We start from the raw sequence: 55,045 nt of genomic DNA, 5'->3' as shown, positions 1-55,045 counted from the left end.
TGCTGCGACAACGTCCCGCACAACGGCCGCGTCACGCGCGACGCCGTGGTGGGCTTGTGCCAGCTGTTCGACGCAGATCTGGCCCAGTGGATCAAGGCCAACGTCGCCTTCCCGAACTCCATGGTTGACCGCATCACCCCCGCCACCGGCCCGCGCGAGTTGAAGATGGTCCGCGATCTGGGGATCGAGGATGCGGCCCCCGTCACCTGCGAGCCGTTCCGCCAGTGGGTGGTGGAGGACAACTTCCCCGCCGGCCGTCCGCAGCTGGAAAAGGTGGGCGTGACCTTCACCGACGCGGTCGACGCGTATGAAACGATGAAGATCCGCATCCTGAACGGCGGCCACGCGATCATCGCCTATCCCGGCGGGCTGAAGGACATCCACTTCGTGCACGAGGCGATGGAGGACGACCAGATCCGCGCCTTCCTCGACAAGGTCGAAACGACGGAGATCCTGCCGATCGTGCCGCCGGTGCCGGACACGGATCTGAACGCCTACAAGCAGCTGATCCTCGACCGCTGCTCCAACCCCTCGGTGGCGGACACGGTGCGCCGGCTGTGCCTGGACGGGTCGAACCGTCAGCCGAAGTTCATCGTGCCGTCGATCCGCGATGTGGTGGCCAAGGGCAACGACGCGACCGGCCTGATCCTGCTGTCGGCGCTGTGGTGCCGCTATTGCTTCGGCACCAGCGAGAACGGGACCGAGATCGCGCCGAACGACCCGAATTGGGAAAAGCTGACGCTGGTCGCGGCCGAGGCGAAGACCAATCCGGCCGCCTGGCTTGCGATGCGCGAAGTCTATGGCGATCTGGGCGAGAATGCCGCCGTGGCCGCCCGTTTCGACGAACTGCTGCGCGCGGTCTGGGCCGAAGGCAGCGTCGCCGTAATCCGTCGCTATCTGGACGGCACGCTTTGAATCAAGGCGGGAAGGCTGGCGATCAGCCTTCCCCATCCGCCCGGCGCCCAACCAAGCGCCCGTATTCTTTCGCAATCCATCACGTTGACGGCATGGCGATCCGCCCGCTCCGGCAACGGGTGAACGCAGCCCGTTTGGATCGCGACCTCGGCCAGCAGGTCCCGCCGGTCCAGCAGCAGATCCGACACGTTGAACGCACCCTGCCCCCGCAGAAGCACGGCCATGACCGCCGACGCCAGATCCGCGCCATGCACCTCGGTCGCGACGCGGGGCGCGACGGGTCGGCCGGCCAGGAAATCCGAAAACATCCCCTGCCACTTGTGGTCCGGCCCCGGGCCGTAGACGCCCGTGGCGCGCAGGCTGACCGTGGCCTCCGCCTCGGCCGCGGCCTTCACCTCGCCGTAGAGGGTGTCGGGGCGCAGCTCCAGATCCTCGGTCAGCCGGGTGCCGGGGGGATGGTCGCCATAGACGGCGCGGGTGGACAGAAAGATCGTCCGCCCCGGAAACCCCCGCAGCAGCCGGACGGAGCCGTCGAGGTTCGCCCGCCGGAACCCGTCCGGATCATCCCCCTCGCCACCCCGGTAGCGGCCGGGCACATGGGCGAAGGCGCAATGGACCAGCACGTCGGCCTCTACCTCGGCCGCCTCTCCCAACCGCCAGGGCACGCCGCCGGTGCCAAGGATGATGACATGCTGCCCCGCCGCACGCAGCCCCTGCACCACGAACCGTCCGACCAGACCGGACGCGCCGGTGACGGCCACCCTCATGGTGCGGGCATCGTGGACAGGTCCGGCACCTCACCCCGCGCATGGGCCTTCCACAGATCGATCAGCGGGCGCAGCTTGTCGGCCTTGTCATGGTCCTGCCACGGCTTTTCATACTGGAAGTGCAGGATGCGGATGTCGTCCCAGCTCCACAACTCCGGCATGGCGAACCAGACGTATTGCAGCATGTTGCAGAAGACCGGAAGCCCGTGCCAGTCGGGGAAATACGCTTCCAAGAACGTCTGGTCCGTTCGCCGCCAGAAGGCGCCCGGCACGTCCAGCCGGGCCAGCATGTCGGCAAAGGTCGCGGCCGACGGGCGGGCCGTGAACACGCCGGAATTCATGCGGTGGAAGTCGGCCACGCTTTCATAGACGTTGGGCGCGGCGCAGAACTCGGGATAGTCGAACAGCTTGTCCACGTTGCGCAGCACCAGCGTGTCGGCGTCCAGAAACACCACCCGTTCATAATCCAGCTGCCACAGCCGCAGCTTGGCGAAGTTGTCCAGAGGCGTGTGGAACGGCGGCTTGCCGCCCTTGGTGAAGGCGGCGCGCGCGTGCAGCGCGTCGCGCGCATGGGCCATGTTGAACGCGTCGGACGTGGGCAGCAGGTCGCAGCGCACCTGCCTTGCGTCCAGACCCGCCACCTCGGCCACGTCGGTGTGCAGCACCACCACGTCCGCCGTCGTTCCCGTCGCACGAAGCGAATGGATCAGCGCCTTCGCCCCCAGCGCGTAATCCGCGTTGGTGACGAGCGTGACAAAGGCCCGCGTCGAGGACGCGGGCCGGTCGGGATGAAGCCCGTCCATTCAGGAAACGGAGCGGAGGCGCTTGCCCTCGGGGTCATGCTCCACCACGCGGGCGATGTCCTTGGTCCAGGCGGACACAGCGGGCACCCGGCTGCGGTCGATGCGGTGGGCGTACTTCTTCGCCACGTCCACCACCTCGGCCAGAAGGCCCTCGGCCAGCGTGATCGGCTTCAGGCCCAGCGACAGGAACTGTTCGTTGTTCACGATCAGGTCGTTCTCCGGCGCCTCTTTCCGCGGGTTGGGCAGGTTCGCGACCTTGGCACCGGTCAGTTTCGCCACGAGTTCGGCCAGATCGCGGACACGGTGCGTTTCAGTCATCTGGTTGAAGATCTTCACCCGCTCGCCGGCCTTCGGGGCATCGCCCAGCGCCAGTTCCACGCAACGGACCGAGTCTTGAACGTGGATGAAGGCGCGCGTCTGCCCGCCCGTGCCGTGCACCGTCAGCGGATAGCCGATGGCGGCCTGGATCAGGAAACGGTTCAGCACCGTGCCGTAATCGCCGTCATAGTCGAAGCGGTTGATCAGCTGTTCGTGGCGGCGCGTCTGGTCGGTGTGGGTGCCCCAGACGATGCCCTGATGCAGGTCGGTGATCCGCAGCCCGTCGTTCTGGGCGTAGAACTGGAACAGGATCTGATCCAAGGATTTGGTCATGTGATAGACCGAACCGGGCTTCGTGGGATACAGGATCTGCTGACCCTTCTTGCCCGTCGGCGTGTCGATCTCCACGTCCAGATAACCTTCGGGGATCGGCGCCCCGACCGAGGAGTAGCCGTAGACGCCCATGGTCCCGAGGTGGATCAGGTGTGCGTCGATCCCCGTTTCTACCAGCGCAGCCAGAAGGTTGTGCGTGGCGTTGACGTTGTTGTTGACGGTGTAGACCTTGTGGCGGTCCGTCTTCATCGAATAGGGCGCGGCCCGCTGTTCGGCGAAGTGGATCACGGCGTCGGGCTTCACGTCCAGCAGCCAGCCCTTCAGCCGGTCGTATTCGGTGGCAAGGTTCAGCAGGTGGAACTGGATGCGGTTGCCCGTTTCCTGATGCCAGATGCGGCAGCGTTCCTGGATCGAATCCATCGGTGTCAGCGACTGGACGCCCAGCTCGGTGTCGATCCAGCGGCGGGACAGGTTGTCCACGATGTGAACCTCGTGGCCAAGGTTCGACAGGTGCAGCGAGGTGGGCCAGCCCACGAAACCGTCACCACCAAGAACAGCAATACGCAAGACAGATCCCTCCCAGGTAGCGGCCACCGGCCGCGGTGACGCAAATTATGACAGCGCCGTTTCAAAGTCGAATGAAGAAATCACGACGTTGTCATATTCAGCGGCTGGGCCATTTCCACGGCCCGCACGAAGAACGCGGCCCCCACGGGCGCGATGTCGTCGTTGAAATCATAGCCGGCGTTGTGCAGGCCCGCCCCCGGCCCCGCGCCCAGGAACAGGTAGGCGCCCGGCCGGGCGTTCAGCATGTAGGCGAAATCCTCCGCCCCCATCTCGCTTGTGGTGTCGGCGTCCACGGGCGCGATCTCGGCCGCGACGCGGGCGGCGAAGGCCGCCTCGGCGGCGTCGTTGATCGTGGGCGGATAGCCGAGGTCGTAGTCCAGCACCGCCTCGACCCCGAAGCTGGCGGCCTGACCGGCGACGATGGCGCGGATGCGCTCCTCGGCCAGCTTGCGCATTTCGGGCGTGAAGGCGCGGATCGTCGCGGTCATCCACGCCTCAGACGGGATGATGTTGGACGCGCTGCCCGTGTGGATCTGGGTGACGGACACCACCACCTGTTCCAGCGCCGGCACGTTGCGGGCCACCACCGTCTGCAACGCCTGCACCAGCGATGCCATGGCGATCACCGGGTCCACCGTGGTGTGCGGCATCGCCCCGTGCCCGCCGACCCCCCGCAACATCACCGTCGCCGTGTCGACCGAGGCCATGATCGGTCCGGGACGCACGAAGAACTTGCCCTGTTCGCGGTTGGGCCAGTTGTGCATGGCAAAGACCTTCTCGATCCCGAAGCGCTGCATCAGCCCTTCCTCGACCATCATGCGGGCGCCGCCGACGCCTTCCTCCCCCGGCTGGAAGATCAGGGCGACGCGGCCGGCAAAGTTGCGGGTTTCGGCCAGATGCCGGGCCGCGCCCAGCAGCATCGCTACATGCCCGTCATGCCCGCAGGCGTGCATCTTGCCCTCCACGACCGAGGCGTGGTCCACGCCCGTCGCCTCCTCGATCGGCAGGGCGTCCATGTCGGCGCGCAGGCCGATGGTGGGGCCTGGCGCGCCGCCGCGGATGATCGCGACGATCCCGGTGCGGGCGAACCCTTCATGCACCTCGTCCACGCCGAAGGCGGCCAGACGGTCGGCGATGAAGGCCGCGGTGCCGAAGCATTCCAGATCCAGTTCGGGATTCGCGTGAAGATAGCGGCGCCAGGCCTTCATATCCTCGGCCAGCGCCTGGATGCTGTTGGGGACGGGCATGGTGGACTCCTTCAAGGGGGCGGCGTAGCCAGACTTGAAGCGGAAAATCACGGAGTGTGCAATGCATGCCGAAAGCGAACTGCGTCGCCTGCTGGATGTCATGGCGGCCCTTCGCCATCCCGAAACCGGATGCCCCTGGGATCTGGAGCAGACCTTCGCCACGATCGCCCCCTACACGATCGAGGAAGCCTATGAGGTGGCCGACGCCATCGGGCGTGAGGCGTGGGACGAACTGCCGGGCGAGTTGGGCGACCTGCTGTTGCAGACCGTCTTCCACGCCCGCATGGCCGAAGAGGCGGGACGCTTCGATTTCGCCGATGTCGCCCGGTCCATCGCCGACAAGATGATCGCCCGCCACCCCCACGTCTTCGGCGGCGACACGCCGCGAAGCACCGGGGACCAGAACCGCGCGTGGGAGGCGCAGAAGGCGCAGGAGCGGGCGCAGCGGGCGGAAACGCGGGTGCTGGACGGGGTGGCCCTTGGCCTTCCGGCCCTGACGCGGGCGGTGAAGCTTCAGGGCCGCGCCGCGCGGGTGGGCTTCGACTGGCCGTCGACAGACCAGGTGCTGGACAAGATGGCCGAGGAGATGGCCGAACTGGTCGAGGCGCGGAATCAGCTGGGCCCCGAGGAGGTCGCGGCCGAGTTCGGGGACCTGTTGTTCGTGATGGCGAACCTCGCCCGGCACCTGAACGTGGACCCCGAGGCCGCCCTGCGCGCCACCAACGACAAATTCACCCGCCGCTTCCGCCACATCGAGGACCGGCTGGCCGAACAGGGAAAAACCCCGGCGGCAAGCACACTTGAGGAGATGGACGCCCTGTGGACCGAGGCCAAGCGGGTGGAACGTGTAAGCAAACCCTGGCCTACCGTCTAAATTGAGAACGATATTAACATAGACTTAAGGATTTCTTTTGCCTTTGATGATGCTCAGGTCCTGGACATTTGCTCATGACACCACGCAAGATCATCATCGACACGGCACCCGGGCAGGACGATGCGATCGGGCTGCTGACGGCCCTTGCCAGCCCGACGGAGCTTGAGGTTCTGGGCATCACGCTGGTTGCGTCCCGCGTGCCCATGGACGCCGTGATCCACAACGCCCAGCGCATTTGCGACATCGCCAAGCGCCCGGATGTGGGGATGCATGTCGGCTGCGACCGGCCGATGCGGCGCCCGGTCACGGGCCTTCAGCGCCCCGACGTCGATGTGGGGCTGGACGGCTATGACGCCCATGCGCCCCTGACCAACCTGCGGGACGAACCGGCCGTCGACTTCCTGCTGCGCACGCTGCGCGAGGCGCCGGACCGAAGCGTGACCCTGTGCTGCTTTGCGCCCTTGACCAACATCGCGACGCTTCTGGAACGCGCGCCCGACGTGGCCCCCCGCATCCAGGAGATCGTGATCATGGGCGGCAGTCATTACGAACTGGGCGACATCACCCCCGTGGCCGAGGCGAACATCTGGCTGGACCCGGAGGCCGCGCGGATTGTCCTTCAGGCGGGCATCACCTGCACGCTGGTCCCGCTGGACGTGGCCCATAAGGTCATCGCGGGGCCCGAGCGTCTGGCCGAACTGCGCGAGATCGGGACCGAGCCCGCCCGCGCCGTCGCGGCCTGGGCAGACGTGCTTGTCCGCATCTACGCCGACACCTTCGGCGCGCCGGGGATGCCGCTGCATGCGCCCTGCGGCATCGCCTTCCTGCTGCGCCCATTCCTGTTCACCGGCCGCCATGTGAACGTGGAGGTCGAAACCGACAGCGACCTGACCCGCGGCACCAGCGTGGTGGACTGGTGGGGCATGACGATGCGCCCCCCGAACGCCCTGTTCCTGACCGAGGTGGACGCAAACGGCGTCTTTTCCGTCCTGACGGAACGGATCGCCCGCCTTTAAGCCACCGGCAGGAAGACCGAGAAGGTGCTGCCCTGCCCCTTCGCGCTTTCGATGCGGAAGCGGCCGCGATGGCGATTGATGATGTGCTTCACGATGGCCAGCCCCAGCCCCGTCCCCCCCATCTCGCGCGAGCGGTGGTCGTCGACGCGGTAGAAGCGTTCGGTCAGGCGCGGGATGTGGATGGGGTCGATCCCGTCGCCCTTGTCGGTCACGCGGATCACCACGGCCGGCCCAAGGCGCAGCGCGTCGCTGTCATCCCGCTCCACCGTGATGTGCACCACGCCGCCCGAGGCGCCGTATTTCACCGCATTTTCGATCAGGTTCTGGAAGACCTGCGTCATCTGGTCGGCATCGGCGGGCACCGGCAGCGGGCCGGCCTGCCCGCCCTGTTCCAGCCGCACCCCCTTGGCCGCCGCCACGGGGCGCAGCGCCGCCATGGCCACCGCCACCAGCGCCACCATGTCGACGGGGGTCGTGGGGCGCATCCGCTCTTCGCTTTCCACCCGGCTCAGCGACAAAAGGTCGCGGACCAGCCGATTCATCCGCTCCGCCTCGCGCGACATGATGCCAAGGAAGCGGTCGCGCGCGGCCGCGTCGTCCTTGGCCGCGCCCTGCAACGTTTCGATGAACCCCAGAAGCGAGGTGAGGGGCGTGCGAAGTTCGTGGCTGACATTGGCCACGAAATCGCGGCGCATGGCGCTGACCTGCTCCTGCTCGCTCACATCCTCGAACACGCACAGGGCGCGGTTGCCTTCCACCGGGGACACCGTGACCTGAAAGGCGATTTCGCGCGAGGGACCTGCCACGATGTAACGGGTGCACGCCTTCTGCTTGTGGCGCAGCGTGCCTTCGATGGCGTCCAGAAGGCCCGGTTGCCGCATCGCGATGATGTAGTGCCGTCCCACGATTCCCCCGCCGAACAGGGCCAGCGCGGCCGCATTGGCAAACGAAATCCGTTCATCCTGCGCGATGACCAGCGCCGGGGCCGGGATGCCGTCCACCAGGCTTCCCAGAAGACGCCCCTCGGCGGACACGAGAATATCCATTTTTTCCCCACCCTTATGGAAAGTGCGCAACCGTACCAAATCGAAAAGACCGGTTGCGTCCCAATAATTTTTGCCACGTACTCTGGCCAGATACAGCCTTTGCCTTACGATCGGTAAAGGGATTGTGACAAATCGATGAGCGCAACTTGGAGGTGTCGACGGTTGCCGGGTCTGTTTCGCCAGCTTGCAACCTGAAACTGAAGGCGACGCAACGGAGGAGAACATGCGTTCGCTCGTCCCGGGGACCAGGCCGCCCTTTGCCGGCACGCAGGAAACCTGCCTGATCATCGAGACGCCCGAGGCGTTTCGGTATCTGGACCGGTTCCCGGCGCGCCCTTCGATCGTGATGGCGCGGTTCCGCGACATCGGGACACCGCTGATCGAACGGGTGCAGCCGGACTGGGTGATCTGCCCGCTGGTGGCGACGGGCTTCGATGCGCTGGACGTTTTGTCCCGGCTGGGCGATACCGGACGCACCTTGCGCGTGGGCGTGCTGAGCCAGGCGCTGCCGAACCGCCGGATGGTGGAACGCGAACTTCAGTCCCATGCGGGCGGGCTAGAGGTGTCGCTCCTGACGCTCTAGGTCGCGATCAGGCCCGCGCGGAACCGGCGCATGTTGGCCACATAGTTGCGCGCCGACACCCGCAGCCTCTCCACCTCCTCGGTTGCCAAGGGCCGCACGACGCGGGCGGGGGCGCCCATGACGAGCGAGCCGTCCGGGATCTCTTTTCCTTCCGTCACGAGGGCGTTTGCGCCGATCAGGCAGCCCGACCCGATGCGGGCGCCGTTCATCACCGTAGCCCCCATGCCGATCAGTGTGCCGTCGCCGATGGTGCAGCCGTGCAGGATGGCGCGGTGGCCGATGGTGCAGTTCGCCCCCACCGTCAGGGGAAAGCCCCAGTCGGTGTGCAGCACGGCGTTTTCCTGCACGTTGGATCCGGCCCCGATGCGGATGCCTTCGTTGTCGCCGCGCAGCACGGCGCCGAACCAGATGCCCACGCCTTCCCCGATCGACACCTTGCCGATCACATGCGCGCCCGGCGCGATCCACAGGTCGCCCGAGGCCGGCAGGCTGGGGGCCATGTCGTCCAGTGCATAGATCATCGGTTCTCGAACTCCCCGTTCATGTCGCGCACAAGGCCGGTCAGGGCCGGCTGGCGGTCACGGCGCAACCGCTCCGCCATGACGATAGTGCGCAATTCCGCCTCGGCTCGGTCCAGATCGTGATTGATCAGGACATAGTCGTATTCGGCCCAGTGGCTGATCTCGTCCCGCGACTTGGCCATGCGGTGGTCGATCACCTCGTCGCTGTCCTGCCCGCGCCCGCGCAGGCGCCGTTCCAGTTCCGCGATCGACGGCGGCAGGATGAAAACCGACACCACGTCGCGCCCGAGGGCGGAGTTGCGGATCTGCTGGCCGCCTTGCCAGTCCACGTCGAAAAGGGTGTCGCGCCCTTCGGACATCGCCTGTTCCACCGGGCCGCGCGGACTGCCGTAGAAGTTGCCGAACACCTCGGCATGTTCCAGCATCTGGCCGTCGGCCACCATGGTCCGAAACTCGTCCCGCGTGCGGAAGAAATAGTCGCGGCCATGCACCTCCCCCTCGCGCGGGGCGCGGGTGGTGGCCGAGACGGAGAAGCGGATCGTCGGGTCCCACGCCATCAGGCGCTTGGACAGCGTGGATTTCCCGGCCCCCGAGGGGGAGGAAAGGATCAAAAGAAGTCCGCGCCGCATCGTGATGTCCCTTCTGGTGCCGTCAGCGGCATCTGGCCCCATGTGGCGCGAAGGTCAAGCGCGGGACTTTTTAACCATTTGTTCACCTTTTCCGGCACTCCGCGAGGAATGGTGCTAATTACGGCCGTGTAAAAGTATATGTGCGGGCGTGTTCTGCCCGTGCGACCGGTTGAGGGTTGCAGGTTGATGGTTGATTTCTTGTTAAGGATGGTGCCGAAAGGTCGGATGACAGTGCGGCCGAAACACATCACGCGCGTGCGCGCCTATTGGGAGGGTCTTCGCAAGAACGGCGCCCTGCCCCAGCGCGCGGACGTGGACCCGCGCGCCCTGCCCGACCTGCTGCCCAACGTCTTCCTGCTGGAGCATGTGGCCCCGTCGGTCGTGCGCTTTCGCCACACCGGCGCCCTTCTGCCCGAGATCATGGGCATGGACGTGCGCGGCATGCCCTTTCTGTCCCTGATCGACCCGGGAGAGCGTGAGGCGCTGGTGTCGCAGGTGGACCGCGTCTTCCACGATCCCGCCATTCTGGACATGGAACTGGCCAGCGCCGTGCCGGGCCCCGCGCGCCTTGGCGCCCGGATCGTGCTCTTGCCCCTGCAGACCTTCCGCGGCGTGGACATGGCCCTGGGCTGCATCGAGACGGAGGGCCTGATCGGCCGCCCGCCCCGCCGCTTCCGCCCACTCCGGGTGCTGTCCGAACGCGTAGGGGTGCTGGAACCGGGGGCGGGCTTCGCCGAACCGGCGGCGCCCTTCGCGCCCGGCCGTCCGGCTCTGCGGCTGGTCCACTCTTCGGATCATAAAATATCGCGGGATGACGACCCTCGGGAATAAAGATGCGGAAATTACCCGTTCCGCACAATTAACGCATTGACGCCACCGGTCACGGCTTATATCCCACCTTCACGACGAAGGAGGGGGTGCGGTGACATCCATCGTGCTTATCTTTGAAATGACGCGCATGGGCCAGTGACGGCGACCCGGACCGATTCCCATGCGCCCCTGACCTTTCGGGGGCTTTTCTATGGCCGACGATGATACGGAGTTTCCGATGACACGGATGAGCGGTGCGAAAATGGTGGTGCAGGCCCTGAAGGATCAGGGCGTGGAGGTCGTCTTCGGCTATCCCGGCGGCGCCGTGCTGCCGATCTATGACGAGATCTTCCAGCAGAACGACATCCGCCACATCCTCGTCCGTCACGAACAGGGCGCCGTCCACATGGCCGAAGGCTATGCCCGGTCCACGGGCAAGCCGGGGGTCGTGCTCGTCACCTCCGGCCCCGGTGCGACCAACGCCGTGACGGGCCTGACCGACGCGCTGCTGGATTCAATCCCGCTGGTGGTGCTGTCGGGCCAGGTGCCCACCTTCCTGATCGGCACCGACGGCTTCCAGGAGGCCGACACCGTGGGCATCACGCGCCCCTGCACCAAGCACAACTGGCTGGTAAAGGACACGGAAAAGCTGGCCGCCACCATCCACGAAGGCTTCCACGTCGCGACGAAGGGCCGCCCCGGCCCGGTGCTGATCGACATCCCCAAGGACATCCAGTTCGCGGAAGGCACCTATGTGACCCCCGACGCGGTCCGCGTGCCCCATTACCAGCCCCGCACGACCCCCAACACCGACGCCGTCACCCGGATGGTGGAGATGATCGAGACGGCCGAGCGCCCCGTCCTCTACACCGGCGGCGGCGTCATCAACTCGGGCCCCGAAGCGTCGCGCCTCCTGCGCGAACTCGCGGATGCGGCGCAGATCCCCGTCACGTCCACCCTGATGGGTCTGGGGGCCTATCCGGCCAGCGGCAAGGGCTGGCTGGGGATGCTGGGGATGCACGGGCTTTATGAGGCCAACATGGCCATGCACGGCTGCGACCTGATGCTGAACATCGGCGCCCGCTTCGACGACCGGGTGACGGGCCGGCTGGCCGACTTCTCGCCCCATTCGAAGAAGGTGCATGTCGACATCGACCCGTCCTCGATCAACAAGATCGTGCGGGTGGATCTGGGCATTGTCGGCGACATCGCCGAAACGTTGGCCGCCGTGCTGCGCGTGTGGACTGAACGCGGCCGCAAGCTGAACACGCCCGCCATCGCGGCGTGGAACGCGCAGATTGGCGAATGGCGCGCCAAGCGTTGCCTCAGCTATCGCCCCTCCACCGCGACCATCAAGCCGCAATATGCGCTGGAGCGGCTGGAGGCCCTGACCAAGGGCATGGACCGCTACATCACGACCGAGGTCGGACAGCACCAGATGTGGGCCGCGCAGTTCCTCGGGTTCGAGGCGCCGAACCGCTGGATGACCTCGGGCGGTCTCGGCACCATGGGCTACGGGCTGCCCGCGTCGATCGGCGTGCAGATCGCGCACCCTGAAGCCTTGGTCATCAACGTCGCCGGCGAGGCGTCGTGGCTGATGAACATGCAGGAGATGGGCACGGCCATGCAGTTCCGCGCCCCCGTGAAGCAGTTCATCCTGAACAACGAACGCCTTGGGATGGTCCGCCAGTGGCAGGAGCTGATCCATGGCGAGCGCTACAGCCACTCGTGGTCGGAATCCCTGCCCGATTTCGTGAAGCTGGCCGAAGCCTTCGGCTGCAAGGGCATCCAGTGCAAGGACCCGGCCGATCTGGACGACGCCATCCTGGAGATGATCCGCTATGACGGCCCCGTCATCTTCGACTGCCTTGTGGAAAAGCACGAGAACTGCTTCCCCATGATCCCGTCGGGCAAGGCCCACAACGAGATGCTGATGGGCGAGGCCGAAACGCAGGGCATCATCGAGACCCACGGCGCGGCACTGGTGTAAGGGGAATGGCGATGAACAAGGGCGCCTATCACATGCGCGACACGAACGGCGAGATCATCGAGACCCACACCTTGGCCGTGATGGTGGACAACGAAAGCGGCGTGCTGGCCCGCGTCATCGGCCTGTTTTCGGGCCGCGGCTACAACATCGAAAGCCTGACCGTGGCGGAGGTGGACCATGAAGGCCACCGGTCCCGCATCACCGTGGTCACCACCGGCACGGCCATCGTGATCGACCAGATCAAGGCGCAGCTGGGCCGACTGGTCCCGGTGCACGAAGTCCACGACCTGACCGTCGAGGGCCCGTCCGTGCAGCGCGAACTCGCGCTTTTCAAGGTGTCCGGCAAGGGCGAGGCGCGGATCGAGGCGCTGCGCCTGGCCGAGATCTTCCGCGCCAACGTGGTGGATTCGACGCTTGAAAGCTTCGTGTTCGAGATGACGGGCACGGCCGAGAAGATCGACGCCTTTGCCGACCTGATGCGCCCGCTGGGCCTGCGGGAGATCGCGCGGACCGGCGTCGCCGCCCTGTCCCGCGGCGCCTAGTCTTTCAGGAGCGTGTCCAGCCGGGCGCGCTCCTCTTCCGTCAGCTCCTCCACCGCCGGACGGCGACGGCGCAGGAAGGCCACGGCCATCCCGCCCCCCGCCAGCAGCAGAAGCGGCCCCGCGGCCCAGAGGATCAGCGTCGTCCCCTTCGCCGGGGGCGACAGCAGCACGTATTCCCCGTACCGCCCGACGATGAAGTCCAGCGCCTCCTGATCCGTGTCGCCCGCCACCAGCCGCTCGCGCACCAGAAGGCGCAGATCGCGGGCGATGCCGGCGTTGCTGTCGTCGATGTTCTCGTTCCGGCAGACGGGGCAGCGCAGTCCTTGGCTGATCGCACGGGCGCGCGCCTCCAGCGCCGGGTCCGACAGGATTTCGTCCGGCTGGACAGCAAAGGCCGGTCCAGCCAGCAGCAGCGACAGAAGCAGGGCGCGGATCATTCGGCTGGCACCCCTTTCGCTGCGGTGCGGGCCGCGCCGGCGGCCACGCGGTGGCGGCGGTCGGTCAGGCTGACGATCCCACCCAGCGCCATGATCAGCGCCCCGCCCCAGATCCAGTTCGCGAACGGCTTCAGATAGCCGCGCACGGCATAGCCGCCCCCGTCCTGCGGATCGCCGATCACCAGATAGATGTCGCGCAGCCAGCCGTGGTCGATCCCGGCTTCGGTCGTGGGCATCCCCGCGATGGGATAGATCCGCTTTTCCGGATGCAGCCGCGTGACGAACCGCCCGTCCCGGTCCACCCGCATGTCCGCGATGGTGGTCAGGTAGTTGGAGCCCTGCCCCTCGCGCACCCCCTCCAGCGTGACGTGATAGGCGCCAAGGTCGTAGCCCTCGCCTTCGCGCAGCACGCGGATATCCTCCACCTGCCAGGACGTGACGGCGCTGATGCCGAAGACGGTGACGGCAAAGCCCGCATGGCCCAGCGCCTTGCCCCAGTCGGCGCGCGGCAGGCGGCGCAGGCGGCCCAGCCGGTCGCCCAGCGCGCCGCGGCCCGTGCGCAGCCACAGGTCCACGATCACGCCCGCGCCGACCCACACGGCCAGCGTAACACCGATCGGGCCCAGCGCCGAACGGCCGTTCTGCATTGCCCAGACCAGCGCACCCAGCGCCAGCGCCAGAACCAGCCCGCCCCGCATCGTCCACAGGGCGCGGCGCAATTGCCCGCGCTTCCACGGGATCAACCCGCCGATGGGCAGGGCCAGCGCGATCACCACCATGAAGGGCGTGAAGGCCGCGTTGAAGAAGGGCGCACCGACCGACAGGGTGCGGCCCCACACGATCTCGGCGATCAGGGGCCAGATGGTGCCGATGAAGACGACAAAGCAGGACACGGTCAGCAGCAGGTTGTTCAGCACCAGCCCGCTTTCGCGGCTGACGGTGGAAAACACGCCCTTGCCTTCCATCGCCCCGGCGCGGGCGGCGAACAGCGTCAGCGCCCCGCCCATGAACAGGCCCACGATCATCAGGATGAACACGCCCCGGTCCGGATCGTTGGCAAAGGCGTGGACCGAGGTGATGACCCCCGACCGCACCAGGAACGTCCCGATCAGCGAAAAGCCGAAGGCCAGGATCGCGAGAAGGATCGTCCACGCCTTCAGCGACTCCCGCTTTTCCACCACGATGGCGGAATGCAGCAGCGCCGCCCCGATCAGCCACGGCATGAAGGACGCGTTCTCCACCGGGTCCCAGAACCAGAAGCCGCCCCAGCCGAGTTCGTAATAGGCCCACCACGACCCCAAGCCGATGCCCAGCGTCAGGAACAGCCACGCAGCCAGCGTCCAGGGCCGGACCCAGCGGCCCCACGCGGCGTCCACCCGCCCCTCGATCAGGGCGGCAACGGCGAAGGCGAAGGGCATGCTCATCCCCACATACCCAAGGTAGAGGAACGGCGGATGGAAGGCCAATCCCGGATCCTGCAGCAGCGGGTTCAGGTCGTTGCCGTTCAGGGGCGGTATCGCCAGCCGCAGGAAGGGGTTGGAGGTCAAGAGCATGAACAGAAGGAACGCCACCCCGATCATGCCCTGCACCGACAGCACCCGCGCGCGCAGCCGGTCGGGCAGGTTGCCCCCGAACCACGCGACCAGCGCCCCGAACAGCGCAAGGATCAGCGACCACAGCAGAAGCGAGCCTTCGTGGTTCCCCCACACGCCCGAGATCTTGTAGAGAAGCGGCTTCAGCGTGTGCGAATTCTCCACCACCAGCTTCAGCGAGAAGTCGGAGGTGACGAAGGCGTGCATCAGCGCGGCAAAGGCGAAGCCCACCAGCAGAAGCTGCACCTTGGCCGCCGTGCCCGCCAGCGCCATCCAGCCCGTCCAGCCCTTCTGCGCTCCGATCAGCGGCAGCGTCGATTGCAGCAGCGCCACGCCCAGCGCCAGCACCAGCGCGAAATGGCCAAGTTCGGTGATCATGCGTGGCTCCCTGCTGCGGCGCGCGGACCATAGGAGAATTTTCCCCGGTTTTGAATAGCATCCGGCGCCGGTGACGTTAAGTTCACCGCAAAGCGAAAGGACACCCATGCCACATTCCTGCATCCTGATCGGCGCCCCCATCGACAGCGGCCAGCGGCGCGCGGGCTGCCTGATGGGGCCCGCCGCCTATCGCGTGGCCGGCCTTGGCGCGACGCTGACCGCGCTGGGCCACCCGACGCAGGACCATGGCGACGTGGCTCTGCCCGCCCTGCGCGACGCGGTGGCGGACAACCCCGTCGTGCACGCGCTGGCCGAAACCGTGGGCTGGACCGAGGCGCTGTCGGCCACGGTCCAGAACGCCCTGTCCGAAGGCGGCTTTCCCATCGTGATGGGCGGCGATCATTCGCTGGCGCTGGGATCGGTGGCGGGGGCCGCGGCGCACGCCCATGCGGTGGGGCGTCCGCTGTTCCTGTTGTGGCTGGACGCGCATTCGGACTTTCACACGCCGCGCACCACCACCTCGGGCAACCTGCACGGCACGCCCGTGGCCTATATCGCCGGCCGCGACGGGTTCGAGGCGTTTCCCCCCTTCCCCGTGCCCCTGCCGCCGCAGAACATCTGCCTGTTCGGCATCCGGTCGGTCGACCCCGAGGAACACGCTGCCCTGCTGGAGCACGAGATCGAGATCAACGACATGCGGGTGCTGGACGAATACGGCATCGCGGCACCCCTGCGGGCGTTCCTTGACCGGGTGCGGGCGGCGAACGGGATGCTGCACGTCTCGCTCGACGTGGACTTCCTCGATCCCTCCATCGCGCCGGCCGTGGGCACCACGGTTCCGGGCGGCACCACCTTCCGCGAGGCGCATCTGGTGATGGAGTTGCTGCACGAAAGCGCGCTCGTCACCTCGCTGGATCTGGTGGAGCTGAATCCGTTTCTGGACGAACGCGGGCGCACGGCGAAGATGATGGTGGATCTGGTCGGATCGCTGATGGGGCGCAAGGTCTTCGACCGGCCCACCCGAAGCTTCTGAGGGTGCGTCGGCATTGTGCCGACGCGGGCCGAAGGATATAGTCGGCGCAACGGAAAAACCAGAAAGCGCGCAGACGTGACCGATACGCCCGACATTCCAGACATCGCTGACGACACCCCCGACCGCGGCCCGCTTCAGCCGCAGGTCTCCATCAGCGAGGAGATGCGGACGGCCTATCTGGACTACGCGATGAGCGTGATCGTGTCGCGCGCGATCCCGGATCTGCGGGACGGGCTGAAGCCCGTCCACCGCCGCATCCTGCACGCGATGAACGAATCCGGGAACGGCCACGACAAGCCCTATCGCAAGTCGGCGCGGCCCGTGGGCGACACGATGGGGAAATACCACCCCCACGGCGACAGCGCGATCTACGACGCGCTGGTGCGGATGGCGCAGCCCTTCTCCATGTCGCTGAAGCTGCTGGACGGTCAGGGCAACTTCGGGTCCATGGACGGCGACAGCGCGGCCGCCATGCGCTACACCGAAGTGCGGATGGACAAGCCCGCCGCCTTCCTCTTGGCCGACATCGACAAGGACACGGTCGATTTTCAGGACAACTATGACGGCAAGGACCGCGAACCCACGGTTCTGCCCGCGCGCTTTCCGAACATGCTGGTCAACGGCGCGGGCGGCATCGCGGTCGGCATGGCCACCAACATCCCGCCCCACAACCTGGGTGAGGTGATCGACGGCACTCTTGCGCTGATCGAGAACCCGGACCTGTCGACCGAGGCGCTGATGGAGATCATCCCCGCCCCCGACTTCCCCACAGGCGGGCTGATCCTTGGCCGGTCGGGCGCGCGCAAGGCCTACCTGGAAGGCCGCGGTTCGGTCATCATCCGGTCGAAGACGCGCGTGGAGGAAATCCGCAAGGACCGCTACGCCATCGTCATCGACGAGATCCCGTATCAGGTGAACAAGTCCTCGATGATCGAGAAGATCGCCGAGATGGTGCGCGAGAAGAAGATCGAGGGCATTTCCGGCGTGGCGGACGAATCCGACCGGGTCGGCGTGCGTGTGGTGATCGAGCTGAAGCGCGACGCGACGCCCGACGTGGTGCTGAACCAGCTGTTCCGCTTCACGCCCATGCAGACCTCGTTTGGGTGCAACATGCTGGCGCTGAACGGCGGCCGGCCCGAACAGCTGATGCTGCGCGACTTCCTGACCCACTTCATCACCTTCCGCGAGGAGGTGGTCGCCCGCCGCACCGCGTTCGAGCTGAACAAGGCCCGCGAGCGCAGCCACATCCTGTGCGGCCTCGCCGTCGCCGTGTCCAATGTCGACGAGGTCGTGGCCACGATCCGCGGCTCCTCCGACCCGGCCGAGGCGCGGGAGAAGCTGATGACCCGCCGCTGGCCGGCGGGGGACATCGCGCCCTACATTCGCCTGATCGACGATCCGACCCACACCATGAACGACGACGGGACCTACAACCTGTCCGAAGCGCAGGCCCGCGCCATCCTGGAACTGCGCCTGCAGCGCCTGACCGCGATGGGCGTGGCCGAAATCACGGACGAGCTGCAGGAACTGGCCGCGAAGATCCGCGACTACCTCGACATCCTCGGGTCGCGCGAACGGATCATGGGCATCATCTCGGACGAGCTGCGGGAGGTGCGCGAGATGTTCGCTGTTCCCCGCCGGACCGAGATCATGGACTGGTCCGGCGACATGGAGGACGAGGACCTGATCGAGCGCGAGGACATGGTCGTGACCATCACCTCGGGCGGCTACATCAAGCGCACGCCGCTGGCCGAATTCCGCAGCCAGCGCCGCGGCGGCAAGGGCCTGTCGTCCATGGCCACCAAGGAAGACGACGTGGTGACCACGCTGTTCGTGGCCAACACCCACACGCAGCTTCTGTTCTTCACGACCGACGGCATGGTCTACAAGCTGAAGACGTGGCGCCTGCCGCTGGCCAGCCGTCAGGCGCGGGGCAAGGCCATGGTGAACATTCTCCCGATCCAGCCCGGCATCTCCATCGCGGCGCTTCTGAAGATCGACGAGCCGGAGGAGGAATGGGATGGCCTGCAACTCGTCTTCGCGACCAGCGAAGGCGACGTGCGCCGCAACGCCCTGTCCGATTTCACCAACGTCATGCGCAACGGCAAGATCGCGATGAAACTGCCCGAGGACGTCACCCTCGTGAACGTCCGGGTGACGAGCGAGCAGGACGACGTGATGCTGTTCACCGCCTCGGGCCGGGCGATCCGTTTCCCGACCACGGATGTGCGCGTCTTCAAGGGCCGCGATTCCACCGGCGTGCGCGGCATCCGTCTGGGCGAGGACGACCGAGTCGTGTCCATGTCCGTGCTGCGCCACTTCGAGGCCGATCCCCAGGAACGCGCCGCCTATCTGAAGCAGCGCCGCGCCGTGATGGGCAACGTGGACGAGACGGAGACCGACGAGGAAGAGGCCGGCGCTGGCACCCTGACCCCCGAACGCTATGCCGAGATGTCGGCGGCCGAGGATCTGCTGCTGACGATCACGGCGCAGGGTTCGGGCAAGCTGTCCTCCTCGCACGCCTATCCGATCCGGGGGCGTGGCGGCATGGGCGTGCGCGCCATCGACAACGGGATGCGGGGCGGCGCGCTTGTCGCCTCCTTCCCGGTGGAGATGGGCGATCAGATCATGCTCGCCACCTCCACCGGCCAGTCGATCCGGGTGCCGGTGGAAGGCATCAGCTTCCGTTCGCGTTCGGCCGGCGGGGTGCGCGTGTTCAACACGGCGGCGGGCGAACAGGTCGTGTCCGTGGCCCGCATTGCCGATCAGGGCGAGGACGAGGTGGAGGAGGGCTGAGCCCCCTCCAGATAATCCGCGATGTAATGCCTGTTGGCGAGGGTCATGACCACCGCCAGCAAGGGCGTCGCCAGCGCGAAGCCCAGAAGGCCGAACAGGTAACCCAGCATCAGCTGGAACGAGATGGTCAGCGCGGGCGGCAGCGACACCAGTTCCTGCTGCAGGCGCGGGGTCACCAGATAACTTTCGATCGCCTGCACCATCACGTAAAGGCCGACGATCAGCGCCACCTGGTCCAGCCCCTGCGACAGGCCCAGCAGCACCGCCGGGATCGCGGCCACCACCGGGCCGATGTTGGGCACGAATGTGGCGATCCCCGCCATCACGGCCAGAACCAGCGCCAAGGGCACGCCAAGGACGCTGAGGCCGATGAAGGTCAGCACGCCGATCACCGCCATCGACGCCAGCTGCGCCGTCAGCCAGGATCGCAGCGCCCCGCCCGCGTCCGTCAGCATGGCGCGGGCCCGTGGCCGCATCTCGGGTGCGATCAGGGCCACGACGCCCCGGCGATACACGGCCGGAGAGATCGCGCAGTAGATGCCGATGAACGCGACAAGGAACATGTTGCCCAGCACGCCTACGGTGGACGACACCGTGGCCAGCGCCCCCATGCCGCTGGGGATCAGGCGGTCGAGGTCGATCCGCTGGCGGACCTGCTGCATCCACGGATTGTCGTTCACCAACTGCTCCAGCCGGTCGATGGCGCTGGGCAATTGCGCCAGAAGCTGGCCGAATTGCTGGAACAGCCCCTGCGAGGCGTTGGTGAAGAACAGCGCGATCAGCGCCGCCAGCAGCAGCAGGAAGACCAGAAGCCCCCAGCCGCCCCCGATGCCCGTCATGCGCCCGAGGCCTTCGCCCCCGCCCCGCAGGAACACGGCCACAAGAACTCCGGCAAAGATCAGCAGCGGCACCTGCGGGGCGAACACCACCACCGCCACCAGCACCGCCGCGATCAGCAGCACCGAAACCCAGCCGCGTCGTGTCATCGTCCCGTCCCTTTTCGTTTTGATCGCAGCATAGCGTGTTGCGCCGTGGCGGCCACCTTCCCAAATCCCCCGCACAGGATTATGAGGGGCGGATGACACAAGAACTCCACATCGTCGGCGGCGGCATGGCCGGGTCCGAGGCCGCATGGCAGGCCGCCAACCTGGGCGTGCCCGTCGTCCTGCACGAGATGCGCCCCACCGTCGGCACCTTCGCCCACCGCACCGGCAGCTTTGCCGAGATGGTCTGCTCCAACTCGTTCCGGTCGGACGATGACGAACAGAACGCCGTGGGCCTGCTGCACTGGGAAATGCGGGCGGCGGACGGGCTGATCATGCGGATGGCGGGTGAACATCGCTTGCCCGCCGGCGGCGCGCTGGCCGTGGACCGCGACGCCTTCGCCGAATCCGTCAGCGCCGCGCTGCGCGCCCATCCCCTGATCCGCATTGTCGATGCCGAGGTGACGGAACTGCCGGTGGACGGATCGTGGATCTTCGCCACCGGCCCCCTGACCTCCCCCGCGCTGGCGGAGGCGATCCGGGGTGTCACCGGGGCCGAAAGCCTTGCGTTCTTCGACGCCATCGCGCCCATCGTTTATGCCGACAGCATCGACATGTCCGTGGCCTGGCGGCAGTCCCGCTATGACAAGGGCGAGACGGAGGAGGAGCGGACCGCCTACATCAACTGCCCCATGACGAAGGCCGAGTACGAGGCCTTCATCGCCGCCATGCTGGCGGCCGAGAAGGCGGAGTTCCACGAGGGCGAGACGGCCGGCTATTTCGACGGCTGCCTGCCGATCGAGGTGATGGCCGAACGCGGCGCCGAAACGCCACGCTTCGGGCCCATGAAGCCCATCGGCCTGACGAACCCGCACGATCCCGAGGTGAAGCCCTATGCCGTGGTGCAGCTGCGCCGCGACAACAAGCTGGGCACGCTTTACAACATCGTGGGCTTCCAGACGAAGATGAAATACGGCGCGCAGACCGAGGTGTTCCGGATGATTCCGGGCCTTCAGGACGCCAAGTTCGCGCGACTGGGCGGCATCCACCGGAACACGTTCCTGAACTCCCCCACCTTGCTGGATGACCGGATGCGGCTGCGCAACCGGCCGAACCTGCGCTTTGCCGGGCAGGTTACCGGGGTGGAGGGCTATGTGGAAAGCGCCGCGATGGGCCTTCTGGCGGGCCGCATGGCCGCGGCGGAACTGCTGGGCCGCGACCTGCCGCCCCCGCCCGCCGAAACGGCGATGGGCGCGCTGATCACCCACATCACCGGCGGGGCGGAGGCGAAGACCTTCCAGCCGATGAACGTGAACTTCGGCCTGTTCCCCCCGATCGACGCCAAGGGCGGGCGCCGCGGCCGCAAGGACCGCTACAAGGCCTATACCGACCGCGCAAAAGAGGCGTTCACCGCGTGGCTGGGCCAGTAACGCGCTTTGCCCCGTCGCCGACGGGGCCGCTGCATCTGGGGCACGCCTTTTCCGCCCTGACGGTGTGGGAACGGGCCGAGGGCGGCACCGCCCTTCTCCGGATCGAGGATCTGGACCGTTCCCGCGCCCGCCCCGAATGGGAGGCGCGGATCTTCGACGACCTGCACTGGCTGGGCCTCGACTGGCCCCGGCCCGTGCTGCGCCAGTCCGACCGCCAGTCCGCCTATGATGCGGCGCTGGAGCGGTTGGCCCCCTTCACCTATCCCTGCCGCTGCACCCGGGCCGACATTCGCGCGGCCCTGAACGCCCCTCAGGAAGGCGCACTGGGGCCGGACGGGCTGATCTATCCCGGCACCTGCCGCCACCGCTCGATGGCCGAGGCGGGGCCGGAGGATGCGATCCGGCTGGACATGGCCAAAGCGATGCCGGGGCCGCTGTTCTTCACCGAAACGGGCCTGCACCCGGGCCGCCACGCCGTGTCCCCCGATCACATGATCCGCAACGTGGGCGACGTGATCCTGTCGCGGCGCGGGATGGGCGCCGCCTATCATCTGGCCGTGGTGGTGGACGACGCGCTCCAGGGGGTGACCGAAGCCGTGCGCGGCGCGGACCTGTTTGATGCGACGCCGATCCACGTCCTGCTGGGCCACCTGCTGGGACTTCCCCCCGTCGCCTATCACCACCATCGCCTGATCCGGGACGAACAGGGCCGCCGGCTGGCGAAACGCGACGACGCGCGGGCCTTGGCCACCTTCCGGGCCGAAGGGGCAACGCCCGACGACATCCGCCGGATGGTCGGCCTTCAGGCGCGCTGAAGCGCCTGCACGCGGCCGGGCGGCATGCGGTGCAGTTCCACCCCCGTGAAGACGTGCATGGTGTTCATCTGCGGGTCCACCACGGCATGGTCCGACACCCACCCCCCCATCAGCAGATAGCTGCGAAGAAGGGGCGGCATCGACCGCATGGCGCGCTGCATGTCGATCACGTGCCCGTCCAGCGTCGCGGCATAGGGAAAGACCTGCGGTGCCTTCGGCCCCGGGGCCCAGGGGTCCGGCGCCAGATGCGCCTGCCGCAGCAGGGCGAAGGCGTCGGCATAAGGCTCCGGCTGCGTGCCAGGGAATGAGGAGCAGCCGAACAGAATCCGCGCGTCGTGTTCGGCCACATAGCCCGCCAGCGCCCGCCATGCGAAGCGCACGATGGAGGCCTGATGCCGGTCGGGATGCAGGCAGAAGCGGCCGATCTCGATCATGTGACCGTCATAGGCGCGCAGGGCGGCCAGATCGTAGTGCTGGGCGGAATAGCTGCGATCCACCTCTCCGGGCGTCAGGTGCAGGATGCGGAAACAGGCGACCAGATCGCCCTCCTCCTCCACCAGCACATGGGTGCACAGGTCGTCGAAGCGGTCCCGGTCCGGTTCGGCCAGCTGGAAGGCCAGCGTCCGCAAGGCCTGCGCGCGGGCCAGATCGGACGGTTCGGTCGCTTCGCGGGCGGTCAGGCGTCCCCGGGTCAGGCTCCGCATGTCGGTCGCTCTCCTTGGCGTAGGCCGTGCCTGACCCTAAATATCGTTGCAGAGGCGGGCCGGCACAAGCGATTGCCGGATCCGCCCCAGCAGGAGATCAGAATGGTTGAAAAAGTCATCAAGAGCGATGCCGAATGGCGCGAACAGCTGACGGACGAACAGTACCGTGTGATGCGCAAGCATGGCACGGAACGTCCGGGCAGCCACGAGGATCTGCCGACGGACGCCGGCACCTTCACCTGCGCCGGCTGCGGCGCGCCGCTGTTCGAACAGGAAACGAAGTTCGAAAGCCATTGCGGCTGGCCCAGCTTCTACGCCCCCGCGGGCGAGGATGCGGTGGGCATGTCGCGTGACAACTCGTTGGGGATGCAGCGGATCGAGGTGCACTGCCCGCGCTGCGAAGCGCATCTGGGCCACGTCTTCCCCGACGGTCCGCAACCGACGGGGCTTCGCTATTGCATCAACGGCGTCGCGCTGGATTTCGAACCCCGGGATCAGTCGTCCAGCACCTGATCGGCGCGCAGGCGACCGACGGAGCCGAACAGCTGGCGCAGGAAGCTGCTGCCTTCCACGCCGCTGTCGGTGACGCGGCGCGACAGGGGCACGATGCGGCCCTGCTCCAGCCCGAAGCGTTCGACGTTGCTGACGCGGCCCTGCGGGTTGAAGCTGACGGCCACCACCTCGCGCCCCACCTCGCGCCGGGACAGGCCGAAGGTGCGGAAGCGGCTTTGCACGTAGAACCAGCCGGAATCGTTGGCCAGCGAGGTGACGGAGGGCAGGCCGATGACCTCGCGCACCTCGTCCCGGGTGGCGCCGATCTGGACGCGGCCCAGATCCTGATCCATCGGCACGTAGCCGTGGTTGCGATAGATCGGCGCGCAGGCCACCGTGGCCATCAGGGCCAGCCCGGCCGCGAGATTCCGCAGCACCGCCGTCTTTCGTCCTGCCAAAGCCATGCCCACCCCTTGCCTTGCGGGCCGTGGGCCCATATCGACCTTTGGCTTAACAGAAGGTCCCGCCCCTGTTCAAGAAAGGAAGCGCACCGATGACCGACGAACCGCAGAACCACACGTTCCGGGTGGCCACCCTTCCCGCGCGCAAGCCGCAGCGGTTCCGCCTGACGCCCTCGGCCGCCGATCGCGCGGCGCTGGCCAGGGATCTGGACATCACCGCCATCGCCGCGCTGAGCTTCGAGGGCGAGATCCGGGCCGAGGGGCGCGAGGACTACCGGCTGGACGGCCGGCTGAAAGGGACGGTGGAACAGCCCTGCGTCGTGACGCTGACCCCCGTGGTCACGAAGATCGACACGCCGGTGCGGCGCCGGTATTCGGCCAGCTACACCGCCCCCACGGGCGAAGAGACCGAGATGCCCGAGGACGACACGCTGGAGCCGATCCCCGAGGTGATCGACCTGCGCGAACTGGCGGCCGAGGAACTGGCGCTGGCCCTGCCCGACTGGCCCCGCGCCCCGGGGGCGGAGCTGGGAGAGGCCGTGTTCGCCGCACCCGACGCCGCCCCGCTGCGCGATGCGGACCTGCGCCCCTTCGCCGGGCTTCAGGCCCTGAAGGACAAGCTGGAAAAGGACAGCTGATCCGGGGCGATTGGGGGTTGCATCGGGGCGGGATTTCGCTATGTTCCGCGCCTCATCGGACATGCAAACCCGGGTCTCGGGGGCTGTTCGGATTCTAGGAAACACAGGGGCCTCGTCCCCTCATAAGCTGAGGTGGAGACAATGGCTGTCCCGCAGAACCGCGTTACGAAATCCCGCCGCAACATGCGCCGCTCGCATGACGCCCTTGTCGCGTCGAACCCGGCGGAATGCTCGAACTGCGGCGAGCTGAAGCGCCCGCACCACGTGTGCGGCGCGTGCGGCCACTACGACTCGCGCGAAGTCGTGGCGACCACGACCGAGGTCGACCTGGACGACGACGCGGCGTAAGCCGCGCCTCCGTTCCCTCATGTCGAGCGAGACGATGACCCAGACGTCAGGCGCCGAGCGCAGGATCGTCATCTCCGTCGACGCCATGGGCGGCGACCGGGGTGCGGCCGATGTCGTGGCCGGTCTCGCCGCCTCGGCTCAGAAGAATCCCGAGATCCACTTCATCCTTCATGGGGATGAGGCGGAAATCGGGCCGCTTCTGGCCAAGCGCAAGATCCTTGTCGGCCGCTGCGAGGTGCGTCACGCCCCCCGCGTGGTCACGATGGAGGACAAGCCCAGCCAGGTGATGCGCCACGGCCAGGGCACGTCCATGTGGTCCACGATCGAGTCGATTCGCTCGGGCGAGGCGCAGGCCGCCGTGTCCTGCGGCAACACCGGCGCGCTGATGGCCGTGTCGATGCTGCAGCTGCGCAAGATGCCGGGCATCAACCGTCCGGCCATTGGCGCGCTGTGGCCCTCAACCAATCCCGCCGGTTTCAACGTCATCCTGGATGTCGGCGCCGATGTGCGCGCCGAGGCCGAGGATCTGCTTCAATACGCGATGATGGGCGCCTCCTATGCCCGCAACGGGCTGGAGGTCATGCGTCCGCGCGTGGGCCTGCTGAACGTCGGCACCGAGGAGCACAAGGGTCGTCCGGGCATGAAAGAGGCGCATGACCTGATCGCGGGTCAGGCCGAGGCCGGACATTACGATTACGTGGGCTTTGTGGAAGGCGGGGACATCCCGTCCAACCGCTGCGACGTGATTGTGACGGACGGCTTTACGGGAAACATCGCGCTGAAAACGGGCGAAGGCACGGCCAAGCTGATCTCCGCCTTCCTGCGTGAGGCGTTCGCGGCCACCTTCATGTCGAAGATCGCGGCCATGCTGGCGCTGACCTCGCTGAAGCGGATGCAGAAGCGGATCGATCCGCGCCGCGTGAACGGCGGGGTGTTCCTGGGCCTGAACGGCACGGTCGTGAAGTCGCACGGCTCGGCGGATGCGACGGGCGTCTCCTCGGCGGTGAAGCTGGCCTTCCAGCTGGCGAAATCCGGCTTCAACGAGCGGCTGGCGGCACGTGTCGCCCCGGCTGCGGCAGCGGGACAGGATCCCGCCCTTTCCAAGGACGGAACCACCGGATGACATTGCGTGCCGTCGTGAAGGGTGTCGGGCATTACCTGCCCGACCATGTCGTGTCCAACGCCGATCTGGAAGCCAGGATCGAGACGTCGGACGAATGGATCCGCACGCGGACCGGGATCGAACGCCGTCACCTCGTGGCCGAAGGGCAGACGACGACGGACCTTGCCACCCGCGCGGCGCGCGCGGCGTTGGCCGATGCCGGTCTGGAACCGGACGACATCGACACGATCATCGTTGCCACCTCCACCCCCGATCTCACCTTTCCCTCCACCGCGACGATGGTGCAGGGCGAGCTGGGGATGACGCGGGGCTTCGCCTTCGACGTTCAGGCCGTCTGCGCGGGCTTCATCTTCGCGCTGACCAACGCCGACGGGCTGATCCGGTCGGGTCAGGCCAAGCGCGTCCTCGTGATCGGGGCCGAGACGTTTTCGCGCCTGATGGACTGGGAGGACCGCACCACGGTCGTGCTGTTCGGCGATGGCGCCGGCGCGCTGGTGCTGGAGGCCGAAGAGGGCGAACGCGGCATCCTGTCGTCGGACCTGCACAGCGACGGGCGGTTCCGCGACCTTCTTTACGTCGACGGCGGCACCTCCACCGGCAAGACGGGCTATCTGCGGATGCAGGGCAAGGAAGTCTTCCGTCACGCGGTGGCGAAGCTGGCCGAAACGGCGCACACCGCGCTGGACAAGGCCGGGCTGACGGCAGACCAAGTGGACTGGATCGTGCCGCATCAGGCCAACCTGCGCATCATCAGCGCCACCGCCCAGAAGATGGGCCTGACCATGGAAAAGGTGGTCGTGACCGTGCAGGACCACGGCAACACCTCGGCCGCGTCCATCCCGCTGGCCCTCTCGGTCGGTAAGGCGCGGGGGCAGATCAAGACGAACGATGTGGTCGTGACCGAGGCCATCGGCGGCGGTCTGGCCTGGGGTTCGGTCGTCCTTCGCTGGTGATCAACGCAAGGTTGTCCACCTTGACAGGGTACTGCCCGCGCACCATCCTTCTTGCGGGTATACGGGGGGTGAGTGATGAGCGGTAAGACTTTGACACGCATGGATTTGAGCGAGGCCGTCTTCCGCGAGGTCGGCCTGTCGAGAAATGATTCGGCACAATTGGTCGAAAGCGTGCTGAAGCACGTGTCCGATGCCCTCGTCGCGGGGGAGCAGGTGAAGATCTCCAGCTTCGGCACCTTCTCGGTCCGCGACAAGGCGGCGCGGGTCGGCCGTAACCCCAAGACCGGGGACGAGGTGCCGATCAGCCCCCGCCGCGTGTTGACCTTTCGCCCCTCGCACCTGATGAAGGAGCGTGTCGTCTCGGGGACGAAGAAGTAACACGAGGATCTGATGGAGAAATCGGCCGACGCCTTCCGCACCATCAGCGAGGTGGCCGATGTCCTGCAGACACCGGCGCATGTGCTGCGTTTCTGGGAAAGCCGGTTTCCGCAGATCAAGCCCGTCAAGCGCGCGGGTGGCCGCCGCTACTACCGCCCGTCGGACATCGCGCTGCTGGCGGGCATCCGCAAGCTGCTGCACGATGATGGGATGACGATTCGCGGCGTCCAGAAGATCCTGCGCGAACAGGGCGTGCGCCGCGTGGCCGAGATGGCCCGCGAGGAAGAGGCCGGCTTCATCGAGGTGGAGCCGGACGACACCCCCCAGACCGCCGAGGTTCACGCCTTTCCCCAACGTCGCGCCGTGGCGCAGGTGTCGGCCGACGACGCCGGCTGGACGTTCTCCCCCGCTTCCGACGAAGAGGATGACACCGTGACCGAGGAAGAATTCTTTTCCCGCACCGATCCCAAGACCAGCGCGGCCACGGATGATGGCCCGCCCCCGCCCCTTGGCCTGCGCGACGCGACGCTGGCGAGAGAGCGTGCGGAGCGCCTGCGCGAGCCCGCAGTGCCGGAGTCGCCCCCCCGTCCCCTGATCAGCCGCCTTCTGGCGCTGGAGCCGGGCAGCGTCGAGGGCGCCGCGATCCAGCCCTTGCTGGCGCGCCTTCTGGCCCTGCGCGACCGGATGAAGATCGTCGAAGAATAATGATGTCTTTTCGCAGCTTTCGGCTTGCCCCCGCTGCGAATATTGGTATGTATCCGCCCAGTGTCGGGCCGTGGCGCAGCCTGGTTAGCGCGTCCGTCTGGGGGGCGGAAGGCCGCGAGTTCGAATCTCGCCGGCCCGACCACAACAGAAAGCCGTCCGTGAAAACGGGCGGCTTTCGTGCATTCAGGGATATGGCATGATCGGTGTTCTTCCGTCGCAGCGTCTTCGCCGCATGATCGCCGACGGTGCCCTTCGGGCCGAACCGGCGATCCTGCCCGAACAGGTGCAGCCGGCCAGTCTGGACCTGCGCCTTGGCACCCAGGCTTATCGCGTGCGAGCGAGCTTTCTGGCCGGCAAGGGCCGCACCGTCGCCGAACGCTTGGCCGAGTTCGAGATGCACCGGATCGACCTGTCGGACGGGGCGGTTCTGGAAAAGGGCTGCGTCTATGTCATCCCGCTGATGGAACGGCTGCACCTGCCCGCGGATGTGGGCGGCGTGGCGAACGCCAAAAGCTCCACCGGTCGTCTGGACCTGCTGACGCGGACCATCACCGATGGCGGCGTCGAATTCGACCGCATCGCCGCCGGTTATGACGGCCCGCTTTACGCCGAGGTGTGCCCGCGCAGCTTTTCCGTCCTCGTCCGGCCGGGGATGCGGCTGAACCAGCTTCGTCTGCGCGTCGGCCAGTCCGTTCTGGGGGATGAGGAGCTGCGGGCCCTGCACGCCGCGACCCCGCTGGTGGACGGCCCTGCCCTGATCGCCGACGGCTTGGGCTTCTCGGTGGATCTTCAGCTGGGCCATCATGTCGGCTATCGGGCGAAACCCCACAGCGGCGTGATCGACCTGTCGCGCATCGCCCACTACCCTGCCGCCGATTTCTGGGAGGAGGTGACGACTACCAACGGTCAGATCATCCTCGATCCCGGCGCGTTTTACATCCTCGTCAGCCGCGAGGCGGTGACGATCCCGCCCGATCAGGCGGCCGAGATGGCGCCCTATCTGGCCATGGTGGGGGAATTCCGCGTCCATTACGCCGGCTTCTTCGATCCGGGCTTCGGCCACGGCGTCGGATCACGCGGCGTGCTGGAGGTGCGGTGCCACGAGGCCCCCTTCGTGCTGGAACACGGGCAGGTCGTGGGCCGCCTCGTGTACGAGCGCATGGCCGATGTGCCGGACGTCCTTTACGGCGCCGGCATCGCGTCCAATTATCAGGGCCAGGGTCTGAAGCTGGCCAAGCACTTCCGTTAACGCAGGCGGTTGGTCATCCGCGCGATCTTGCGTGCCCGCTGCGCCATCATCCGCGTCTTCTTCGCCTTGGCGCGTTCGGCCGGCGTCATGTCCGCCTCGGCCTTGCCCCCGCGCGAGGCGTAGTCGATGCCCTTGTTGATGACCTTGCCCATCACCATCCCGACGAGCATCCGCTGCAGCATTTTCATCATCATGTTCAATCCTCGGTCCATTGGGCCTGATCGTCCGGCGGTTCCCCTTCCGGGGTCGCCGGCCCGCCGGGGGCAGGACGGCTGTCCAGAAGGCCTGCCTCGCGCAATTCCTTCAGTCCGGGAAGGTCGCGGGCAGTCTCCAAACCAAATTGGTCCAGAAACTGTTCCGTCACAATGAACGTCACGGGCCGCCCCGGCGTCATCCGGCGCCGGCCAAGGCGGATCCACTCCATCTCCAGCAGCTGGTCCAGCGTGCCGCGGCTGACGGCAACGCCGCGGATCTCCTCGATCTCGGCCCGCGTGACGGGCTGGTGATAGGCGACGATGGCCAGCGTCTCGATCGCGGCGCGCGACAGGCGGCGGGTTTCCACCACGTCGCGCTGCATCAGGAAGGCCAGGTCGGGCGCCGTGCGGAAGGCCCAAGCCTCGTTCACGCGGACAACCCGCACGCCCCGCCCTTCATACCGCCTCTGCAAGGCCGCGACGGCGCGGGCCGGGTCCGATCCGACCGGCATGCGCGCGCCCAGTTCGGCCAGCCCCATTGGCGCGGCCGAGGCGAAGAGCATCGCCTCCACCATCCGCTCCTGCTCGTCCAAGGTGGGGGGGATGGGGGCGGTCATTCTTTCTTCCGTATCTGGATCGGGCCGAAGGTCTGGCCCTGCCGCAGGTCGATCTGCCCGCGCTTGGCCATTTCCAGCACCGCCGCGAAATGCGAGGCGGTGGCCGACCGCCGCCGCATTGGATGCGTGTCCCAGCCCGAAGGCAGCCAGTCGTGCAGGTCGCCCCACTCGCCCAGATAGCCCAGCATCTCGCGCATCCGCTCCAGCGCCTGCTCCATCGTGAAGACGTGCTCGCGGTCCATGACGAAGGGGCGGAACTCGTCCTTGGTGCGCAGGCGGGCATAGGCGCGCATCAGGTCGATCAGGCTGGCGGAATACACGCTGCGCCGATGCTGGATCACGGCCTCCGGCTCCCCTCGCGGAAACACGTCGCGACCCTTCTGGTCGCGCGCCATCAGGGCGGCGGCGCGGTCGCGCATGGCCTGAAGCCGCTCCAGCTGCCAGGCGAGGTGATCGGCCATATCCTCGGCCGACGGGCCGCGTTCGGCGGGATCGGGCGGCAGCAGAAGGCGGGACTTCAGAAAGGCCAGCCACGCGGCCATCACGAGGTAGTCGGCCGCCAGTTCGATCCGAAGCAGCTTCGCCCGTTCCACGAAGGCCAGATACTGCTCCGCCAACTCCAGCACGGAAATGCGGCGCAGGTCCACCTTCTGCGCACGCGACAGGGTCAGCAGCAAGTCCAGCGGCCCTTCATAGCCGTCCACATCGACGATCAGCGCCTCGGCCGCAAGGCGGTCGCTGACCCCTTCGGGCAGGTCCCTCATCGCTCAGGCGCCCAGAAGGTCCGACAGTTCCGCCGACAGCGCCGCCACGTCCGTGGCGGGCGCGGGACGGCGCAGGGCCAGCGCGGCCTCGGCCCGGCGCCGGGCCTCCGGCCCCATCTCGCCCGCCGCCTCGGCCACGGCCCGCCGTGCGGGCATGGGGCCGTTGCAGTGCAGCACCACGTCGCAGCCCGCGGAAAGCGAGGCGCGCGTGCGTTCGGCCACCGTGCCGGACAGGGCCTCCATCTCGATGTCGTCGGTCATCAGCAGACCGTCGAAGCCGATGTCCCGGCGGATCAGGTCGATCATCACCGGGGAACAGGTGGCCGGGCGATCGTCCAGCGCCGAGAAGACGATGTGCGCCGTCATCGCCATCGGCAGGTGGTTCAGGGCGCGGAAGGGGGCGAAGTCCGTTTCCAGCAGCGCGCGGTCCGCCGTGACCGTGGGCAGATCGCGGTGGCTGTCGGCGGTGGCCCGTCCATGCCCCGGCATGTGCTTGATGACCGGCAGGACGCCTTGGGCCAGATGCGCCTCGGCCGCCGCGCGGGCGAGGTCCGTCACGGTTTCAGGATCGGTGCCATAGCAGCGGTTGCGCAAAAAGGGATGGGTGGCCTCTGTCGCGACATCGGCCACGGGCGCGCAATTGGCGTCGATGCCCACGGCCTTCAACTCGGCGGCGATCAGGGCGAAGCGCAGTTCCATGGCGCGGCGCGGATCGCAGGCGCGCGCCACCATGTCCAGCGCGGGCAGATGTTCGGCCCAATGGGGCGCGCGCAGGCGCTGCACGCGGCCGCCTTCCTGATCGACCAGGATGGGCGCATCCCGGCCCACCGCGTCGCGCAACTCGCCCGTCAGGCGGCGCAGCTGGTCGGGCGTGTCGACGTTGCGGGCGAACAGGATGAACCCGAACGGATCGGCGTCGCGGAAGAAGGCCTTCTCCTCGGTTCCCAGCGTCGTCCCGTCGCAGCCGAAGATCGCCGCGCCCCGTCCGATCATCGGTTCACGATCGCGATGCAGGCGGCGTTTTCCGCCAGCAGAGCGGAGCAGAAACGCCGCGCGTCGGCCGCATCCTCGAACCCGGCGGCGCGCAGGCGATAGAAGGTGCGGCCGCCGCTGACGGCCTTCTGCACGATCAGGTTCTTCGCCCCGATCAGGTTGCCGAACTTGCCGGTCAACCGCGCCCATTCCGTGCGGACCTGCTCCTCGTTGTCGAAGGCTCCCAGCTGGACCAGATGCTCCCCGGATTTCAGGGCGGTCACCGGCATTTCCTTAACGGGCGCGGCCGCAGGGGCCGCCGCGGCGGGCGTGGAAGCGGCCGCCATCATCGTCGGCCGCATCGGCGGGCGCAGCGAACGGGTCACGGCGCCGGGCGGCGCGGGCGCGACGGCGGGTTCTTCCTTCAGCTCCGGCGGGATCAGCGTGGGATCGATCGCCGGGGGGGCCACCGCGATCTCCTGGATCGGCTCACCCTCCACGGTACGGGACAGGCCCTCTTCGGGGTCGGGGACCATGGTGGCGGGGGCGGCGGGCTGGGCGGCGGGGATCAGCACGGTGCCGGTGGCGCCCGTCGCCTCGGCCACGGCGTCCATGATCTCCTTCGAAGGCTCGGACCCTTCAAGGCCGGGGCCATCGGCCACGTCCAGTTCGGCCGGTTTCGGGGCCAGCAGCAGTTCGTCGGGCATCACACCGGATTCGCCGGTGGCCGCGATGGCGTTGACGGCCAGACCTTCACCGTCGGTGATCTGTCCACCGGGGTTTTCCGGGGTGATCCGCATCGGACCTTCCAGCGCCCGCACGACGGGCACGCCCTGCACGTCGCGAACTGCGGTGTGGTAGCCCCACCAGCCCAACGCCACGACCAGCGCGACCGAACTGACGGCCCCGGCGATGTTGATCGCGCGCTGGACGCGGTAAGGTCGCCGTGGCGCATAGTCCACGGCTCCGAATTCGTCGAAGTCCACCTCAGCCATGTCACTGCCCCAGTGCGGCGTCTGCGCGCCACGATCTTGCCCGTTTTTCACGCCCGGATATCGCCTTTTCAGCGCATTTCTTCGACCGGGGTGACACCAAGGATACCCAATCCGTTGGAAATCACAACGCCCGTGGCCCGGGCCAGACCGATTTTCGCCTGCGACGTGGCGGTGTCGTCCTGAAGGAAGCGCAGCGACACCTCATCATTGCCGCGATTCCACAGCCCGTGGAAGTCCGAGGCCAGCTCGTAGAGGTAGAAGGCCACGCGATGCGCCTCGTTGTTGCGGGCCGCGATCTCCACAAGCCGGGGCCATTCGGCCAGCTTGCGGATCAGCGCCAGCTCCGCCTCGTGCGTCAGGTCGGCGAAATCGGTCGCGGCCAGCGTCAGGTCGTCGACGGGCACCCCCGCCTCGGTCGCCTTGCGCAGGACCGAGTTGATGCGCGCGTTGGCATACTGGACGTAGAAGACCGGGTTGTCCTTCGACTGCTCCAGCACCTTGTCGAAGTCGAAGTCCAAGGGCGCATCGTTCTTGCGCGTCAGCATCACGAAGCGCGTCACGTCGGGGCCCACCTGATCGACCACGTCGCGCAGGGTCACGAAGGTGCCCGCGCGCTTCGACATCTTGAACGGCTCACCGTTCTTGAACAGCTTCACGAGGTTCACGAGCTTCACGTCCAGCGGCACGCGACCGTTCGACAAGGCCGCCACGGCCGCCTTCATCCGCTTGACGTAACCGCCATGGTCCGCGCCAAAGATGTCGATCAGCTGGTCGAAGCCGCGTTCCACCTTGTCGAAGTGATAGGCGATGTCCGGCGCGAAATAGGTCCAGGAGCCGTCGGACTTCATCACCGGGCGGTCCACGTCGTCGCCGTGCAGGGTCGACCGGAACAGCGTCTGCTCGCGCGGCTCCCAATCCTCGGGCGTCTTGCCCTTCGGGGGTTCCAGCACGCCTTCATAGATCAGGTCCATGTCGCGCAGGCGTTGCAGCGCCGCCTCGATCTTGCCGGTGCCATACAGCGCCTTTTCCGAGGAGTAGACGTCCATCTCCACGTTCAGAGCGGCCAGATCCTCGCGGATCATCTCCATCATCTTTTCGGTCGCGAATTCGCGCAGATCGGCCAGCCAGACGCGTTCGGGCTGGTCCAGAAGGCTGTCGCCATAGAGGTCCTTCAGCGCCTGCCCCACCGGGATCAGGTAGTCGCCGGGATAGAGACCCTCGGCGATCTGCGGCTCCTGCCCGTTCGCCTCGCGGTAGCGCTCATAGGCCGACCGCGCCAGCACGTCGACCTGCGCGCCGCCGTCGTTGATGTAGTATTCGCGCGTCACGTCATAGCCGGCAAAGGCCAGAAGCTTCGCCAGCGCGTCGCCCACCACCGCGCCGCGGGTGTGCCCCACATGCATCGGGCCGGTGGGGTTGGCGGACACGAATTCGACGTTGACCTTTTGGCCCTGCCCCATCGCGCTGCGGCCGAATTCCCCCTGCTGCGACAGGACGGCGCCCACAAGGCGCTGCCACACATTCGCCTTCAGGCGCAGGTTCAGGAAGCCGGGGCCGGCGACCTCGGCCGCGGCGATCCGCGGATCGGCGGCCAGGCGGGCGGCCAGAGTGTCGGCGATCTTGCGGGGGGGCAGTCCGGCGGGCTTGGCCAGAACCATCGCGGCGTTGGTGGCCATGTCGCCATGGGCCGCGTCGCGCGGAGGTTCGACCGCGACATTGGCCAGATCCAGCCCCTCGGGCAGTTCCCCGGCCGCCTGCATCGCGGCGATCGCTTCGGTCACGACGGTGCGGAGTTCGGTAAAGAGGTTCATGTCATTGTCCTGTCTGTCGCCTCCGGGATTGCCAGAGGCGACGGACGGGGTCAATGCGTCAGCGTCAGAGCTTCAGCGACAGGACCGTTGCCATCGACAGCTCGCCAAAGCCGTTGAAGCGGGTGTTGGTGGCCGCCGAATAGGCGCCCATCCCCTGGAAGATGACGAAGTCGCCTTCCTCGATATCGACTGACAGCGAAAGCTCTCCGGGCAGGCGGTCCACCGAATCGCAGGTGGGCCCGAAGATGATGCGGTCCGAACGGTCGCCGTCGCGCAGCTGGCCCTTCGGGGTCATCACCTCGATCCGGTCGATCACGCCGATCATCGGGAGTTCGGTCAGCGAACCATAGGTGCCGTCGTTCAGGAAGATGTGCTGCCCGTCCCGGACGGCCTTCACCCGGGCGGCCAGCGTGAACGCGTCGCCGCACAGGCCACGGCCCGGCTCGCACACCAGTTGCGGACGGTCGTCGCCGAACGCTTCAGTCGCGGTGCGGTCGATCAGATCGAAGATCGCGTCCAGATCGGGCGTCACGGCCGACAGGCGGTGGTTCGGGAAGCCGCCGCCCACGTTCAGCCGGGCGATGGACACGCCGGCGCCGCGCGCGATTTCGGCCGCGGCCGAAATGTAGCTGCCCCAGGCCGCCGGATCCGTGCACTGGGTGCCGGGGTGGAAGGTGATGGACGGGATGAAGCCCGCCTTCGCCGCGGTCGCCAGCAGTTCGGTCGCCAGTTCCACCGTGGCACCGAACTTGGCGCCGAAGTTGTAGGCGGCCCCCGCCACCGGCAGCTTGAAGCGGACGGAGATCTCCGTCCCCTCGGCCGGAACCAGTTCGATCAGCTTGGCCAGCTCGGACGCGGAGTCGACGCTGTAGCTTTTGACGCCCAGTTCCACCGCGGTCAGGATCTCATGCCGCGCGCGCACCGGGTTGTTGTAGTGCAGCGCCGCGTCCGGAACCAGGCGGCGGATCAGCCGCATCTCGGCCGGGGAGGCGACGTCGAAGCCCCGCACGCCCGCGGCGGCCAGGTTCTCGATCACCACCTCCTCGGGGTTGGACTTCACGGCATAGGTGACCATGCCCGGGAAGCCGTCGATGAACTTCCGCGCCATGCCCTGAAGGACAGACGGAGAGAAGAACAGGATCGGCGTGTCGGGCGTCAGCGTCCGAATGTATTCGGCCGGCGACGTCCAGATTGTTTTCGAGAGTCCCATCGGCGTTTCCTTTCAGCCAACAAGACGCAGCACCCGCCCGGATGTTCCCGGGAAGCGGCACCTGCGCGGTTTCAAAAAACCAGGCCAGGTGCGTATGAGCCGCCCTTTTCCTGAAAACAAGGACGCCCCTATGCAGCACATCGAAGCGTTTGCAAAGCGTTTTTTTGCCCCGGCCGCAAAAACCCGCTTTTGCCAAGCCTGACAGGGAAAATCGACGGTTTCACGACGGGCTTTTCCTTGGCGGCAATCGCCTGTATCCCTGCCCCAACAGTGCATGAGGGGGCCGGACAATGGCGATGGAAAAGACGTTCGACGCAGGCGAGGCGGAAGCCCGCCTGTCGGCCATGTGGGAACGGATGGGCGCCTTCCGCGCGGGTGCCAACGCCTCGCGTCCCGAAACCTTCTGCATCATGATCCCGCCCCCGAACGTGACGGGCAGCCTGCACATGGGCCACGCCTTCAACAACACGCTTCAGGACATCCTGGTGCGCTGGCACCGGATGCGCGGCTTCGACACGCTGTGGCAGCCGGGCACCGACCATGCCGGCATCGCCACCCAGATGGTGGTGGAACGCGAACTGGCCCGCACCGGCCAGCCCGGCCGCCGCGATCTGGGGCGCGAGGCGTTTCTGGAAAAGGTGTGGGACTGGAAGGACAAGTCCGGCGGCACCATTGTGGGCCAGTTGAAACGTCTGGGCGCGTCCTGCGACTGGGACCGCGAGGCGTTCACCATGTCCGGCAACTTCCCCGAAGCCGTGACCAAGGTCTTCGTGGAGATGTACCGCAAGGGCCTGATCTATCGCGGCAAGCGTCTGGTCAACTGGGACCCGCATTTCGAAACCGCGATCTCGGATCTGGAGGTCGAGAACATCGAAACCCCCGGCCACATGTGGCACTTCAAGTACCGTCTGGCCGACGGCGCGACCTATGAATACGTGGAAAAGGACGAGGACGGCAACGTCACCCTGCGCGAAACCCGCGACTACATCTCCATCGCGACAACGCGGCCGGAAACCATGCTGGGCGACGGCGCGGTGGCGGTGCATCCGAGCGATGAACGCTACGCCCCCATCGTGGGCAAGATGGTGCACCTGCCGCTGTGCGACCGCCTGATCCCGATCATCACCGACGAATACCCGGACAAGACCTTCGGCTCGGGCGCGGTGAAGATCACGGGCGCGCACGACTTCAACGACTATCAGGTGGCGAAACGCGCGAACTTGCCGATGTACCGCCTGATGGACACCAAGGGTGCCATGCGCGACGACGGCGCCCCCTATGAGGACGCCGTCCAGCGCGCCCGCGAGATCGCCGCCGGGTCGCCCACGAACGAGACGGAGGTCGACAGCCTCAACCTCGTGCCGATGAAGTATCGGGGCATGGACCGGTTCGAGGCGCGCAAGGCCGTCATCGCCGACATCAACGCCGCCGGACTGGCCGTGACGGAACTCGTCACCTCCATTGACGAGGAGACGGGGTCCGAGCATCTGGAACGCCACCCGGTCGTGGAAGCGAAGCCCATCATGCAGCCCTTCGGCGACCGGTCGAAGGTCGTGATCGAGCCGATGCTGACCGACCAGTGGTTCGTGGCCACCGACAAGATCGTCGGCCCCGCGCTGGACGCAGTGCGCAACGGCGACACGCAGATCCTGCCCGAGCGGGACACCAAGACCTATTTCCACTGGCTGGAGAACATCGAGCCGTGGTGCATCAGCCGCCAGCTGTGGTGGGGTCACCAGATCCCCGTCTGGTACGGCCCCCGCCGCATCCCGGAGGAAGAGGGCGTCGCCCCCTTCGACTGGTCCGAAACCGTGTCCTTCTGCGCCGCGACCGAGGAAGAGGCGCGCGAGCAGATGCTGGACTATTACGGCGATTTTGCGCTGGTGCCCGTGGCCGATCGCGACACGGCGCTGGCCCATGTGCAGACGCCGGATTCGGTCTGCTACTGGCGTGACCCGGACGTGCTGGACACGTGGTTCTCTTCCGGCCTCTGGCCGATCGGGACGCTGGGCTGGCCGGAACAGACGCCGGAACTGCAGAAATACTTTCCGACCAACGTGCTGGTCACCGGCTTCGACATCATCTTCTTCTGGGTCGCCCGGATGATGATGATGCAGCTGGCCGTCGTGGATCAGGTGCCGTTCAAGACCGTCTATGTCCACGCCCTTGTCCGCGACGAAAAGGGCAAGAAGATGTCCAAGTCGCTGGGCAACGTGCTGGACCCGCTGGAGCTGATCGACGAATACGGCGCGGACGCCGTGCGCTTCACCGTGACGGCCATGGCCGCGATGGGTCGCGACCTGAAGCTGTCCACCGCGCGGATCGCCGGCTATCGCAACTTCGGCACGAAGCTGTGGAACGCCTGCCGCTTTGCCGAGATGAACGGCGTCTGGGAAGGCCATGCCACGCAGGCGCAGCCCCCCGTCGCCACGGCCACGGTGAACCGCTGGATCATCTCGGAAACCTCCGCCGTGCTGGCCGAGGTGAACGCGGCGCTGGAAGGCTACCGCTTCGATCAGGCGGCCAACGCCCTTTACGCCTTTGTCTGGGGCAAGGTCTGCGACTGGTACGTGGAATTCGCCAAGCCCCTGTTCGACGGCGAACAGGCCGACGAGACGCGCCGCACCATGGCCTGGGTGCTGGACCAGTGCATGATCCTGCTTCACCCCATCATGCCCTTCGTCACCGAGGAGCTGTGGGGCACCACCGGCGCGCGCGCGAAACCGCTGGTCCACACCGACTGGCCGGAATACGCCATGTCCGACGCCGAAGCGACGGCCGAGATGACGTGGGTCATCTCCGTCATCGACGGCATCCGGTCGGCCCGCGCGCAGGTGCGGGTGCCGGTGGGGCTGAAGCTGGCGGCGCAGGCCGTGGGCATGGACGCCACCGCGCGCGCGGCCTGGGACCGCAACGCAGCCCTGATCCAGCGTCTGGCCCGCGTGGACAGCCTGACCGAAGCCGCGGCCATTCCGCAGGGCGCGGTCACCGTGGCCGTCGAAGGCGCGACCTTCGCCATCCCGCTGGAAGGCATCATCGACATCGCGGCCGAAAAGGCGCGGCTGGAAAAGACGCTGCAAAAGCTGGAAAAGGACATGGGGGGCCTGCGCGGCCGCCTGAACAACCCGAAGTTCATCGCCTCCGCCCCCGAGGAGGTCGTGGACGAGGCGCGGGAGAACCTTGCCCAGCAGGAGGACGAGGCGCGCAAGCTCGCCGCCGCCCTCGCCCAGCTGTAATCCGTCGAAAGGCCCGCCCATGCCCCGCTACACGCCTCTGATCCGGTCCCTGCCCTCCACCGTGCCCTTTGTGGGCCCGGAAACGCAGGAGCGGATGCGGGGCCGCCCCTTCGCGGCACGGCTGGGCGCGAACGAAAGCGTCTTCGGCCCCTCGCCCGCCGCGATCGACGCGATGCGGCAGGCGGCGGCCGAGGCGTGGATGTACGGCGATCCGGAAAACCACGACCTTCGGCAGGCGCTGGCGGCCCATCATGGCGTGGCGCCGGCGAACATCGTGGTGGGCGAAGGGATCGACGGGCTTCTGGGCCTGCTGGTCCGCCTGCTGATCGACAAGGGCGACGCGGTCGTCACCTCGGACGGGGCCTATCCCACGTTCAACTTCCACGTCGCGGGCTTTGGCGGCGTCCTGCACAAGGTGCCCTATGCCGGCAACCATGAAGACCCCGACGCCCTGATCGCTTGCGCGCGCGAGGTGGACGCCAAGCTGGTCTACATCGCCAACCCCGACAACCCCATGGGCAGCCACCATTCCGGCGAGGTGCTGGAACGGATGGTGGAGGCGATGCCGGACGGCGCCCTCCTGATCCTGGACGAGGCGTATGTGGAACTGGCGCCTAACACGGCCATCCCGCGCATCGCCGTCGAGGATCCGCGGGTGATCCGGATGCGCACGTTTTCGAAGGCCTACGGCATGGCGGGCGCGCGGATCGGCTATGCCATCGGTGCGGCGGACCTGATCGCCGCCTTCGACAAGGTGCGCAACCATTTCGGCGTGAATCGGATCGCGCAGGCCGGGGCCCTTGCTGCGCTGGCCGACACCGCCTGGCTGGACCATGTGCGCCAGCAGGTCCAGTCGGGGCGGGAGGAGTTGTCCTCCATCGCCCGCGCCCACGGGCTGACGCCCCTCCCCTCGGCCACGAACTTCGTGACGATGGATTGCGGGGCGGACGGCGCCTTTGCCAAGGCGGTGCTTGGGGAACTGGTGCGGCAGGACGTGTTCGTGCGAATGCCCTTCGTGGCCCCGCACGATCGCTGCATCCGCGTCAGCGCCGGCACCGAACAGGATCAGGCCCTGTTCGCCGCCGCCCTGCCGAAGGCGCTGGCCGCCGCGCGGGGTTAGACCGCGGGGCCGATGGGCCGCGACACGCCTTCGGGCGCGTTGGCCACGGGCAGCGCCTGCACCGACCCCGTCGTCACTTCCACCGCACCCATGCGGGCCGTGTCATCGCCAACCGTGCGGCGGAATACGAGGACGTGCTGCAGGGTGGTCGCGCTGCGGAACAGGCCGGACTTCTCCTCGGCCGGAAGGCTTTCGGCGCGGACGTATTCCCAGCCTTCGCGCCCCATGCGGTTCATGACGGCAGCCAGCGCCAGCGCGAACCGTTCCGTCCCGTTGCGGACTCCGCGCGCCTTTTCCCCCTTCGAGGGGGCGGGAACGACCTGGTATTCAAAGCGCGTCATGACTGTCTCCGTATATCTGCGAAAGGAGATAGCCCTGCGCGGCCGGGAAGCCAACCGCGCAGGGGATCATGACAGCGTGACCCCGCTCAAACCGCGACGCGGCGGGCCTCATCCCGACGGGCGGACAACTCTTCGGCCACAAGGAAGGCCAGTTCCAGCGACTGGCTGGCGTTCAGGCGGGGATCGCAGGCGGTGTGATAGCGGTCCTGCAGGTTTTCATCCGTGACGGCGCGCAGGCCGCCGGTGCATTCCGTCACATCCTGCCCCGTCATCTCGAAATGCACGCCGCCGGGGATCGTGCCTTCCGCGCGATGGACGCCGAAGAAGTCCCGCACCTCGGACAGCACGTCGTCGAACGGCCGCGTCTTGTAGCCCGAGGGCGACTTGATCGTGTTACCGTGCATCGGATCGCAGGACCAGACCACGTTCGCGCCTTCCTCCTGCACGGCCTTGATCAGGCGCGGCAGGTGGTCGCCCACCCTGCCCGCGCCGAAGCGCGCGATCAGGGTCAGGCGGCCAGCCTCGTTTTCGGGGTTCAGCTTGGCCATCAGGATCTTCAGATCCTCGGCCGTGGTGGTGGGCCCGCATTTCAGGCCGATCGGGTTCAGCACGCCGCGGGCAAATTCCACATGCGCGCCATCGGGCTGCCGCGTGCGGTCGCCGATCCAGATCATGTGCCCCGACCCCGCCACCGGCTTGCCCGAGATGCTGTCGACGCGGCACAGCGCCTCTTCATATTCCAGCAGCAGCGCTTCGTGGCTGGTGTAGAAATCGACCTTCGACAGCGTGTGCGCGGTGTCGGCGTTCACCCCGGCCGCCGTCATGAAGTCCAGCGCATCGCCGATGCGGTTCGACAATTCGCGGTAGCGTTCGGCCTTGTCGTCATTGGTGAAGCCCAGCGTCCAGGAATGAACACGGTGGATGTCGGCAAAGCCGCCCGTGGAAAACGCGCGCAGCAGGTTCAGCGTCGCCGCCGCCTGGGTGTAGGCCTGAAGCATCCGCTGGGGATCGGGGATCCGCGCCTCGGGCGTGAAGTCGAAGCCGTTGATGATGTCGCCGCGGTAGGACGGCAGCTCGGTGTTGCCCACCATCTCCATCGGAGCGGAACGGGGCTTGGCGAACTGGCCGGCCATCCGGCCCACCTTCACCACGGGCACCTTCGCGCCATAGGTCAGCACGACGGCCATCTGCAGCATCACGCGGAACGTGTCGCGGATGTTGTCGGCGCGGAATTCACCGAAGCTTTCGGCGCAGTCGCCGCCCTGCAGCAGGAACGCCTTGCCCGCCGCCACGTCGGCCAGCTGGCCGCGCAGCCGCCGCGCCTCGCCGGCAAAGACCAGCGGGGGATAGCTCACAAGCTGCGCCTCGACCGCGTTCAGCGCCGCCGTGTCGGGATAATCCGGCATCTGGATGCGGGGTTTCGCGCGCCAGTCGGATTTGGTCCAGCCTTGTGTCATGATACTCTCCACCACTTTCGGGTTCACGCGTGATAGCGCAGAACAACCCTGATGGAAACGCCGATATGGGCCCGCCACTCCATTGACGGCGGGCGCGGGTTCGGGCAAGCCACGGGCATGCTCCGTATCTCCGACATAAGCTATTCGATCGAAGGCCGACCGCTCTTCGAGAACGCATCCGCGACGATCCCCTATGGCCACAAGGTGGGCCTTGTCGGGCGCAACGGGGCGGGCAAGACCACGCTCTTCCGCCTGATCCGGGGCGAGAACGTGCTGGAAGGGGGCGAGATTTCCCTTCCTGCCCGCGCCCGCATCGGCGGCGTGGCACAGGAAGTGCCGTCGTCGTCGACCTCGCTGCTGGACACGGTGCTGGCCGCCGACACCGAGCGGGCGGAGCTGCTGGCCGAATCCGCGACGGCCACCGATCCCAACCGCATCTCGGACATCCAGACGCGGTTGGCCGACATCGACGCCTGGTCCGCCGAAGGCCGCGCCTCGGCCATCCTGAAAGGTCTGGGCTTCGACGCCGAGGCGCAGCTGCGCCCCTGCTCGGACTTTTCGGGCGGGTGGCGGATGCGGGTGGCGCTGGCCGGCGTGCTGTTCGCGCAGCCCGACCTTCTGCTGCTGGACGAACCGACCAACTACCTCGACCTCGAAGGGGCGCTGTGGCTGGAAAGCTACCTTCAGAAATACCCGCACACCGTGCTGATCATCTCGCACGATCGGGGGCTTCTGAACCGCGCCGTGCAGGGCATCCTGCATCTGGATTCGAAGAAGCTGACCTACTGGACCGGCCCCTACGACCAGTTCGCCCGCCAGATGGCCGAAAAGCGCGCCGTCCTGACGGCCGAGGCGAAGAAGCAGGACGCCCGCCGCGCCCATCTTCAGGCCTTCGTGGACCGCTTCAAGGCCAAGGCCTCGAAAGCCGCGCAGGCCCAGTCCCGCGTCAAGCAGCTGGAGAAGATGGAAACGATTACCCCGCCGGAAGAAGCGCGGCAGATGGTCTTCACCTTCCCCGAGCCGGAGGAGCTGTCGCCCCCGATCATCAACCTTGACGGTGCGTCGGTCGGCTATGACGGCAAGCCGATCCTGCGAAAGCTCAGCCTGCGGATCGACCAGGACGACCGCATCGCCCTTCTGGGCCGCAATGGTGAAGGAAAGTCCACGCTTTCCAAGCTGTTGGCCGGGAAACTTGAGGCGATGGAAGGGAAGTTCACCAAGTCCTCCAAGCTGCGCATCGGCTATTTCGCGCAGCATCAGGTGGATGAGCTGTTCGTGGACGAGACGCCCTTGCAGCACCTTCAACGGATGCGGTCCGCCGAAGGCCAGCCGCGCCTGCGCGCTCGCCTGGCCGGCTTCGGTCTGGGCGCGGATCAGGCGGAAACCGCCGTGGGCCGCCTGTCGGGCGGCCAGAAGGCGCGCCTGTCGCTGCTGCTGGCCACGCTGGATGCGCCGCACCTGCTGATCCTCGACGAACCGACCAACCACCTTGACATGGAAAGCCGCGAAGCGCTGACCGAAGCGCTGAACAGCTATTCCGGCGCCGTGGTGCTGGTTAGCCACGACATGCACCTTCTGTCGCTGGTCGCCGACCGGCTGTGGCTGGTGAAGGACGGGGCCGTGACGCCCTTCGATCAGGATCTGGAGGCCTATCGCCGCCTGCTTCTGGCGGGGGACGAGCCGGAAAAGCCCAAGGTCGAGAAGAAGAAACCCACAGCCAGCCGCGAGGACATCTCCGCCCTCCGCACCGAGGTGCGCAAGTGCGAGGAGCGGGTGACCAAGCTGAACGACATGCGCGACAAGCTGGCCAGGAAGCTGTCCGATCCGGTGCTGTACGAACGCCCGGATGAGGCCGCCGTCTGGCAGAAGAAATACGCCGAGGTCATGGAAGGCCTCGACCGGGCCGAGGATCTTTGGCTGCGCGCGCAAGAGAAGCTGGAGGCGGCGGGCTGACCTCCCTATATCAGGAGGCATGGAAAGCTTCGAATTCGGCCGCGTCGCCTATCTTCTTCTGCTGCTGACTTTTGTCGGCGGCTGGGTTCTCGTCGAATATCGCGGGCGCATGGGGTCCGCCCTGCGCACCGCCATGGCCTGGGGCCTGATCTTCTTGGCCGTGGCCGCGGGCTACGGCCTGTGGACTGAGATGGGGCCGACCCTTTCCCCCGGCCAGCAGGTGATGGAGGGCGGAGAGATCGACATTCCCCGCGCCCCCGACGGCCATTACTACATCACGCTGGAAATCGGCGGCACGCCCGTCCGCTTCATGGCCGACACGGGGGCGAGCGAGGTGGTGCTATCCGCCCGTGACGCGCGGACCTTGGGCTTTGATCCGGACGATCTGGACTATCTCGGCACCGCCTATACCGCCAACGGCCCGGTGCAGACCGCGCGGGTGGAGCTGCGCGACGTGCGGCTGGGCGACACCGCCGATCCCCGCCTGCCCGCCTATGTCAACAGCGGAGAGCTGGACACCTCGCTTCTGGGGATGAGCTATCTCGGCCAGTTCGACATCCGCATCAGCGGGGACCAGATGATCCTGCAGCGCTGAAGGCGCGCGGATACAGGACGCGGCCCGTGGCCGGAATGTCGCGCAGCGGTTTCACCAGAAAGAACGGCCCGGCAAAGACGCAGGCGTATCCCGCCGCAAGATCCGCCCGAAACCCGAAGCGCCCGTAGAAGGCTGGATCGCCGCGCAGGAAGATCGCGTCGCAGGGCGCAAGGCGGCACACCTCGCGCACCAGGGCGCCGCCGATGCCTTGGCCCTGCCACAAGGGCGCCACGGACAGCGGCGCCAGCGCGCCCGCGGCAAAGGGCGCCTCCAGTGGCGACAGGAGGGCATGGCCGACGATCTCGCCCTCATCCTCGGCCACCAGCGACAGATGCGCGTCGGGCCGCAGCGCGTCGACCAGCGTGCTTTCCTCCGCCCCCTGATAGGCGACGGCTACCAGTTCCGTGATTTTCTGATGATCTTCCAAGGCTTCCGGGCGTATCTTCATGAAGAAGCCGAACGTTCGGCCTTCTTCTCCCACCGCCCGCCTTCCTCGGACCAATACTGTGCGGTGACGCCGGAACCGACCACCGCGCGCCACTGGTCGCGAGCGCGGGCCAAGGCGCGGTCGTCCAGCCCGTCGAACAGCACCCACAGCCGCTCCAAGGGCGCGGCCTCGGCCGGGTCGAAGGCGGCGTCGCCCACCACCATCAGGCAGTTTGCCCCATTGCCGATCGCGCCTTCGCCCAGCAGCACGGGCTGCGCGGCGTCATGGGGGCCGCCCTCCCGCCCGTGGGGTAGGAAGCTGTCGTCGGACAGGGTCCACAACGCCTGGTCCAGCCGGGCCAGCGTGGCGTCATCCCCCCGCACCATGACCCGCCACCCCTGACCCAGCGCGCGGGTCAGAAGCGTGAACGCCGTATCCTCCAGCCGGGAGTGCGACAGGTGATAGAACATCACCGCCACAACATCACCGTTCGAAACGGTCGCGGATCAGGCGGTTCAGCGCCAGCACGCCCCAGCCCGTCGCCCCCTTGGGCGCCAGAAGCGTGTCGCCCTTCGACAGCGCCGTGCCCGCGATGTCCAGATGGATCCACGGCATCCCGTCCTTCACGAACCGGCCCAGGAACTGCGCCGCCACGATGGACCCGCCCTCGCGTCCCGTGCCGACGTTGCGGATGTCGGCCACGCGGGATTTCAGCACCGCGCCATAGGCCTCGCCCATGGGCAGGCGCCACGCCCCCTCGCCCTCGGCCTTCGCGGCGGACAGGAAAGCGTCGCACAGCGGGTCGTCGTTGGAAAAGACGCCCGTGTGCTCATACCCCAGGGCCACGATGATCGCGCCCGTCAGGGTGGCGAGGTTGATCATCCCGCTGGGGTTGAAGCGTTCCTGCGCGTACCACATCACGTCGGCCAGCACGAGGCGGCCTTCGGCGTCGGTGTTGATGACCTCGATCGTGTCGCCCTTCATGGACGTCACGACGTCGCCGGGGCGCTGGGCCCGCCCGTCGGGCATGTTTTCCACCAGCCCCACAAGACCCACAACGTTCGCCTTGGCCTTGCGCAGCGCCAGCGCGCGCATGACGCCCGCTACGGTGCCCGCGCCGCCCATATCCATGGTCATCTCCTCCATCCCGCCGGCGGGCTTGATGGAGATGCCGCCCGTGTCGAACACGACGCCCTTGCCGACCAGCGCGAAGGGCGCCTCGTCCCCGCCGCCGTTCCAGTGCATGACCACGACCTTGGAGGGGGTTTCCGACCCCATGCCCACGCCCAGAAGCGCGCCCATGCCCAGCGCGGCCAGATCGGCCTCCTCCAGGATCTCCACCTCAAGGCCCAGTTCCTGCATGGCGGCCAGGCGGGCGGCGAAATCCTCGGTCGTCAGGATGTTGGCGGGTTCGTTGACCAGATCGCGGGTGAAGAACACACCCTCGGCCAGCGCGGCCAGGGGGGCGGCCTCGGCGGCCACGGCCTCGGGGCCGTTCACCATCATCGTGACGCCGCCGAAACTCTCGGGCGGACGGCTCTTGCGGTCGGTGAACTGATAGGCGCGCAGGGCCAGGCCGAAGGACAGCTCCGCCGCCTGCGCCACGGTGTCGGCCAGCACCAGCGCGCCCTCGGCGCCCAGCGCGCGGCCGATCGCGGCCCCCGCGCGGCGGGCGGCGGCCACGTCGTCCTTGCGGTCCAGCCGGATCACCTGCAGCGCCGGCGCGGCCAGCCCCGCCGGAAAGGCCAGATCCAGCCCCTCACCCGGTTTCAGCCGGGCGAACGCGTCCGAGGCCGCCACGCGCTTCAGCGCCCCGCGGGTCAGCCGGTCCACCTTGCGGGCACCCGCGCCCATCTTGCCGTCGGTGCCCAGGAACACGACCACACGGCCCGCCGCGCCCTCGACGCGGTCAAGATCCGTTTCAACGAACTGGATGGTCACGGGGGCGGTCATCGGCGTCTCCTGGGAAGGGCAAGGTTCCGCGTGAGCGTAGCCCCCGCGCCGGGGGAAGGCCAGATAGCAGTTTTCCCTGCCGCGGTCTTGCGCTACCTTGCCGCCAAACAACAAGAAGCATGAGGGCAGAGGTGGCAAGATTCGACAGGTACATGCTGTCGCAACTTCTGGCGCTGTTCGGTTTCTTCTCGCTGGTGCTGGTCGCGATCTACTGGATCAACACCGCCGTCGGCCTGTTCGAGGATCTGATCAGCGACGGTCAGTCCGCGCTCGTCTTCCTGGAATTCTCGCTTTTGTCGCTGCCCAACGTGATCCGTCTGGTGCTGCCGATCTCGGCCTTCGTGGCGACGGTCTATGTGGTGAACCGCCTGATGGCGGAATCCGAACTGGTGGTGATGCAGGCCACGGGCTTTTCGGCGTTCCGGCTGGCGCGCCCGGCCGCGATCTTCGGGGTGATCGTGGCCGTGATGATGCTGATCCTGATGAACCTGCTGGTCCCGATGTCCCGCACCATCCTTGCCGACCGCACGGCCGAGGTGCGCGACAGCCTCGCCTCGCAATTCGTGAAGGACGGGGAGTTCCTGCACCCCGTGGACGGCGTTACACTGTTCATCCGCGAGATTTCCCCGAACGGAGAGATGCAGGGCATGTTCCTGCAGGACGACCGGGGCGTCGAGCAGGTGATCTACACCGCCGAACGCGCCTTTCTGGTCCGGAACGAGACGGGGCCGAAGCTGATCATGGTGGACGGGCTGGCCCAGACGCTGGAAAACGGCCGTCTGGCCGTCACGCGCTTTGGCGACTTCACCTATGATCTGGGCGCCATGCTGGAACCCGCGGCCCGCGCCGCCCGCCGCATGAACGAGCTGTCGACCCCCGAACTCCTCTGGCCGACCGAGGCGACGATGACCGAAACGCGTTCGGACCGGAACGAGATGGTGTTCGAAGGGCATGACCGGCTGGGCCAGCCCTTCCTTGGCCTGGCCGCCACCCTGATCGGCTTTGCCGCCCTGCTTCTGGGCGCGTTCAGCCGGTTCGGGCTGTGGCGCCAGATCCTAGGGGCGGTGCTGCTGCTGATCCTGATACAGATGATCAACACCATCGCGGGCGCGCAGGGACCAAGGCTGGCCTTCGGCTGGGCGCTGGCCTATGCGGCGCCCGTCACGGGCTGCGCGATCGCGGTCCTGATGCTGTGGTGGGCGCAAAGGCCCCGCCGCCAGAAAGGGGGCCGGGCATGATCCTCAGCTTCTATCTGGCGCGGCGGTTCCTGTGGATGCTGGCCCGGGTGTTCCTGATCTTCTTCGGCATCCTCCTGCTGATCGACATGCTGGACCAGCTGCGCCGGTTTTCCGACGAAGGCGTGGGCGTGGCCCGCGCGTTCCAGCTGGCGCTGCTGCACGTTCCCTCCAGCCTTTACACCATCCTGCCGCTGATCCTGATCCTGTCCTCCATCGCCATGTTCCTGGGGCTGGCGCGGTCATCGGAACTGGTGGTGATGCGGGCCGCGGGGCGCGCGGGGCTGCGGATTCTGGCCGCGCCCACGATCACGGCCTTCTTCGTCGGGGTGTTGGTGGTGGCGGTGCTGAACCCCATCGTGGCCGGAACCTCCAACCGGTACGAGACGCTGTCGTCGCGCCTGTCGCACGGCAACACGCAGATCCTGTCCGTGTCGGGCGAAGGGCTGTGGCTGCGGCAGGGCGATCGTGAGGGGCAGACTGTCTTCCACGCCCGCCGCGCCAACGCCAACGGCACCAACCTGTCCGGCGTCACCGTCCTGTCCTTCGACAATGACGGCCAGCTGACCCGCCGCATCGCCGCCGACACCGCCCGCCTGACCCCGGGCGAATGGCAGCTGTCGGCCACCAAGCAATGGACCCTGGCCGACGCCGTCCCCGAGGCGACCGCCGTTCAGGCCGACACCCTGACCATCCCCTCCGACCTGACGCCCGACACGATCCGCGACGGCTTCCGCGCGCCGTCCGACATCCCGATCTGGGAACTGCCCGCCTATATCCGGGGGCTGGAGACGGCAGGCTTCCAGGCGCGCGAACACAAGGTCTGGTTCCAGAGCGAAATGTCGCTGCCGATCTTCCTTGCGGCCATGGTGCTGATCGCGGCGGGCTTCACCATGCGGCACGCGCGCCTGTCGCGGGTAGGCAACAAGGTGCTGCTGGCCCTTCTGGTCGGATTCGGGGTGTTCTTCCTGCGCAGTTTCGCGCAGGTTCTTGGGGAAAACGGGCAGATCCCCGTGCTGGTGGCGGCGTGGATCCCGTCCCTTGCCGCCGTGCTCGCCTCGTTGGGACTTCTGCTGCATCTGGAGGATGGCTGATGCGTCTTCGCTCTCGTCTGCTGGGCTCCGCCCTGGTCGCGTTCGCCCTTTTTGCCCCGCCCGCGCTGGCGCAGGACCGCGCTACGCTGGTGGCCGACGACCTTCAGATCCGCAACGACAACGTCCTGACGGCCACCGGCGGGGTGGAGGTGTTCTATCAGGGCCAGCGGATGCGCGCCTCCCGGGTGGAATACGACAAGGGGCAGGACAGCCTGACCATTTCGGGCCCCATCACGCTGGACGACGGCAAGGGCACAGTGGTTCTGGCCGATCAGGCGCAGCTGTCGGGCGATCTGCGGGACGGCATCCTGCAATCGGCCCGCGTGGTCCTGAACCAGCAACTGCAACTGGCCTCCAATCAGGTGAACCGGATCGGGGACCGCTACACCCGGCTGGGGCCGTCCGTCGCCTCGTCCTGCCAAGTCTGCGCCTCGAACCCGACCCCGTTGTGGGAGATCCGGGCCAGCGAGATCATCCATGACGAGCAGAAACGCGAGATCTACTTCCAGAACGCGCAGCTGCGGATGATGGGGGTGCCCGTCGCCTACATCCCCCGCCTGCGGATGCCCGATCCCACCGTGAAACGGATGCGCGGCGTACTGCAACCGACCTTCCGATCCACCTCGGACTTCGGCGCGGGGGTGCAGGTCCCCTATTTCTTCCCCATCGGGGAAAGCGCGGACCTCACGCTCACCCCCTATCTGTCGGCCAAGAACGCGCGGTCGATGGGCTACCGCTATCGTCAGGCGTTCAACGCGGGCTGGATGGACATCAACGGCGCCTTTTCGCGGGACGAGCTGATGGACAACAAGACCCGCGGCTATCTGTTCGCGACGGGGCAGTTCGCCCTGCCCGACAGCTACACCCTGAACCTGCGCGTCGACACGGTCAGCGACCCCGCCTACTTCTACGACTACGGGCTGGAGGAGCGGGACCGGCTGGAAAGCAGCGCCGAGATCACGCGCACCCGCCGCAACGAATACATCTCGGGCCGCATCCTGAACTTCCACTCCATCCGGGAGGGGGAGCCGAACTCCACCATCCCCTCGCTCGTGGGGGAGGCGCAGATTCAGCGCCGCTTTTCCGGCGGGCCGCTGGGAGGCGAGGCGGGACTTCAATTCTCGCTCTATGGCGCGGAACGCACCTCGGACAATCCATTGGACACGGACAAGGATGCGGATGACGATGCGGATGGCCGCGACACGCAGCGGGCGTCGATCGGGGTGGACTGGCGGCGCAACTACATCCTGCCCGCCGGGATCATGGGCACCGCGCTGGGCACGATGCGAACCGACATCTACAACATCAACCAGGACGTGGACTACGAAGGCACCACCACCCGCGTGTCCGGCGCGCTGGGGGTGGAATTGCGCTGGCCTTGGGTGAAGACCGCGGCCAACGGCGCCAGCCACGTCATCAGCCCCATCGTCCAAGCTGTGTGGAGCCCGAATGACACGCCCGACATCCCCGATGAGGACAGCACGCTGGTCGAGTTCGACGAGTCGAACCTGTTCGCGCTGAACCGTTTCTCGGGGCATGACGAATACGAACGCGGGGCGCGGCTGAATCTGGGCGTGAACTACACCCGCGTCGCGCCGGAGGGATGGAGCTTCGGCACCACCGTGGGCCGCGTCTTCCGCGAACAGGATCTGGGCCAGTTCTCCAACGCCTCGGGTCTGGATGAAAAGAACAGCGACTGGCTGGCCCAGTTCCAGATCATGATGAGCGAGGGGCTGATCATCACCAACCGCACCCTCTTCGACGACGACCTGCGGGTCACGAAGTCCGAGTTGCGGATGCAGGCCTCGCTGGATCGGTTCGACCTTGCGGCGAACTACGTGAAGATCCTGCCGGACGAGGAGGAGGACCGCGAAACCGGCCTGTCCGAGATGACGGTGGACGCCCGCTATCAGGTGACGGACGCTTGGTCGGCCCGCGCCACCTCGCGCTACGACTTTGCCGAAAGCCGGGCCGTGCGCGCTGGCGTGGGGGCCGAGTTCCGCAACGAATGCCTTGCGATGGAGGTTTACCTCTCGCGCAAGTTTTCATCCTCCACTAATGTGGATCCCAGCACGGAAGTCGGCCTTGCGGTCGATCTTCTTGGTTTCGGAAGCAAGAAGCAGCCCGGTCCCGCCGGGACCTGCCGAAGCTGAACGCCCGCACGAAGACGAGAGAAGACCGAATGACCCGTTATATCCTTCCGCTTCTGACGACCGCACTCGTGTCGGGTTTTGGCGCGGCCACGCCGGTTCTGGCGCAGAACCTGTTCGCCCCCCATGTCATCGTGAACGGCAGCGCCGTGACGGAGTGGGAGTTGGCGCAGCGCCGGCAGTTCCTGACCCTTCTGCGCGCACCGGGCGACATCGGCCAGCAGGCCGAGGATGGCCTGATCGAGGATCGCCTGCGTCTGGACGCGGCCAAGCAGATGGGCATCACCGCCTCGGATGAGGAAGTGCAACAGGGCATGGAAGAGTTCGCCCAGCGGGCCAACCTTTCGGCCGACCAGTTCATCACCCAGATCGAATCCGCGGGCGTGGACCGCACGACCTTCCGCGACTTCGTCCGCGCGGGCGTCGTGTGGCGCGGGGTGATCCGCCAGAAATACGCCTCCAGCGTCGTCATCAGCGACGCCGACATCGATCGCGCGATCGAGGCGCAGAAGCAGGCGCCGAACGTGCGCGTGCTCTTGTCCGAGATGATCCTTCCGGTGCCGCCGGGTCAGGAAAATCAGGCGCTGAACGCGGCCGAGGACATTGCCCGCCGGGTCCAGGCCGGCGAAAGCTTCGCCGAATTCGCCCGACAGTATTCCGCCACCCCGTCGCGGGAAAACGGCGGGGCGCTGGAGTGGATGCCGCTGTCGGACCTGCCGCCGCCGCTGCAATCGGTCTTCCTGAACCTGCGCCCGGGCGGCGTGACGCAGCCCTTGCAGATCCCGAACGCCGTGGCGCTGTTCCAGCTGCGCGACCGTCAGGAAACCGCCCCCACCAAGCGCCCCACGGAAGTGGAGATCGCCCGCTATCCCTTGCCCGCCGACAACCCCACCGGGGCCGCCGCGCAGATCATCGGACGGGTGGACGGCTGCAACGACCTCTACTCGGCCGCGCGCCGCGATGGCGTGGCGGTTCAGCGCGAAACGCGGTCTGAGGCGGGCCTTCCGGCCGAGCTGGCGACGGCCGTGGCCGGTCTGGACCAGAACGAGACCGCCGTGGTGACGGTGGGCGGTCAACCGACCCTTCTGATGGTCTGCGCCCGCCGCCCCATCGCCGAAGAGGCGGTGAACCGGGACGAGGTGCGCGGCGAGCTTCTGAACCAGCAGCTGAACGCCCGAGCCGCCGTGTATCTGAGCCAGCTGCGCGACGACGCGCTGATCCGTACGCCGTGACCCCCGTCGCCCTGACCTGTGGAGAGCCGTCGGGCATCGGCCCCGAACTAGCGGCCAAGGCGCGTCTGCGTCTGGGCGCGGACCTGCCCTTCTTCGTGATCGGCGATCCGCGCCATTTCGACATGCCCGTGACCGAGATCGCCACCCCGGCCGAGGCGCTCGACGTGGCACCGGACCGCCTGCCCCTTCTGCCGCACCGCTTCGGCGCGCCTGCGGTGCCGGGGCGGCCCGATCCGGCCAACGCCGCAGGCGTCATCGACGTGATCGCCACCGCCGTGCGTCTGGCCCTGGCTGGCGAGGTGTCGGGCGTCTGCACCGCCCCCATTTCCAAGAAGGCGCTGAAGGACGGGGCGGGCTTCGCCTATCCCGGCCACACGGAATACCTGGCCGCGCTGGCGGGGGTGGACCGCGTGGTGATGATGCTCGCCTCCCCCCAACTGCGGGTGGTGCCGACGACTATCCACATCCCCTTGGCGGACGTGCCCCAAGCGCTGACGGACGACCTTCTGGCCGACACCCTGCGCATCACGCACGCCGCACTGATCCGGGATTTTGGCATCGCCGCGCCCCGCATTGCCGTGTCGGGCCTGAATCCCCATGCGGGCGAAGGCGGAACCATGGGGCGGGAGGAAGCGCGCCTGTTCGCGGTGCTGGACGCCCTGCGGGCCGAAGGGATGGCGTTGACCGGCCCCCTGCCCGCCGACACGATGTTCCACCCGGCGGCACGGGCGCGTTACGACGCCGCCGTCTGCATGTATCACGACCAGGCGCTGATCCCGATCAAGACCATCGCCTTCGACGACGGGGTGAACGTGACGCTGGGCCTGCCGTTCGTCCGCACCTCGCCCGATCACGGGACGGCGTTCGACATCGCGGGACAGGGCATCGCCAACCCGTCCAGCCTGATCGCGGCCCTGCGCATGGCCGCCGACATGGGGGCCGCCCGTGTCCACGATTGACGGACTGCCCCCGCTGCGCGAGGTCATCAAGACCCATGATCTGGTGGCGAAGAAGCAACTGGGCCAGAACTTCCTCCTGGACCTGAACCTGACGGCCAAGATCGCGCGCATGGCGGGCGACCTGTCGGGATCCGACGTGATCGAGGTTGGGCCCGGCCCCGGCGGCCTGACGCGCGGCCTTCTGGCCGAAGGCGCCCGGCGCGTGCTGGCGATCGAGAAGGACGCCCGCTGCCTGCCCGCCCTGGCCGAGATCGCGGACGCCTATCCCGGCCGGCTGGAGGTGATCAACGCCGACGCGTTGACCATCGACCCGACCGACCGGCTGACGGGGCCCATCCGCATCGTGGCGAACCTGCCCTACAACGTGGGCACGGAACTTCTGGTGCGCTGGCTGACCCCGGCCGTCTGGCCGCCCTTCTGGGACAGCCTGACCCTGATGTTCCAGAAAGAGGTGGCGGAGCGGATCGTGGCGAAGCCCGGCTCCAAGGCCTATGGCCGTCTGGCCCTGTTGGCCCAGTGGCGGACCGAGGCGCGGATCGTGATGACCCTGCCGCCCGAGGCGTTCACCCCGGCCCCGAAGATCCATTCCGCCGTCGTGCACCTGAAGAAGCTGGACGAGCCCCGCTATCCCGCCGACGGCGCCGTGCTGGCGCGGCTGACGGCGGCGGCCTTCAACCAGCGGCGCAAGATGCTGCGATCCTCGCTGAAAGGCGTCGCCCCGGACATCGAGGATCGGCTGGTCGCGGCGGGCATCGCCCCCACCGACCGGGCCGAGGACATTCCCCTGGAAGGGTTCTGCGCCCTGGCCCGAGAAATCGCCAAATGAAAAAGCCGCCCCGAGGGGCGGCTTTTCTTATTCCACGGCCTCGCGGGGGCCGTTGTCCGCCGTGTCTTCCGGCTTCTTGCGCGGGCGGCGCGTGTTCGGACGGCGCGGCGTGTCGCCTTCGGCCTTGGGCTGACGGGGCGCACGCGGACGGCGGGGCTTTTCGGCGGCGGGGGCTTCCAGCGCCTCCACCGGCAGGTCCAGGCTCGGCTGCGGCTCGGGCGCGGTGTCCACAGTCGTCATGGCAGCCTCGACAGGCTCCGGCTCGCGCCGGTCGTGGCGTTCGTCGTCGCGGCGGTTGTCGGACCGACCCTCGTCCCGGTCGCGGCGGACCTCGTCACGGTCGCGACGGTCGTCGTCGCGGGCGGGACGGTCCTCGTCCCGGTCGCGCCGGTCATCCTCGCGGTCGCGGCGGGGCTGGTCGCGGGTGT

General features: G+C 67.4%; 54 protein-coding genes and 1 tRNA gene (2 of these 55 cut by a window edge). 30 read left to right on the top strand and 25 right to left on the bottom strand.

Annotated elements, in window-relative coordinates; all coding sequences use genetic code 11:
• Positions 1-915, top strand: partial view of a mannitol dehydrogenase family protein gene (locus tag PIJ50_RS05900; protein WP_271973561.1) — the 3' portion only. It extends 558 nt beyond the left edge of the window; only the last 915 of its 1,473 coding nucleotides appear in the window; its start codon lies beyond the left edge, outside the window; its stop codon occupies positions 913-915.
• On the opposite strand, the gene PIJ50_RS05895 is transcribed toward PIJ50_RS05900, so the two are convergent.
• The 4 genes from PIJ50_RS05895 to PIJ50_RS05880 form a co-directional block, all read right to left on the bottom strand.
• A complete protein-coding gene (locus tag PIJ50_RS05895; RefSeq protein WP_271973560.1) occupies positions 894-1,682 on the bottom strand; it encodes an NAD-dependent epimerase/dehydratase family protein in 789 nt (262 codons plus the stop codon). The genes PIJ50_RS05900 and PIJ50_RS05895 overlap by 22 nt on opposite strands.
• Positions 1,679-2,485, bottom strand: coding sequence for a glycosyltransferase (locus PIJ50_RS05890; protein ID WP_271973559.1), 807 nt, complete (start codon positions 2,483-2,485; stop codon positions 1,679-1,681). Before PIJ50_RS05890 ends, PIJ50_RS05895 begins: the two co-directional genes overlap by 4 nt.
• Positions 2,486-3,703, bottom strand: coding sequence for an NAD-dependent epimerase/dehydratase family protein (locus PIJ50_RS05885; RefSeq protein WP_271973557.1), 1,218 nt, complete (start codon positions 3,701-3,703; stop codon positions 2,486-2,488).
• 80 nt (positions 3,704-3,783) lie between these two features.
• The gene (locus PIJ50_RS05880) at positions 3,784-4,950 is read right to left on the bottom strand and encodes a M20 aminoacylase family protein (protein ID WP_271973555.1); all 1,167 of its coding nucleotides are present in this window, start codon (positions 4,948-4,950) and stop codon (positions 3,784-3,786) included.
• A 61-nt stretch (positions 4,951-5,011) separates the two neighbouring features.
• On the opposite strand from PIJ50_RS05880, the gene mazG reads away from it, so the two are divergent.
• Together mazG and PIJ50_RS05870 are read left to right on the top strand one after the other, a co-directional pair.
• Positions 5,012-5,824, top strand: a complete 813-nt coding sequence (mazG, locus tag PIJ50_RS05875) for a nucleoside triphosphate pyrophosphohydrolase (protein ID WP_271973553.1) — start codon at positions 5,012-5,014, stop codon at positions 5,822-5,824.
• 74 nt (positions 5,825-5,898) lie between these two features.
• Entirely contained in the window at positions 5,899-6,840 is a 942-nt protein-coding gene (locus tag PIJ50_RS05870; protein WP_271973551.1) for a nucleoside hydrolase, read from the top strand.
• On the opposite strand, the gene PIJ50_RS05865 is transcribed toward PIJ50_RS05870, so the two are convergent.
• Positions 6,837-7,886 carry a sensor histidine kinase gene (locus PIJ50_RS05865; RefSeq protein WP_271973550.1) on the bottom strand — a complete coding sequence of 350 codons (1,050 nt, stop codon included), beginning with the start codon at positions 7,884-7,886 and terminating at the stop codon, positions 6,837-6,839. The two genes, PIJ50_RS05870 and PIJ50_RS05865, sit on opposite strands and share 4 nt — an antisense overlap.
• Positions 7,887-8,109: 223 nt before the next feature.
• On the opposite strand from PIJ50_RS05865, the gene PIJ50_RS05860 reads away from it, so the two are divergent.
• On the top strand, positions 8,110-8,469 hold the full coding sequence (locus PIJ50_RS05860; protein WP_271973548.1) for a hypothetical protein: 360 nt from the start codon (positions 8,110-8,112) through the stop codon (positions 8,467-8,469).
• Here the strand turns inward: PIJ50_RS05860 and PIJ50_RS05855 are convergent.
• Positions 8,466-8,990, bottom strand: coding sequence for a gamma carbonic anhydrase family protein (locus PIJ50_RS05855; RefSeq protein ID WP_271973547.1), 525 nt, complete (start codon positions 8,988-8,990; stop codon positions 8,466-8,468). The genes PIJ50_RS05860 and PIJ50_RS05855 overlap by 4 nt on opposite strands.
• Positions 8,987-9,619, bottom strand: coding sequence for a guanylate kinase (gmk, locus tag PIJ50_RS05850; protein WP_271973545.1), 633 nt, complete (start codon positions 9,617-9,619; stop codon positions 8,987-8,989). Before gmk ends, PIJ50_RS05855 begins: the two co-directional genes overlap by 4 nt.
• A gap of 231 nt (positions 9,620-9,850) precedes the next feature.
• Between gmk and PIJ50_RS05845 the strand changes: the two genes are divergently transcribed.
• The 3 genes from PIJ50_RS05845 to ilvN all read left to right on the top strand — a co-directional run bounded on the left by PIJ50_RS05845 (position 9,851) and on the right by ilvN (position 12,961).
• A complete protein-coding gene (locus tag PIJ50_RS05845) occupies positions 9,851-10,450 on the top strand; it encodes a PAS domain-containing protein (protein WP_271973544.1) in 600 nt (199 codons plus the stop codon).
• Between the two features lie 217 nt (positions 10,451-10,667).
• Entirely contained in the window at positions 10,668-12,419 is a 1,752-nt protein-coding gene (locus tag PIJ50_RS05840) for an acetolactate synthase 3 large subunit (protein ID WP_271973542.1), read from the top strand.
• An 11-nt stretch (positions 12,420-12,430) separates the two neighbouring features.
• Positions 12,431-12,961 carry an acetolactate synthase small subunit gene (gene ilvN / locus PIJ50_RS05835; RefSeq protein WP_271973540.1) on the top strand — a complete coding sequence of 177 codons (531 nt, stop codon included), beginning with the start codon at positions 12,431-12,433 and terminating at the stop codon, positions 12,959-12,961.
• Here the strand turns inward: ilvN and PIJ50_RS05830 are convergent.
• Together PIJ50_RS05830 and PIJ50_RS05825 are read right to left on the bottom strand one after the other, a co-directional pair.
• Positions 12,958-13,398 (bottom strand): cytochrome c-type biogenesis protein, encoded by a 441-nt coding sequence (locus PIJ50_RS05830; protein ID WP_271973539.1) that lies wholly within the window; start codon positions 13,396-13,398, stop codon positions 12,958-12,960. The genes ilvN and PIJ50_RS05830 overlap by 4 nt on opposite strands.
• Entirely contained in the window at positions 13,395-15,368 is a 1,974-nt protein-coding gene (locus tag PIJ50_RS05825; protein ID WP_271973537.1) for a heme lyase CcmF/NrfE family subunit, read from the bottom strand. The genes PIJ50_RS05830 and PIJ50_RS05825 overlap by 4 nt, the downstream gene beginning before the upstream one ends.
• A 106-nt stretch (positions 15,369-15,474) precedes the next feature.
• Here PIJ50_RS05825 and rocF point away from each other — a divergent pair, with 106 nt between their 5' ends.
• On the top strand, positions 15,475-16,401 hold the full coding sequence (gene rocF / locus PIJ50_RS05820) for an arginase (protein ID WP_271973535.1): 927 nt from the start codon (positions 15,475-15,477) through the stop codon (positions 16,399-16,401).
• Between the two features lie 75 nt (positions 16,402-16,476).
• On the top strand, positions 16,477-19,197 hold the full coding sequence (gene gyrA / locus PIJ50_RS05815) for a DNA gyrase subunit A (protein WP_442900712.1): 2,721 nt from the start codon (positions 16,477-16,479) through the stop codon (positions 19,195-19,197).
• On the opposite strand, the gene PIJ50_RS05810 is transcribed toward gyrA, so the two are convergent.
• Positions 19,167-20,183 (bottom strand): AI-2E family transporter, encoded by a 1,017-nt coding sequence (locus PIJ50_RS05810; protein WP_271973533.1) that lies wholly within the window; start codon positions 20,181-20,183, stop codon positions 19,167-19,169. The genes gyrA and PIJ50_RS05810 overlap by 31 nt on opposite strands.
• A 92-nt stretch (positions 20,184-20,275) precedes the next feature.
• Here PIJ50_RS05810 and trmFO point away from each other — a divergent pair, with 92 nt between their 5' ends.
• Both trmFO and gluQRS read left to right on the top strand, forming a co-directional pair.
• On the top strand, positions 20,276-21,610 hold the full coding sequence (gene trmFO, locus PIJ50_RS05805) for a methylenetetrahydrofolate--tRNA-(uracil(54)-C(5))-methyltransferase (FADH(2)-oxidizing) TrmFO (protein WP_271973532.1): 1,335 nt from the start codon (positions 20,276-20,278) through the stop codon (positions 21,608-21,610).
• Positions 21,595-22,425, top strand: coding sequence for a tRNA glutamyl-Q(34) synthetase GluQRS (gluQRS, locus tag PIJ50_RS05800; protein ID WP_271973530.1), 831 nt, complete (start codon positions 21,595-21,597; stop codon positions 22,423-22,425). The genes trmFO and gluQRS overlap by 16 nt, the downstream gene beginning before the upstream one ends.
• On the opposite strand, the gene PIJ50_RS05795 is transcribed toward gluQRS, so the two are convergent.
• Positions 22,413-23,129 (bottom strand): GNAT family N-acetyltransferase, encoded by a 717-nt coding sequence (locus PIJ50_RS05795; protein ID WP_271973529.1) that lies wholly within the window; start codon positions 23,127-23,129, stop codon positions 22,413-22,415. The genes gluQRS and PIJ50_RS05795 overlap by 13 nt on opposite strands.
• A gap of 102 nt (positions 23,130-23,231) precedes the next feature.
• Here PIJ50_RS05795 and msrB point away from each other — a divergent pair, with 102 nt between their 5' ends.
• Positions 23,232-23,642 carry a peptide-methionine (R)-S-oxide reductase MsrB gene (gene msrB / locus PIJ50_RS05790; protein ID WP_271973527.1) on the top strand — a complete coding sequence of 137 codons (411 nt, stop codon included), beginning with the start codon at positions 23,232-23,234 and terminating at the stop codon, positions 23,640-23,642.
• On the opposite strand, the gene PIJ50_RS05785 is transcribed toward msrB, so the two are convergent.
• Positions 23,624-24,085 (bottom strand): outer membrane protein assembly factor BamE, encoded by a 462-nt coding sequence (locus tag PIJ50_RS05785; RefSeq protein ID WP_271973525.1) that lies wholly within the window; start codon positions 24,083-24,085, stop codon positions 23,624-23,626. The two genes, msrB and PIJ50_RS05785, sit on opposite strands and share 19 nt — an antisense overlap.
• An 89-nt stretch (positions 24,086-24,174) precedes the next feature.
• On the opposite strand from PIJ50_RS05785, the gene PIJ50_RS05780 reads away from it, so the two are divergent.
• The 8 genes from PIJ50_RS05780 (at position 24,175) to PIJ50_RS05745 (ending at position 29,476) form a co-directional block, all read left to right on the top strand.
• A complete protein-coding gene (locus PIJ50_RS05780; protein ID WP_271973523.1) occupies positions 24,175-24,720 on the top strand; it encodes a YceD family protein in 546 nt (181 codons plus the stop codon).
• A 141-nt stretch (positions 24,721-24,861) separates the two neighbouring features.
• The gene (gene rpmF / locus PIJ50_RS05775; protein ID WP_271973521.1) at positions 24,862-25,068 is read left to right on the top strand and encodes a 50S ribosomal protein L32; all 207 of its coding nucleotides are present in this window, start codon (positions 24,862-24,864) and stop codon (positions 25,066-25,068) included.
• Positions 25,069-25,087: 19 nt separating this feature from the next.
• Positions 25,088-26,191: a phosphate acyltransferase PlsX gene (gene plsX, locus PIJ50_RS05770; RefSeq protein ID WP_271973520.1), complete on the top strand. Its 1,104-nt coding sequence runs from the start codon at positions 25,088-25,090 to the stop codon at positions 26,189-26,191.
• Positions 26,188-27,144 (top strand): beta-ketoacyl-ACP synthase III, encoded by a 957-nt coding sequence (locus tag PIJ50_RS05765; RefSeq protein ID WP_271973518.1) that lies wholly within the window; start codon positions 26,188-26,190, stop codon positions 27,142-27,144. The genes plsX and PIJ50_RS05765 overlap by 4 nt, the downstream gene beginning before the upstream one ends.
• A gap of 75 nt (positions 27,145-27,219) precedes the next feature.
• Positions 27,220-27,522, top strand: coding sequence for an integration host factor subunit alpha (ihfA, locus tag PIJ50_RS05760; RefSeq protein WP_271973517.1), 303 nt, complete (start codon positions 27,220-27,222; stop codon positions 27,520-27,522).
• A 12-nt stretch (positions 27,523-27,534) separates the two neighbouring features.
• Positions 27,535-28,227 (top strand): MerR family transcriptional regulator, encoded by a 693-nt coding sequence (locus tag PIJ50_RS05755; protein WP_271973515.1) that lies wholly within the window; start codon positions 27,535-27,537, stop codon positions 28,225-28,227.
• Positions 28,228-28,291: 64 nt separating this feature from the next.
• Positions 28,292-28,369, top strand: a tRNA-Pro gene (locus PIJ50_RS05750).
• Between the two features lie 54 nt (positions 28,370-28,423).
• On the top strand, positions 28,424-29,476 hold the full coding sequence (locus PIJ50_RS05745; protein WP_271973513.1) for a 2'-deoxycytidine 5'-triphosphate deaminase: 1,053 nt from the start codon (positions 28,424-28,426) through the stop codon (positions 29,474-29,476).
• Here PIJ50_RS05745 and PIJ50_RS05740 read toward each other — a convergent pair.
• The 7 genes from PIJ50_RS05740 to PIJ50_RS05710 all read right to left on the bottom strand — a co-directional run bounded on the left by PIJ50_RS05740 (position 29,473) and on the right by PIJ50_RS05710 (position 36,039).
• Entirely contained in the window at positions 29,473-29,670 is a 198-nt protein-coding gene (locus PIJ50_RS05740; RefSeq protein ID WP_271973511.1) for a hypothetical protein, read from the bottom strand. The two genes, PIJ50_RS05745 and PIJ50_RS05740, sit on opposite strands and share 4 nt — an antisense overlap.
• Before the next feature lie 2 nt (positions 29,671-29,672).
• Positions 29,673-30,287: an SMC-Scp complex subunit ScpB gene (scpB, locus tag PIJ50_RS05735; RefSeq protein WP_271973509.1), complete on the bottom strand. Its 615-nt coding sequence runs from the start codon at positions 30,285-30,287 to the stop codon at positions 29,673-29,675.
• The gene (locus PIJ50_RS05730; protein ID WP_271973508.1) at positions 30,284-31,051 is read right to left on the bottom strand and encodes a segregation and condensation protein A; all 768 of its coding nucleotides are present in this window, start codon (positions 31,049-31,051) and stop codon (positions 30,284-30,286) included. Before PIJ50_RS05730 ends, scpB begins: the two co-directional genes overlap by 4 nt.
• 3 nt (positions 31,052-31,054) lie before the next feature.
• Positions 31,055-32,044: a beta-N-acetylhexosaminidase gene (gene nagZ / locus PIJ50_RS05725; RefSeq protein ID WP_271973506.1), complete on the bottom strand. Its 990-nt coding sequence runs from the start codon at positions 32,042-32,044 to the stop codon at positions 31,055-31,057.
• Positions 32,041-33,018 (bottom strand): SPOR domain-containing protein, encoded by a 978-nt coding sequence (locus PIJ50_RS05720; protein WP_271973504.1) that lies wholly within the window; start codon positions 33,016-33,018, stop codon positions 32,041-32,043. The genes nagZ and PIJ50_RS05720 overlap by 4 nt, the downstream gene beginning before the upstream one ends.
• Before the next feature lie 68 nt (positions 33,019-33,086).
• On the bottom strand, positions 33,087-34,829 hold the full coding sequence (gene argS, locus PIJ50_RS05715) for an arginine--tRNA ligase (protein ID WP_271973503.1): 1,743 nt from the start codon (positions 34,827-34,829) through the stop codon (positions 33,087-33,089).
• 64 nt (positions 34,830-34,893) lie between these two features.
• Complete coding sequence (locus PIJ50_RS05710; RefSeq protein WP_271973501.1) at positions 34,894-36,039, bottom strand: type III PLP-dependent enzyme; 1,146 nt, start codon at positions 36,037-36,039, stop codon at positions 34,894-34,896.
• Positions 36,040-36,329: 290 nt separating this feature from the next.
• Between PIJ50_RS05710 and PIJ50_RS05705 the strand changes: the two genes are divergently transcribed.
• Positions 36,330-39,275 (top strand): valine--tRNA ligase, encoded by a 2,946-nt coding sequence (locus tag PIJ50_RS05705; protein WP_271973499.1) that lies wholly within the window; start codon positions 36,330-36,332, stop codon positions 39,273-39,275.
• A 19-nt stretch (positions 39,276-39,294) separates the two neighbouring features.
• On the top strand, positions 39,295-40,395 hold the full coding sequence (locus tag PIJ50_RS05700; protein WP_271973498.1) for a pyridoxal phosphate-dependent aminotransferase: 1,101 nt from the start codon (positions 39,295-39,297) through the stop codon (positions 40,393-40,395).
• Here PIJ50_RS05700 and PIJ50_RS05695 read toward each other — a convergent pair.
• Positions 40,392-40,736, bottom strand: a complete 345-nt coding sequence (locus PIJ50_RS05695) for a DUF4177 domain-containing protein (RefSeq protein WP_271973497.1) — start codon at positions 40,734-40,736, stop codon at positions 40,392-40,394. The two genes, PIJ50_RS05700 and PIJ50_RS05695, sit on opposite strands and share 4 nt — an antisense overlap.
• A gap of 86 nt (positions 40,737-40,822) precedes the next feature.
• Positions 40,823-42,193, bottom strand: a complete 1,371-nt coding sequence (locus tag PIJ50_RS05690; protein ID WP_271973496.1) for a class II 3-deoxy-7-phosphoheptulonate synthase — start codon at positions 42,191-42,193, stop codon at positions 40,823-40,825.
• 117 nt (positions 42,194-42,310) lie between these two features.
• Here PIJ50_RS05690 and PIJ50_RS05685 point away from each other — a divergent pair, with 117 nt between their 5' ends.
• Both PIJ50_RS05685 and PIJ50_RS05680 read left to right on the top strand, forming a co-directional pair.
• On the top strand, positions 42,311-44,146 hold the full coding sequence (locus PIJ50_RS05685; RefSeq protein WP_271973495.1) for an ABC-F family ATP-binding cassette domain-containing protein: 1,836 nt from the start codon (positions 42,311-42,313) through the stop codon (positions 44,144-44,146).
• A gap of 19 nt (positions 44,147-44,165) precedes the next feature.
• A complete protein-coding gene (locus PIJ50_RS05680) occupies positions 44,166-44,741 on the top strand; it encodes a retropepsin-like aspartic protease family protein (RefSeq protein ID WP_271973493.1) in 576 nt (191 codons plus the stop codon).
• Here PIJ50_RS05680 and PIJ50_RS05675 read toward each other — a convergent pair.
• Genes PIJ50_RS05675 through PIJ50_RS05665 form a run of 3 tightly spaced genes read right to left on the bottom strand, consistent with a single transcriptional unit; the run spans position 44,710 to position 47,121 of the window.
• The gene (locus tag PIJ50_RS05675; protein WP_271973492.1) at positions 44,710-45,189 is read right to left on the bottom strand and encodes a GNAT family N-acetyltransferase; all 480 of its coding nucleotides are present in this window, start codon (positions 45,187-45,189) and stop codon (positions 44,710-44,712) included. The genes PIJ50_RS05680 and PIJ50_RS05675 overlap by 32 nt on opposite strands.
• Positions 45,186-45,638: a DNA polymerase III subunit chi gene (locus PIJ50_RS05670; protein ID WP_271973803.1), complete on the bottom strand. Its 453-nt coding sequence runs from the start codon at positions 45,636-45,638 to the stop codon at positions 45,186-45,188. The genes PIJ50_RS05675 and PIJ50_RS05670 overlap by 4 nt, the downstream gene beginning before the upstream one ends.
• Before the next feature lie 13 nt (positions 45,639-45,651).
• Positions 45,652-47,121, bottom strand: a complete 1,470-nt coding sequence (locus tag PIJ50_RS05665) for a leucyl aminopeptidase (RefSeq protein ID WP_271973491.1) — start codon at positions 47,119-47,121, stop codon at positions 45,652-45,654.
• Positions 47,122-47,252: 131 nt separating this feature from the next.
• Here PIJ50_RS05665 and lptF point away from each other — a divergent pair, with 131 nt between their 5' ends.
• The 6 genes from lptF to rsmA are packed head-to-tail and all read left to right on the top strand — an operon-like array spanning position 47,253 to position 54,617.
• Positions 47,253-48,359 carry an LPS export ABC transporter permease LptF gene (gene lptF, locus PIJ50_RS05660; protein ID WP_271973489.1) on the top strand — a complete coding sequence of 369 codons (1,107 nt, stop codon included), beginning with the start codon at positions 47,253-47,255 and terminating at the stop codon, positions 48,357-48,359.
• Entirely contained in the window at positions 48,356-49,450 is a 1,095-nt protein-coding gene (lptG, locus tag PIJ50_RS05655) for an LPS export ABC transporter permease LptG (RefSeq protein WP_271973487.1), read from the top strand. Before lptF ends, lptG begins: the two co-directional genes overlap by 4 nt.
• Positions 49,450-51,603 carry an LPS-assembly protein LptD gene (locus tag PIJ50_RS05650; RefSeq protein ID WP_271973485.1) on the top strand — a complete coding sequence of 718 codons (2,154 nt, stop codon included), beginning with the start codon at positions 49,450-49,452 and terminating at the stop codon, positions 51,601-51,603. Before lptG ends, PIJ50_RS05650 begins: the two co-directional genes overlap by 1 nt.
• A 29-nt stretch (positions 51,604-51,632) precedes the next feature.
• The gene (locus tag PIJ50_RS05645) at positions 51,633-52,832 is read left to right on the top strand and encodes a peptidylprolyl isomerase (RefSeq protein ID WP_271973484.1); all 1,200 of its coding nucleotides are present in this window, start codon (positions 51,633-51,635) and stop codon (positions 52,830-52,832) included.
• Positions 52,829-53,791, top strand: coding sequence for a 4-hydroxythreonine-4-phosphate dehydrogenase PdxA (gene pdxA / locus PIJ50_RS05640; protein WP_271973482.1), 963 nt, complete (start codon positions 52,829-52,831; stop codon positions 53,789-53,791). The genes PIJ50_RS05645 and pdxA overlap by 4 nt, the downstream gene beginning before the upstream one ends.
• Entirely contained in the window at positions 53,778-54,617 is an 840-nt protein-coding gene (gene rsmA, locus PIJ50_RS05635) for a 16S rRNA (adenine(1518)-N(6)/adenine(1519)-N(6))-dimethyltransferase RsmA (RefSeq protein ID WP_271973481.1), read from the top strand. Before pdxA ends, rsmA begins: the two co-directional genes overlap by 14 nt.
• A gap of 27 nt (positions 54,618-54,644) precedes the next feature.
• Here rsmA and PIJ50_RS05630 read toward each other — a convergent pair whose 3' ends face one another.
• On the bottom strand, positions 54,645-55,045 hold the 3' portion of the coding sequence (locus PIJ50_RS05630; protein ID WP_271973480.1) for a DUF4167 domain-containing protein. Its footprint extends 319 nt past the window's final position; 401 of the gene's 720 nt are visible here — the last part of the coding sequence; its start codon lies beyond the right edge, outside the window; its stop codon occupies positions 54,645-54,647.

This window comes from Falsirhodobacter sp. 20TX0035 (assembly GCF_028307215.1).
Taxonomy (GTDB): Bacteria; Pseudomonadota; Alphaproteobacteria; order Rhodobacterales; family Rhodobacteraceae; genus Falsirhodobacter.
Note: the sequence above shows the minus strand (reverse complement) of the source record. Positions and strands in the feature narration are given on the sequence as shown.

What these genes read in the sequence shown, in the direction of transcription:
- PIJ50_RS05730 (WP_271973508.1), bottom strand. Translation starts at nt 31,051, where the DNA reads ATGAGGGACCTGCCCGAAGGGGTCAGCGACCGCCTTGCGGCCGAGGCG.
- PIJ50_RS05665 (WP_271973491.1), bottom strand. Translation starts at nt 47,121, where the DNA reads ATGACCGCCCCCGTGACCATCCAGTTCGTTGAAACGGATCTTGACCGC.
- PIJ50_RS05695 (WP_271973497.1), bottom strand. Translation starts at nt 40,736, where the DNA reads ATGACGCGCTTTGAATACCAGGTCGTTCCCGCCCCCTCGAAGGGGGAA.
- plsX (WP_271973520.1), top strand. Translation starts at nt 25,088, where the DNA reads ATGTCGAGCGAGACGATGACCCAGACGTCAGGCGCCGAGCGCAGGATC.
- PIJ50_RS05785 (WP_271973525.1), bottom strand. Translation starts at nt 24,085, where the DNA reads ATGGCTTTGGCAGGACGAAAGACGGCGGTGCTGCGGAATCTCGCGGCC.
- PIJ50_RS05890 (WP_271973559.1), bottom strand. Translation starts at nt 2,485, where the DNA reads ATGGACGGGCTTCATCCCGACCGGCCCGCGTCCTCGACGCGGGCCTTT.
- PIJ50_RS05720 (WP_271973504.1), bottom strand. Translation starts at nt 33,018, where the DNA reads ATGGCTGAGGTGGACTTCGACGAATTCGGAGCCGTGGACTATGCGCCA.
- PIJ50_RS05860 (WP_271973548.1), top strand. Translation starts at nt 8,110, where the DNA reads ATGCGTTCGCTCGTCCCGGGGACCAGGCCGCCCTTTGCCGGCACGCAG.
- PIJ50_RS05870 (WP_271973551.1), top strand. Translation starts at nt 5,899, where the DNA reads ATGACACCACGCAAGATCATCATCGACACGGCACCCGGGCAGGACGAT.
- PIJ50_RS05880 (WP_271973555.1), bottom strand. Translation starts at nt 4,950, where the DNA reads ATGCCCGTCCCCAACAGCATCCAGGCGCTGGCCGAGGATATGAAGGCC.
- PIJ50_RS05705 (WP_271973499.1), top strand. Translation starts at nt 36,330, where the DNA reads ATGGCGATGGAAAAGACGTTCGACGCAGGCGAGGCGGAAGCCCGCCTG.
- PIJ50_RS05740 (WP_271973511.1), bottom strand. Translation starts at nt 29,670, where the DNA reads ATGATGATGAAAATGCTGCAGCGGATGCTCGTCGGGATGGTGATGGGC.
- PIJ50_RS05675 (WP_271973492.1), bottom strand. Translation starts at nt 45,189, where the DNA reads ATGAAGATACGCCCGGAAGCCTTGGAAGATCATCAGAAAATCACGGAA.
- nagZ (WP_271973506.1), bottom strand. Translation starts at nt 32,044, where the DNA reads ATGATCGGACGGGGCGCGGCGATCTTCGGCTGCGACGGGACGACGCTG.
- trmFO (WP_271973532.1), top strand. Translation starts at nt 20,276, where the DNA reads ATGACACAAGAACTCCACATCGTCGGCGGCGGCATGGCCGGGTCCGAG.
- PIJ50_RS05650 (WP_271973485.1), top strand. Translation starts at nt 49,450, where the DNA reads ATGCGTCTTCGCTCTCGTCTGCTGGGCTCCGCCCTGGTCGCGTTCGCC.
- PIJ50_RS05755 (WP_271973515.1), top strand. Translation starts at nt 27,535, where the DNA reads ATGGAGAAATCGGCCGACGCCTTCCGCACCATCAGCGAGGTGGCCGAT.
- scpB (WP_271973509.1), bottom strand. Translation starts at nt 30,287, where the DNA reads ATGACCGCCCCCATCCCCCCCACCTTGGACGAGCAGGAGCGGATGGTG.
- ihfA (WP_271973517.1), top strand. Translation starts at nt 27,220, where the DNA reads ATGAGCGGTAAGACTTTGACACGCATGGATTTGAGCGAGGCCGTCTTC.
- argS (WP_271973503.1), bottom strand. Translation starts at nt 34,829, where the DNA reads ATGAACCTCTTTACCGAACTCCGCACCGTCGTGACCGAAGCGATCGCC.
- PIJ50_RS05795 (WP_271973529.1), bottom strand. Translation starts at nt 23,129, where the DNA reads ATGCGGAGCCTGACCCGGGGACGCCTGACCGCCCGCGAAGCGACCGAA.
- PIJ50_RS05670 (WP_271973803.1), bottom strand. Translation starts at nt 45,638, where the DNA reads ATGTTCTATCACCTGTCGCACTCCCGGCTGGAGGATACGGCGTTCACG.
- lptG (WP_271973487.1), top strand. Translation starts at nt 48,356, where the DNA reads ATGATCCTCAGCTTCTATCTGGCGCGGCGGTTCCTGTGGATGCTGGCC.
- PIJ50_RS05855 (WP_271973547.1), bottom strand. Translation starts at nt 8,990, where the DNA reads ATGATCTATGCACTGGACGACATGGCCCCCAGCCTGCCGGCCTCGGGC.
- rocF (WP_271973535.1), top strand. Translation starts at nt 15,475, where the DNA reads ATGCCACATTCCTGCATCCTGATCGGCGCCCCCATCGACAGCGGCCAG.
- PIJ50_RS05780 (WP_271973523.1), top strand. Translation starts at nt 24,175, where the DNA reads ATGACCGACGAACCGCAGAACCACACGTTCCGGGTGGCCACCCTTCCC.
- rpmF (WP_271973521.1), top strand. Translation starts at nt 24,862, where the DNA reads ATGGCTGTCCCGCAGAACCGCGTTACGAAATCCCGCCGCAACATGCGC.
- PIJ50_RS05645 (WP_271973484.1), top strand. Translation starts at nt 51,633, where the DNA reads ATGACCCGTTATATCCTTCCGCTTCTGACGACCGCACTCGTGTCGGGT.
- msrB (WP_271973527.1), top strand. Translation starts at nt 23,232, where the DNA reads ATGGTTGAAAAAGTCATCAAGAGCGATGCCGAATGGCGCGAACAGCTG.
- PIJ50_RS05840 (WP_271973542.1), top strand. Translation starts at nt 10,668, where the DNA reads ATGACACGGATGAGCGGTGCGAAAATGGTGGTGCAGGCCCTGAAGGAT.
- ilvN (WP_271973540.1), top strand. Translation starts at nt 12,431, where the DNA reads ATGAACAAGGGCGCCTATCACATGCGCGACACGAACGGCGAGATCATC.
- PIJ50_RS05825 (WP_271973537.1), bottom strand. Translation starts at nt 15,368, where the DNA reads ATGATCACCGAACTTGGCCATTTCGCGCTGGTGCTGGCGCTGGGCGTG.
- PIJ50_RS05680 (WP_271973493.1), top strand. Translation starts at nt 44,166, where the DNA reads ATGGAAAGCTTCGAATTCGGCCGCGTCGCCTATCTTCTTCTGCTGCTG.
- PIJ50_RS05690 (WP_271973496.1), bottom strand. Translation starts at nt 42,193, where the DNA reads ATGACACAAGGCTGGACCAAATCCGACTGGCGCGCGAAACCCCGCATC.
- PIJ50_RS05700 (WP_271973498.1), top strand. Translation starts at nt 39,295, where the DNA reads ATGCCCCGCTACACGCCTCTGATCCGGTCCCTGCCCTCCACCGTGCCC.
- PIJ50_RS05865 (WP_271973550.1), bottom strand. Translation starts at nt 7,886, where the DNA reads ATGGATATTCTCGTGTCCGCCGAGGGGCGTCTTCTGGGAAGCCTGGTG.
- PIJ50_RS05895 (WP_271973560.1), bottom strand. Translation starts at nt 1,682, where the DNA reads ATGAGGGTGGCCGTCACCGGCGCGTCCGGTCTGGTCGGACGGTTCGTG.
- gmk (WP_271973545.1), bottom strand. Translation starts at nt 9,619, where the DNA reads ATGCGGCGCGGACTTCTTTTGATCCTTTCCTCCCCCTCGGGGGCCGGG.
- PIJ50_RS05745 (WP_271973513.1), top strand. Translation starts at nt 28,424, where the DNA reads ATGATCGGTGTTCTTCCGTCGCAGCGTCTTCGCCGCATGATCGCCGAC.
- mazG (WP_271973553.1), top strand. Translation starts at nt 5,012, where the DNA reads ATGCATGCCGAAAGCGAACTGCGTCGCCTGCTGGATGTCATGGCGGCC.
- PIJ50_RS05710 (WP_271973501.1), bottom strand. Translation starts at nt 36,039, where the DNA reads ATGGGACTCTCGAAAACAATCTGGACGTCGCCGGCCGAATACATTCGG.
- PIJ50_RS05765 (WP_271973518.1), top strand. Translation starts at nt 26,188, where the DNA reads ATGACATTGCGTGCCGTCGTGAAGGGTGTCGGGCATTACCTGCCCGAC.
- PIJ50_RS05830 (WP_271973539.1), bottom strand. Translation starts at nt 13,398, where the DNA reads ATGATCCGCGCCCTGCTTCTGTCGCTGCTGCTGGCTGGACCGGCCTTT.
- PIJ50_RS05810 (WP_271973533.1), bottom strand. Translation starts at nt 20,183, where the DNA reads ATGACACGACGCGGCTGGGTTTCGGTGCTGCTGATCGCGGCGGTGCTG.
- PIJ50_RS05685 (WP_271973495.1), top strand. Translation starts at nt 42,311, where the DNA reads ATGCTCCGTATCTCCGACATAAGCTATTCGATCGAAGGCCGACCGCTC.